General features: G+C 74.0%; 58 protein-coding genes and 1 riboswitch (1 of these 59 running past the window's edge). Of the genes, 39 read left to right on the top strand and 19 right to left on the bottom strand.

Annotated features, from left to right (window positions below; all coding sequences use genetic code 11):
- The 4 genes from AB0G08_RS22590 to AB0G08_RS22575 all read left to right on the top strand — a co-directional run.
- Positions 1-666 carry the 3' portion of a helix-hairpin-helix domain-containing protein gene (locus AB0G08_RS22590; RefSeq protein WP_358091169.1) on the top strand. It extends 309 nt beyond the left edge of the window, so only the last 666 of its 975 coding nucleotides appear in the window; its start codon lies beyond the left edge, outside the window; its stop codon occupies positions 664-666.
- Positions 663-3083, top strand: a complete 2421-nt coding sequence (locus AB0G08_RS22585; protein ID WP_358091167.1) for a ComEC/Rec2 family competence protein — start codon at positions 663-665, stop codon at positions 3081-3083. The genes AB0G08_RS22590 and AB0G08_RS22585 overlap by 4 nt, the downstream gene beginning before the upstream one ends.
- 123 nt (positions 3084-3206) lie before the next feature.
- The gene (gene holA / locus AB0G08_RS22580; RefSeq protein ID WP_358091191.1) at positions 3207-4187 is read left to right on the top strand and encodes a DNA polymerase III subunit delta; all 981 of its coding nucleotides are present in this window, start codon (positions 3207-3209) and stop codon (positions 4185-4187) included.
- A complete protein-coding gene (locus AB0G08_RS22575; protein ID WP_358091165.1) occupies positions 4184-4690 on the top strand; it encodes a hypothetical protein in 507 nt (168 codons plus the stop codon). Before holA ends, AB0G08_RS22575 begins: the two co-directional genes overlap by 4 nt.
- 199 nt (positions 4691-4889) lie before the next feature.
- Here AB0G08_RS22575 and rpsT read toward each other — a convergent pair whose 3' ends face one another.
- Both rpsT and AB0G08_RS22565 read right to left on the bottom strand, forming a co-directional pair.
- On the bottom strand, positions 4890-5156 hold the full coding sequence (gene rpsT / locus AB0G08_RS22570; RefSeq protein ID WP_088998874.1) for a 30S ribosomal protein S20: 267 nt from the start codon (positions 5154-5156) through the stop codon (positions 4890-4892).
- Positions 5157-5459: 303 nt separating this feature from the next.
- Entirely contained in the window at positions 5460-6446 is a 987-nt protein-coding gene (locus AB0G08_RS22565; RefSeq protein WP_358091163.1) for a phosphotransferase, read from the bottom strand.
- A 107-nt stretch (positions 6447-6553) separates the two neighbouring features.
- Here AB0G08_RS22565 and AB0G08_RS22560 point away from each other — a divergent pair, with 107 nt between their 5' ends.
- The 8 genes from AB0G08_RS22560 (at position 6554) to AB0G08_RS22525 (ending at position 14429) form a co-directional block, all read left to right on the top strand.
- A complete protein-coding gene (locus AB0G08_RS22560) occupies positions 6554-7090 on the top strand; it encodes a DUF4240 domain-containing protein (protein ID WP_358091161.1) in 537 nt (178 codons plus the stop codon).
- A gap of 171 nt (positions 7091-7261) precedes the next feature.
- Positions 7262-9139 (top strand): translation elongation factor 4, encoded by a 1878-nt coding sequence (gene lepA, locus AB0G08_RS22555; RefSeq protein ID WP_358091159.1) that lies wholly within the window; start codon positions 7262-7264, stop codon positions 9137-9139.
- A 334-nt stretch (positions 9140-9473) separates the two neighbouring features.
- Positions 9474-9761: a GlsB/YeaQ/YmgE family stress response membrane protein gene (locus AB0G08_RS22550; protein ID WP_358091157.1), complete on the top strand. Its 288-nt coding sequence runs from the start codon at positions 9474-9476 to the stop codon at positions 9759-9761.
- 279 nt (positions 9762-10040) lie between these two features.
- On the top strand, positions 10041-10328 hold the full coding sequence (locus AB0G08_RS22545; protein WP_357871969.1) for a GlsB/YeaQ/YmgE family stress response membrane protein: 288 nt from the start codon (positions 10041-10043) through the stop codon (positions 10326-10328).
- A 229-nt stretch (positions 10329-10557) separates the two neighbouring features.
- Positions 10558-11847, top strand: a complete 1290-nt coding sequence (locus tag AB0G08_RS22540) for a sugar ABC transporter substrate-binding protein (RefSeq protein WP_358091155.1) — start codon at positions 10558-10560, stop codon at positions 11845-11847.
- Positions 11844-12830 carry a sugar ABC transporter permease gene (locus tag AB0G08_RS22535; RefSeq protein ID WP_358091153.1) on the top strand — a complete coding sequence of 329 codons (987 nt, stop codon included), beginning with the start codon at positions 11844-11846 and terminating at the stop codon, positions 12828-12830. The genes AB0G08_RS22540 and AB0G08_RS22535 overlap by 4 nt, the downstream gene beginning before the upstream one ends.
- A gap of 23 nt (positions 12831-12853) precedes the next feature.
- The gene (locus AB0G08_RS22530; protein ID WP_358091189.1) at positions 12854-13684 is read left to right on the top strand and encodes a carbohydrate ABC transporter permease; all 831 of its coding nucleotides are present in this window, start codon (positions 12854-12856) and stop codon (positions 13682-13684) included.
- A 103-nt stretch (positions 13685-13787) separates the two neighbouring features.
- Entirely contained in the window at positions 13788-14429 is a 642-nt protein-coding gene (locus AB0G08_RS22525; RefSeq protein WP_358091151.1) for an MOSC domain-containing protein, read from the top strand.
- 84 nt (positions 14430-14513) lie between these two features.
- Here AB0G08_RS22525 and AB0G08_RS22520 read toward each other — a convergent pair whose 3' ends face one another.
- From AB0G08_RS22520 to AB0G08_RS22510, 3 genes are all read right to left on the bottom strand, one after another.
- The gene (locus AB0G08_RS22520) at positions 14514-15449 is read right to left on the bottom strand and encodes a phytanoyl-CoA dioxygenase family protein (protein ID WP_121400220.1); all 936 of its coding nucleotides are present in this window, start codon (positions 15447-15449) and stop codon (positions 14514-14516) included.
- 189 nt (positions 15450-15638) lie between these two features.
- Positions 15639-16499 (bottom strand): hypothetical protein, encoded by an 861-nt coding sequence (locus AB0G08_RS22515; protein ID WP_358091149.1) that lies wholly within the window; start codon positions 16497-16499, stop codon positions 15639-15641.
- Between the two features lie 99 nt (positions 16500-16598).
- Complete coding sequence (locus AB0G08_RS22510) at positions 16599-17411, bottom strand: enoyl-CoA hydratase-related protein (protein ID WP_358091147.1); 813 nt, start codon at positions 17409-17411, stop codon at positions 16599-16601.
- Between the two features lie 20 nt (positions 17412-17431).
- Between AB0G08_RS22510 and hemW the strand changes: the two genes are divergently transcribed.
- Positions 17432-18655, top strand: coding sequence for a radical SAM family heme chaperone HemW (hemW, locus tag AB0G08_RS22505; protein WP_358091145.1), 1224 nt, complete (start codon positions 17432-17434; stop codon positions 18653-18655).
- Positions 18656-18695: 40 nt separating this feature from the next.
- Here the strand turns inward: hemW and AB0G08_RS22500 are convergent, their stop codons facing one another.
- Positions 18696-19373 carry a DUF4870 domain-containing protein gene (locus AB0G08_RS22500; RefSeq protein ID WP_358091143.1) on the bottom strand — a complete coding sequence of 226 codons (678 nt, stop codon included), beginning with the start codon at positions 19371-19373 and terminating at the stop codon, positions 18696-18698.
- Positions 19374-19615: 242 nt separating this feature from the next.
- Between AB0G08_RS22500 and hrcA the strand changes: the two genes are divergently transcribed.
- The 3 genes from hrcA (at position 19616) to AB0G08_RS22485 (ending at position 22772) form a co-directional block, all read left to right on the top strand.
- Positions 19616-20638 (top strand): heat-inducible transcriptional repressor HrcA, encoded by a 1023-nt coding sequence (hrcA, locus tag AB0G08_RS22495; RefSeq protein ID WP_101412363.1) that lies wholly within the window; start codon positions 19616-19618, stop codon positions 20636-20638.
- A gap of 73 nt (positions 20639-20711) precedes the next feature.
- A complete protein-coding gene (gene dnaJ, locus AB0G08_RS22490; RefSeq protein WP_192581261.1) occupies positions 20712-21857 on the top strand; it encodes a molecular chaperone DnaJ in 1146 nt (381 codons plus the stop codon).
- Positions 21858-22037: 180 nt separating this feature from the next.
- The gene (locus tag AB0G08_RS22485; protein ID WP_358091141.1) at positions 22038-22772 is read left to right on the top strand and encodes a 16S rRNA (uracil(1498)-N(3))-methyltransferase; all 735 of its coding nucleotides are present in this window, start codon (positions 22038-22040) and stop codon (positions 22770-22772) included.
- 187 nt (positions 22773-22959) lie between these two features.
- Here the strand turns inward: AB0G08_RS22485 and AB0G08_RS22480 are convergent, their stop codons facing one another.
- Positions 22960-23721, bottom strand: coding sequence for an SDR family oxidoreductase (locus tag AB0G08_RS22480; protein ID WP_358091139.1), 762 nt, complete (start codon positions 23719-23721; stop codon positions 22960-22962).
- Between the two features lie 96 nt (positions 23722-23817).
- Between AB0G08_RS22480 and AB0G08_RS22475 the strand changes: the two genes are divergently transcribed.
- The 8 genes from AB0G08_RS22475 (at position 23818) to AB0G08_RS22440 (ending at position 31365) form a co-directional block, all read left to right on the top strand.
- A complete protein-coding gene (locus AB0G08_RS22475; RefSeq protein WP_357871942.1) occupies positions 23818-24177 on the top strand; it encodes a histidine triad nucleotide-binding protein in 360 nt (119 codons plus the stop codon).
- Positions 24174-25550: a serine hydrolase domain-containing protein gene (locus AB0G08_RS22470; protein WP_358091137.1), complete on the top strand. Its 1377-nt coding sequence runs from the start codon at positions 24174-24176 to the stop codon at positions 25548-25550. The genes AB0G08_RS22475 and AB0G08_RS22470 overlap by 4 nt, the downstream gene beginning before the upstream one ends.
- A 217-nt stretch (positions 25551-25767) precedes the next feature.
- Positions 25768-26823 (top strand): PhoH family protein, encoded by a 1056-nt coding sequence (locus AB0G08_RS22465; RefSeq protein WP_358091135.1) that lies wholly within the window; start codon positions 25768-25770, stop codon positions 26821-26823.
- A 15-nt stretch (positions 26824-26838) separates the two neighbouring features.
- Positions 26839-27312 (top strand): rRNA maturation RNase YbeY, encoded by a 474-nt coding sequence (ybeY, locus tag AB0G08_RS22460; RefSeq protein WP_132240405.1) that lies wholly within the window; start codon positions 26839-26841, stop codon positions 27310-27312.
- The gene (locus AB0G08_RS22455; RefSeq protein ID WP_358091187.1) at positions 27288-28700 is read left to right on the top strand and encodes a hemolysin family protein; all 1413 of its coding nucleotides are present in this window, start codon (positions 27288-27290) and stop codon (positions 28698-28700) included. Before ybeY ends, AB0G08_RS22455 begins: the two co-directional genes overlap by 25 nt.
- Positions 28693-29079 carry a cytidine deaminase gene (locus tag AB0G08_RS22450; RefSeq protein WP_357871933.1) on the top strand — a complete coding sequence of 129 codons (387 nt, stop codon included), beginning with the start codon at positions 28693-28695 and terminating at the stop codon, positions 29077-29079. The genes AB0G08_RS22455 and AB0G08_RS22450 overlap by 8 nt, the downstream gene beginning before the upstream one ends.
- Positions 29076-29972 carry a GTPase Era gene (era, locus tag AB0G08_RS22445; protein ID WP_358091133.1) on the top strand — a complete coding sequence of 299 codons (897 nt, stop codon included), beginning with the start codon at positions 29076-29078 and terminating at the stop codon, positions 29970-29972. The genes AB0G08_RS22450 and era overlap by 4 nt, the downstream gene beginning before the upstream one ends.
- Before the next feature lie 178 nt (positions 29973-30150).
- Positions 30151-31365 (top strand): acyltransferase family protein, encoded by a 1215-nt coding sequence (locus AB0G08_RS22440; RefSeq protein ID WP_358091131.1) that lies wholly within the window; start codon positions 30151-30153, stop codon positions 31363-31365.
- On the opposite strand, the gene AB0G08_RS22435 is transcribed toward AB0G08_RS22440, so the two are convergent.
- Positions 31352-32182 carry a DUF4097 family beta strand repeat-containing protein gene (locus tag AB0G08_RS22435; protein ID WP_358091129.1) on the bottom strand — a complete coding sequence of 277 codons (831 nt, stop codon included), beginning with the start codon at positions 32180-32182 and terminating at the stop codon, positions 31352-31354. The genes AB0G08_RS22440 and AB0G08_RS22435 overlap by 14 nt on opposite strands.
- A 100-nt stretch (positions 32183-32282) precedes the next feature.
- Here AB0G08_RS22435 and recO point away from each other — a divergent pair, with 100 nt between their 5' ends.
- The 4 genes from recO (at position 32283) to AB0G08_RS22415 (ending at position 34642) form a co-directional block, all read left to right on the top strand.
- Positions 32283-33125 carry a DNA repair protein RecO gene (gene recO / locus AB0G08_RS22430; protein ID WP_358091127.1) on the top strand — a complete coding sequence of 281 codons (843 nt, stop codon included), beginning with the start codon at positions 32283-32285 and terminating at the stop codon, positions 33123-33125.
- Between the two features lie 32 nt (positions 33126-33157).
- On the top strand, positions 33158-33937 hold the full coding sequence (locus tag AB0G08_RS22425; RefSeq protein ID WP_358091185.1) for an isoprenyl transferase: 780 nt from the start codon (positions 33158-33160) through the stop codon (positions 33935-33937).
- A 64-nt stretch (positions 33938-34001) separates the two neighbouring features.
- Positions 34002-34187 carry a hypothetical protein gene (locus tag AB0G08_RS22420; protein ID WP_311413809.1) on the top strand — a complete coding sequence of 62 codons (186 nt, stop codon included), beginning with the start codon at positions 34002-34004 and terminating at the stop codon, positions 34185-34187.
- Between the two features lie 206 nt (positions 34188-34393).
- Positions 34394-34642 (top strand): thioredoxin reductase, encoded by a 249-nt coding sequence (locus AB0G08_RS22415; protein WP_358091125.1) that lies wholly within the window; start codon positions 34394-34396, stop codon positions 34640-34642.
- 145 nt (positions 34643-34787) lie between these two features.
- Here AB0G08_RS22415 and gndA read toward each other — a convergent pair whose 3' ends face one another.
- Positions 34788-36230, bottom strand: a complete 1443-nt coding sequence (gndA, locus tag AB0G08_RS22410; RefSeq protein WP_358091123.1) for an NADP-dependent phosphogluconate dehydrogenase — start codon at positions 36228-36230, stop codon at positions 34788-34790.
- Between the two features lie 457 nt (positions 36231-36687).
- Here gndA and AB0G08_RS22405 point away from each other — a divergent pair, with 457 nt between their 5' ends.
- A complete protein-coding gene (locus tag AB0G08_RS22405) occupies positions 36688-36924 on the top strand; it encodes a hypothetical protein (RefSeq protein WP_357577595.1) in 237 nt (78 codons plus the stop codon).
- Between the two features lie 107 nt (positions 36925-37031).
- Here the strand turns inward: AB0G08_RS22405 and AB0G08_RS22400 are convergent, their stop codons facing one another.
- The 3 genes from AB0G08_RS22400 to AB0G08_RS22390 all read right to left on the bottom strand — a co-directional run bounded on the left by AB0G08_RS22400 (position 37032) and on the right by AB0G08_RS22390 (position 40083).
- Positions 37032-37832: an energy-coupling factor transporter transmembrane component T gene (locus AB0G08_RS22400; RefSeq protein ID WP_358091121.1), complete on the bottom strand. Its 801-nt coding sequence runs from the start codon at positions 37830-37832 to the stop codon at positions 37032-37034.
- A gap of 132 nt (positions 37833-37964) precedes the next feature.
- Complete coding sequence (locus AB0G08_RS22395) at positions 37965-39380, bottom strand: ABC transporter ATP-binding protein (protein ID WP_358091119.1); 1416 nt, start codon at positions 39378-39380, stop codon at positions 37965-37967.
- 109 nt (positions 39381-39489) lie between these two features.
- Positions 39490-40083, bottom strand: coding sequence for an ECF transporter S component (locus tag AB0G08_RS22390; protein ID WP_358091117.1), 594 nt, complete (start codon positions 40081-40083; stop codon positions 39490-39492).
- A 72-nt stretch (positions 40084-40155) separates the two neighbouring features.
- Positions 40156-40261: riboswitch (TPP riboswitch) on the bottom strand.
- Between the two features lie 201 nt (positions 40262-40462).
- Here AB0G08_RS22390 and AB0G08_RS22385 point away from each other — a divergent pair.
- The 6 genes from AB0G08_RS22385 (at position 40463) to AB0G08_RS22360 (ending at position 46650) form a co-directional block, all read left to right on the top strand.
- Entirely contained in the window at positions 40463-41464 is a 1002-nt protein-coding gene (locus AB0G08_RS22385; protein WP_358091183.1) for a permease, read from the top strand.
- Complete coding sequence (locus tag AB0G08_RS22380; protein ID WP_358091115.1) at positions 41461-42201, top strand: TIGR03943 family protein; 741 nt, start codon at positions 41461-41463, stop codon at positions 42199-42201. The genes AB0G08_RS22385 and AB0G08_RS22380 overlap by 4 nt, the downstream gene beginning before the upstream one ends.
- Before the next feature lie 30 nt (positions 42202-42231).
- Positions 42232-43062 carry an alpha/beta hydrolase gene (locus AB0G08_RS22375; protein WP_358091113.1) on the top strand — a complete coding sequence of 277 codons (831 nt, stop codon included), beginning with the start codon at positions 42232-42234 and terminating at the stop codon, positions 43060-43062.
- A 73-nt stretch (positions 43063-43135) separates the two neighbouring features.
- The gene (locus AB0G08_RS22370) at positions 43136-43885 is read left to right on the top strand and encodes an SIS domain-containing protein (RefSeq protein ID WP_358091181.1); all 750 of its coding nucleotides are present in this window, start codon (positions 43136-43138) and stop codon (positions 43883-43885) included.
- A gap of 121 nt (positions 43886-44006) precedes the next feature.
- The gene (locus AB0G08_RS22365; RefSeq protein ID WP_357871894.1) at positions 44007-44507 is read left to right on the top strand and encodes a DUF6328 family protein; all 501 of its coding nucleotides are present in this window, start codon (positions 44007-44009) and stop codon (positions 44505-44507) included.
- Positions 44508-44622: 115 nt separating this feature from the next.
- Positions 44623-46650, top strand: a complete 2028-nt coding sequence (locus AB0G08_RS22360; RefSeq protein ID WP_358091111.1) for an acyl-CoA dehydrogenase family protein — start codon at positions 44623-44625, stop codon at positions 46648-46650.
- A 125-nt stretch (positions 46651-46775) separates the two neighbouring features.
- On the opposite strand, the gene AB0G08_RS22355 is transcribed toward AB0G08_RS22360, so the two are convergent.
- The 7 genes from AB0G08_RS22355 to AB0G08_RS22325 form a co-directional block, all read right to left on the bottom strand.
- Positions 46776-47381, bottom strand: a complete 606-nt coding sequence (locus tag AB0G08_RS22355) for a hypothetical protein (protein WP_358091109.1) — start codon at positions 47379-47381, stop codon at positions 46776-46778.
- Positions 47382-47560: 179 nt separating this feature from the next.
- Positions 47561-47959, bottom strand: a complete 399-nt coding sequence (locus AB0G08_RS22350; protein WP_358091106.1) for a transcriptional repressor — start codon at positions 47957-47959, stop codon at positions 47561-47563.
- Positions 47956-48255 (bottom strand): metalloregulator ArsR/SmtB family transcription factor, encoded by a 300-nt coding sequence (locus AB0G08_RS22345; RefSeq protein WP_088998913.1) that lies wholly within the window; start codon positions 48253-48255, stop codon positions 47956-47958. Before AB0G08_RS22345 ends, AB0G08_RS22350 begins: the two co-directional genes overlap by 4 nt.
- A 63-nt stretch (positions 48256-48318) precedes the next feature.
- Positions 48319-49185 (bottom strand): metal ABC transporter permease, encoded by an 867-nt coding sequence (locus tag AB0G08_RS22340; RefSeq protein WP_121400249.1) that lies wholly within the window; start codon positions 49183-49185, stop codon positions 48319-48321.
- 1 nt (position 49186) lies between these two features.
- Positions 49187-49948, bottom strand: coding sequence for a metal ABC transporter ATP-binding protein (locus AB0G08_RS22335; protein ID WP_358091103.1), 762 nt, complete (start codon positions 49946-49948; stop codon positions 49187-49189).
- Positions 49945-50964 (bottom strand): metal ABC transporter substrate-binding protein, encoded by a 1020-nt coding sequence (locus tag AB0G08_RS22330; protein WP_358091100.1) that lies wholly within the window; start codon positions 50962-50964, stop codon positions 49945-49947. Before AB0G08_RS22330 ends, AB0G08_RS22335 begins: the two co-directional genes overlap by 4 nt.
- Positions 50965-51018: 54 nt before the next feature.
- Entirely contained in the window at positions 51019-51276 is a 258-nt protein-coding gene (locus AB0G08_RS22325; protein ID WP_357883060.1) for a hypothetical protein, read from the bottom strand.
- A 27-nt stretch (positions 51277-51303) separates the two neighbouring features.
- Between AB0G08_RS22325 and AB0G08_RS22320 the strand changes: the two genes are divergently transcribed.
- From AB0G08_RS22320 to dusB, 4 genes are all read left to right on the top strand, one after another.
- The gene (locus tag AB0G08_RS22320; RefSeq protein ID WP_358091098.1) at positions 51304-51645 is read left to right on the top strand and encodes an antibiotic biosynthesis monooxygenase; all 342 of its coding nucleotides are present in this window, start codon (positions 51304-51306) and stop codon (positions 51643-51645) included.
- A gap of 24 nt (positions 51646-51669) precedes the next feature.
- The gene (locus AB0G08_RS22315) at positions 51670-52245 is read left to right on the top strand and encodes a hypothetical protein (RefSeq protein WP_358091096.1); all 576 of its coding nucleotides are present in this window, start codon (positions 51670-51672) and stop codon (positions 52243-52245) included.
- 100 nt (positions 52246-52345) lie between these two features.
- Positions 52346-53725: a glycine--tRNA ligase gene (locus tag AB0G08_RS22310; RefSeq protein WP_358091094.1), complete on the top strand. Its 1380-nt coding sequence runs from the start codon at positions 52346-52348 to the stop codon at positions 53723-53725.
- 61 nt (positions 53726-53786) lie between these two features.
- Entirely contained in the window at positions 53787-54959 is a 1173-nt protein-coding gene (gene dusB / locus AB0G08_RS22305) for a tRNA dihydrouridine synthase DusB (RefSeq protein ID WP_358091092.1), read from the top strand.
- The last annotated feature ends 216 nt before the right edge of the window (positions 54960-55175 follow it).

Genomic DNA, 55175 nt, shown 5'->3' with positions numbered 1-55175 from the left:
CGCGCCCCCGGGGCGGCGTCCCGGTTGCCGGGGCCGGGGGCGTTCGACCCCGGGCGGCGGGGGGTGCGGGCGCTGGCCGCCGTCGCCGTCCTCGTGGTGCTCGGGGCCGGCTTCTGGGCCTGGCGGTCCCGGCCGCAGGCCGAGCCGGTCCGCCCGGTCGCCACCGCCGAGGCGTCCGGGGCGGCGGTGACCGGCCTCGCGGAACCGGCCGCCACGCCGGCGGGCGAGCTGGTGGTCGCGGTCGCCGGCAAGGTGCGCCGTCCCGGGCTGGTGCGGGTGCCGGCCGGCGCGCGGGTCGCCGACGCCGTGGAGGCGGCGGGCGGGGCGCTGCCGGGGGTGGACGTGGCCCTGCTCAACCCGGCCCGCAAGGTCACCGACGGGGAGCTGATCCTGGTCGGCGTCGCGGCGCCACCGGGCGCGGCGCCCCCGCCCGGGTCGGCTGCCGGCGGCGCGCCGGGGGCGCCCGGCGCGGGTGGCCGGCTCAACCTCAACACCGCGACGCTCGCGCAGCTCGACGCGCTGCCGGGCGTCGGCCCGGTGCTCGCCCAGCGCATCCTCACCCACCGCGACCAGCAGGGCGGCTTCCGCTCGGTCGGCGACCTGCGCCAGGTCGACGGCATCGGCGACGCCCGCTACGAGCAGCTCAAGGACCTGGTGACGGTGTGACGGCGGGCAGCGGGCTAAGCCCGTCCGGGCCCGGGGCGTCCGGCGTCGGCGAGCGGCCCGCGGCGGCGGTCGACCTGCGGCTGGCCGGCCTGGCGGTGGCCACCTGGCTCACCGCGCTGGCCGGGCTGCACCTGACCGCCGGCGCGACCCTGCTGGTGGCCGCGGTGGCCGCCGGGGCCGCAGGGGCGGGCGGGCTGCACCTGGCCGGCGTCCTCGGGCGCCCGTCCGCCCCGACCCGGCGGTACGGCTGGATCGCCGTCGCGGTGCTGCTCGGCGTGGTCTGCGGCGCGTCGGCGACCGCGGCGCGGCTGTCCGTCCGCGACGCCGGGCCGGTCCGGGCCCTGGTCGAGGAGCGGGCGGTCGTCACCGCCGAGCTGGTCGTCCGCGACGATCCCCGTCCCGTACGCGGCGTCGCCGGGCGCCCGGCCACCCTGCTCGTGCCGGCCGAGCTGACCCGGTTCACCGGCCCGGACGGGCGGCGGGTCGCGGCGCCGGCCCGCGTGCTGGTCCTCGCCACCGATCCCGGCTGGAGAGGGCTGCTGCCCGGGCAGCGGCTCACCGCCGAAGGGCGGCTGGCCGCACCGCGCGGCGGCGACCTGACCGCGGCGGTGCTGAGCGCGGCCGGGCCGCCGGTGCCGCACGGGGCCGCCCCGTCCCCGCAGCGGGCCGCCGGGTCGCTGCGTGCCGGTCTGCAACGCGCCTGCGCGCCGCTCCCCGACGAGCAGGGTGGGCTGCTGCCCGGCCTGGTGGTCGGCGACACGAGCCGGCTGCCGCCCACCGTGGAGGAGGACTTCCTCGCCACCGGCATGACGCACCTGAACGCGGTCTCCGGCTCCAACGTGGCCATCGTCGTCGGCGCGGTGCTGCTGCTGGCCCGCTGGGCGCGGGCCGGGCCCTGGCTGGCCGCCGGGCTCTGCGGGCTGGCCCTGGTGGGCTTCGTCGTCCTGGTCCGCCCCTCGCCGAGCGTGGTGCGGGCCGCCACCATGGGCGCCATCGGGCTGGCCGCGTTGGCGGCCGGGCGTCCCCGGGCGGCGCTGCCCGCCCTCTCCGCCGGGGTGGCCGCGCTGGTGCTGGTCGACCCGGAGCTGGCCGGCGATGCCGGCTTCGCGCTCTCCGTGCTGGCCACCGGTGGCCAGCTGCTGCTCGCGCCCAGGTGGCGCGACGGGCTGCGTCGCCGCGGGGTGCCGGCCGGGCTCGCCGAGGCGTTGGCCGTGCCGGCGGCCGCGCAGCTCGCCTGCGCCCCGGTGGTGGCCGGGATCTCGGGCACGGTGAGCCTGGTCGCCGTGCCGGCGAACCTGCTCGCGGTGCCGGCCATCGCGCCCGCCACGGTGCTCGGGGTGCTGGCGGCGGCGGTGTCGCCCGTCTGGCCGGCCGGGGCGGAGTTCGTCGCGTGGCTGGCGAGCTGGCCGGCCTGGTGGCTGGTCACGGTGGCGCGGCACGGCGCGCGCCTGCCGGCGGGCACGCTGCCGTGGCCGGGCGGGGTGACGGGGGCCCTGCTGCTGGCCGGGCTGACCGTCGCGCTGCTGGTCGCCACCCGGCACCCGGTGGTCCGCCGGCTGGTGGCGGTGGTCGTCGTCGCGGTGATGGCGGGCACGCTGCCGGTACGGCTGGCCGCCCCCGGCTGGCCCCCGGCGGGCTGGGTGGTCGCCGCCTGCGCGGTCGGCCAGGGCGACACGGTGGTGCTGCCGGTGGCGGCCGGCCGGGCGGTGGTGGTCGACGCCGGGCCGGACCCGGGGGCGGCGGACGGCTGCCTGCGCCGGCTGGGCGTACGGGAGGTGGCGCTGCTGGTGGTCAGCCACTTCCACGTCGACCACACCGGCGGCGTCGCGGGCGTGTTCCGGGGGCGACCGGTGGGCGCGGTGCTCACCCCGCAGTGGCCGGAGCCCGCCGCCGGGCGGGAGCTGGTCCGCGCCGAGGCCGCGGCGCACTCCGTCGACGTGGTGGCGGGCGGGGCCGGCTGGCGGTACCGGGAGGGCGGGGTCGAGTTCACCGTCATCGGCCCGCCCCGTCCGCTGCGCGGCACCCGGTCGGATCCCAACAACAACTCGTTGATGCTGCTCGCCACCGTCTCCGGCGTACGGATCCTGCTCGCCGGGGACGCCGAGACCGAGGAGCAGCGGGTGCTGCTGGACGACACGGCGCCCGGCGGGCTGCGGGCGGAGGTGCTGAAGGTCGCCCACCACGGGTCGGCCTACCAGGATCCGGCCTTCCTGGACGCGGTCCGTCCCCGGATCGCCCTGGTGCCGGTGGGGGCGGGCAACACCTACGGCCATCCCAATCCGGCGGTGCTCGGGCGGCTGGCCCGGGGCGGGGCGCGGGTGCTGCGTACCGACACGGAGGGGGACGTGGCGGCGGTGCTCGGCCGGGGAGGTCTCGGGGTGGTGACGCGGGGCACGCCGCCGGGCCGACAACCGTAGGAATCGACGCCGATTATCGGCTTTAGCGGTGGACTGAGGTAAATGTCTGGATTTGCACTGAGTGCGGGCTCCGCCGCCGGAGTGACGATGAGCAGACTGGATCCGGCCGTCGGCCGTGCGAATATGGGCGGCGTGACCGCCGCCAGCCTCGCTCCTATTCTGCTCGTCCTCGGCGACGAGGAGCTGCTCGCCACGCGCGCGGTCACCGAAGCCGTCGCGAAGGCCCGCAGCGTCGACCCCGACGTGGACGTCCGCGAATACCAGGCCGGCGCCCTCGTCGTCGGCGAGATCGCCGAGATGCTCAGCCCCTCCCTCTTCGGCGGGCGGCGGGTGCTGGTGCTCCGGGCCGGCCAGGACGCCCGCAAGGACCTGGTGGCGGCCCTGCTGGCGTACGCGAAGAATCCCGACCCGGACGTGCAGCTGATCGTGCTGCACCTCGGCGGGGCCAAGGGCAAGGCGTTCGCCGACGGGCTGAAGGCGGCCGGCGCGACGGTGGTGCCGGCGGCCAAGCTCAAGGGGCACCGCGACCGGGTGGCCTTCGTCCGGGACGAGATCCGCCGGGCCGGCGGGAAGTGCACCGACGATGCCGCCGAGGCGCTCATCGCGGCGGTCGGGAACGACCTGCGCGAGCTGGCCGCCGCCTGCTCGCAGCTGATGGCCGACACCGACGGCCGGATCGGCGCGGACACGGTCTCCCGCTACTACCGGGGGCGGGTCGAGGTGACCGGCTTCACCGTCGCCGACGCCGTCATGGTGGGCGACGTGCCGGGGGCGCTCGAGGCGCTGCGCTGGGCGCTGCACGTGGGGGTGGACCCGGTGCCGATCGCCGACGCGATCGCCGACGGCGTGCGCACCGTGGCCCGCGTCGCGTCCGCCGGGCGGGGCGACCCCTTCCAGTTGGCGGGCACCCTGGGCATGCCGGCGTGGAAGATCAGGTCCGCGCAGCAACGGGCCCGTGGCTGGACGCCCGAGGGGCTGGTCCAGGCGATGCGGGCCGCGGCGGAGTGCAACGCGGCCGTCAAGGGCGGCGCCGACGACCGCGCGTACGCGCTGGAGCGGGCCGTCTTCTCGGTCGCCGCCGCCCGACAGGGTGGCGCCCGGTGAGCGGAGCACCCCGCGGCTCGTGGGCCACGATCCCCGCCGACGAGGAGCGCTACCGTCCGCTCTACGCGCGCCTCCTCGGGCTGCGCTTCGTCAACCCGGGCGGGGTGCTCTGCTTCCTCTTCTTCGAGGGCGCCGTCGCGCTCGCCGCGCTGCTCGCCCTCGCCGAGCTGGTCACCTGGTGGGCGGTGGTCATCCTGCCCGCCACGGTGGCCGCGATGGTGAAGCTCAACGACATGGTGGCCGCGATGGTGGTCCGCTCCGCCGCCCTCGTGCCCGAGCAGGAACGGGACCGCTTCCGCCAGCAGATGGAGCCCGTGGTCGGGCGGGCCAGGGTCGACTGGGTCAGGCACAGCGTGCCGGGCGTCGTCGTCACGGCGTCGCCGGCGCCGCGCGCCGCCCGGGCCGGACGCGACCGGCCGTGGCACCAGGATCCGCGCTACGGCGCGGGGGAGCGGGACGCCGGGCTCGGGCCGCAGCCCACCCGCCCTGATCCGCTGGCCTGACGATCTCCCGACCGCCGACCGCCGACCGCCGACCTGCCGACAACCGGCCCGCCGATCGCTGACCTGGGCGGCGGCTGGGCAACGACGAAAGCCCGGCGGGGGAGACCCCGGCCGGGTGGTGGTGCGGAATGTCGAACGACAGACAGCCGGAAGCCCCGGGAAGTGCCCGGGGCTTCCGGTCAGGTCTGAGGTCGCCTCGTCAGGCGGAGAGCGACACCACGCGCTTGGCGATCGCGGACTTGCGGTTCGCGGCCTGGTTCGAGTGGATGACGCCCTTGCTGACCGCCTTGTCCAGCTTGCGCGAGGCGTCGCGCATGAGGATGGTGGCCTTCTCGACGTCACCGGCCTCAGCAGCCTCGTTGAACTTCCGGACGGCGGTCTTCAGCGACGACTTGACCGACTTGTTACGCAGCCGGCGCTTCTCGTTCTGCCGGTTGCGCTTGATCTGGGACTTGATGTTCGCCACGCGACAGCCTCGTCTTGATAGCTCGGGTTGGTCTGCTTCCGCGCGCGACGAGCATGCGTCATCGCTGCGCGAAGAGCCAGGTTACCAGGTCGCCCGGGACGAGCCAAAACGGCTCGGTCCCCGCCCTGGTGGGCGCCGCGTGCCACGGGTCCGGTGCGCCCCCGCGCGACCGCCCCTCACGGGAGCGACAACCGCTCCCCGACCACCCCGCGCGACCGCCCCACTCCGGCCGGGAGCAGGCCCGGCGGGTCCCGCCGGCGAACGGGCGTCCGGCCGGGCTCAGCCCCGCCACCGGGCACGCGGTCAGGTCCAGCCCTGTCGGCGGGCGAGCCAGCCGAGTGACTGCTCGCCGCTCCACCGCTGGTGCGCCGGGAGGTGCGGCGACGCGGTCCCGGGCGTCGAGGCGGCGGTGGTGAGGAAGTAGCCGGAGAGGGCGGCGAGGGTGGCGTCCAGCGCGTCGGGGGGCGCGCCGGCCGCCGCCGGGTGGCGGGCGAAGAGCGCGTCGGCGTCCAGGCCGTCGGCGTACGCGGTGAGCAGCAGGGTCGCCAGGTCGAACCAGGCCGGCCCCCGGCAGAGCCATGTCCAGTCGCAGAACCAGGCCCGCCCCGCCCCGTCGATCAGCACGTTGTCCAGCCGCAGGTCGCCGTGGATCAGGCCGGTCGCGCCGGCGGCGTACGCCGGGAGGCGGGACTCCAGCGCGACCAGATCGGGCAGGCGGTCCCGGACCGGCGCGGGCAGCGGCGGTGCCGGCTCCCGGCCGGCGGCCACCTCGCCCCACCAGAGGATGTCGTCCCGGGCCAGGTCGGCGAGGTGGGGCAGCCCGAGCCCGAGCAGTTCGGCCGGGGGGTCGGCCAGCGCGGCGGCCACGTCGGCGTACCCGGTCAGGGTCGCGGTCAGCTCGGCCGGGGCCCAGGGCAGCCGGGGCGTGTGCCCGTCGACGGCGTCCAGGCAGAGCGCGAACCAGCCGGCCTCGTGCAGCGTCCACCGGGGGCGGGGCACCCGCAGCCCGTCCGGGAGCCGGTCGAGGACCGCGGCCTCCCGGGCGTACCAGTCGACCAGTCGCGGTTGCTCGGCGGCGGCCGCGGCCTTGACGAAGGCCCGGTCCCCGGCGGCGGTCTGGAGCACGGCGGCGAAGCCGCGGGTGAAGCCAGCGCCGGCGACGCGGGCCGCGACCACGGGCGCGCCGAGCCGGTCGGCGATGGCGGCGCGCAGCGTCGCCGGCAGCGTCGACCACTCCGGCCGGCGGGCGGTCGCGTGGTAGGGCACGGGAGGCGGGGACGTCGGGGTCACGCCCACCATGCTGCCGGGCGGCCCGCCACGGCGCCCGGTGCCCGCGACCCGCCGGGGTGTCCCGGGGCGGGGCGGGGTGGCAGCCCGGTCTGCCAGACTGCCAGGCCATGAGGACCGACGACTTCTGGCAGTTGATCGACCGGGCCCGGGCCGGCGGCGGGGGAGAGCCGCACGCGGTCGCCGCGCGGGCCGTCGCCCTGCTCGCCGAGCGCGACCCGCAGGACATCGTCGGGTACGCCCGCCACCAGACACGGGTGCTCTCCGCCTCGCACAAGGTCGACCTCTGGGGCGCCGCCTACCTGATCAACGGCGGCGTGTCCGACGAGGGCTTCCACCACTTCCGGGGCTGGCTGATGACCCAGGGCCGTGAGGTCTTCGCACGCGCCGTCGCCGACCCGGACTCGCTGGCCGCGCTGCCGCAGGTCAGGGCGGCCTCGCTGAGCGGGGAGGAGTTCTCGGCCGCGGAGATGCTGGCGGTGCCGTGGGACGCGTACCGCCGGGCCACCGCCGCCGAGCTGCCGGCGGACCGGGGGCCGGCGCCGGTGCCCGACCTCAACGACTTCTGGGACTTCGACGACGAGGAGGAGGCGAAGCGGCGGCTGCCGAAGCTCGCCGCCCTCTTCGTCGAGCCCCCCGCCGAGTGAGCCCCGGCCGGGCCTTCGGAGGTCGGAGCGACGCGGGACCCGACGGCGCCCCCGGGGTGGTTCCGGCGGTGGGGATCGCCCGCGCAGCGGACGCGCGGCGGCGACGTGGGAGCATAGAGAGGGCCGGCGTCGTGCCGGCCCGCTCAGTTCAGCCGACCAGAACGGACCGCTGTGCCACCGACGCTCGATTCCGGCGCGAACGCTCCTGGTTCCACCGACCCGGCGCGCATCCGGAACTTCTGCATCATCGCCCACATCGACCACGGGAAGTCGACCCTGGCCGACCGGATGTTGCAGCTCACCGGCGTGGTCGACCCCCGGCAGATGCGTGCGCAGTACCTCGACCGGATGGACATCGAGCGCGAGCGCGGCATCACGATCAAGAGTCAGGCCGTCCGGATGCCCTGGACCATCCGGGAGGGCGACCGGGCCGGCGAGACCGCCGTGCTCAACATGATCGACACCCCGGGCCACGTCGACTTCACCTACGAGGTGTCCCGGTCGCTGGCCGCCTGCGAGGGCGCGATCCTGCTGGTCGACGCCGCGCAGGGCATCGAGGCGCAGACCCTGGCGAACCTCTACCTGGCGCTCGAGAACGACCTGCACGTCATCCCGGTGCTCAACAAGATCGACCTGCCGGCCGCCCAGCCGGAGAAGTACGCCGAGGAGCTGGCGCACCTCATCGGTGGCGACCCGGCGGACTGCATCAGGGTCTCCGGCAAGACCGGCGAGGGCGTGCCCTACCTGCTCGACGAGATCGTCCGGCAGTTCAAGCCGCCGGTCGGCAACGCGGAGGCGCCCGCCCGCGCCATGATCTTCGACTCGGTCTACGACGTCTACCGGGGCGTGGTCACCTACGTCCGGGTCATCGACGGGCGGATCAGCGCCCGCGACCGGATCAAGATGATGTCCACCGCCGCCGTGCACGAGCTGCTGGAGATCGGCGTCATCTCGCCGGAGATGGTGAAGGCCGACGCGCTCGGCGTCGGCGAGGTCGGTTACCTGATCACCGGCGTGAAGGACGTCCGCCAGTCCCGGGTCGGTGACACGATCACCATCAACTCCCGGCCGGCGACCGAGGCCCTGGGCGGCTACAAGGACCCGAAGCCGATGGTCTACTCGGGCCTCTACCCGATCGACGGCTCCGACTACCCCAACCTGCGCGAGGCGCTGGACAAGCTCAAGCTCAACGACGCCGCGCTCGACTACGAGCCGGAGACGTCGGGCGCGCTCGGCTTCGGCTTCCGCTGCGGCTTCCTCGGCCTGCTGCACCTGGAGATCATCCGGGAGCGGCTGGAGCGGGAGTACAACCTCGACCTCATCTCCACCGCGCCGAACGTGGTCTACCGGGCCATCACCGAGGACGGCCAGGAGATCGTCGTGACGAACCCGAGCGAGTACCCCACGGGCAAGATCGCCGAGGTGTACGAGCCGGTCGTGCGCGCCACGGTGCTCACCCCGAACGACTACGTCGGCGCGGTGATGGAGCTCTGCCAGGGTCGCCGGGGCAGCCTGCTCGGCATGGACTACCTCTCCGCCGACCGGGTGGAACTGCGCTACACGCTGCCCCTCGCGGAGATCATCTTCGACTTCTTCGACCAGTTGAAGAGCCGCACCAAGGGCTACGCCTCGCTGGACTACGAGCCCTCCGGTGAGCAGGCGTCCGACCTGGTGAAGGTCGACATCCTGCTGCACGGCGAGCCGGTGGACGCGTTCAGCGCCATCGTGCACAAGGACAAGGCGTACAACTACGGCGTCACGATCGCGGCGAAGCTGCGCAACCTGATCCCGCGCCAGCAGTTCGAGGTGCCGATCCAGGCGGCGATCGGCAGCCGGGTCATCGCCCGGGAGACCATCCGGGCGATCCGCAAGGACGTGCTCGCCAAGTGCTACGGCGGTGACATCAGCCGTAAGCGCAAGCTGCTGGAGAAGCAGAAGGAGGGCAAGAAGCGGATGAAGATGGTGGGCCGGGTGGAGGTCCCCCAGGAGGCCTTCATCGCCGCGCTCTCCTCCGACTCCGGCGACGCCAAGGCCCCCGGCAAGAAGTGACGCGCCGCCGGCCCGTCCGGCGGATGACGACGTACGACGGCCGGCGCCCCGGCCGGGCTGCGGACCCCTCGGTGGTCCCGCCCGGCCGGGGCGCCGGCCGTTCGCGTCGAAGGAATTTTTCGGCCCCGCAGCCCCCGCGCTCCGCCCGCCGGACGGAAGGGCGCGACCTGCGCGGATGACCGCGCGAGCGCAATCGCCGCGCGATGCGCCATTGACGTACGACGTCGCCCTCGTCGGTCGGAGCGGTTTGGGTTTTCGGCGGGTCGGGAACTTAGCGGTCACGACAGGAACACCACAGACCGTGGTACTGAATCTTTTAGAGAAGGAGGGCGACGTGGAGCTCACCGTTTGGGGCATCGTCACTGCGCTCATCGTTGGTCTTATCATCGGCGCTCTGGGTCGCCTGCTCGTGCCGGGGCGCCAGAACATGCCGATGTGGCTGCACATGCTGATCGGTGTCGGCGCCGCGCTGCTGGGCACCGTGCTGGCTCGGGCGATGGGTATCGCCACCGAGACCGCGGGCATCGACTGGGGCGAGCTGCTGGTCCAGATCGTGCTGGCGGCGATCGCCGTGGCGCTGGTCGCCGGTGTGGGTCGTCGTCGCAGCGTCACCCACCGGTAATCCCCGTACCGCTCGACGGGCGTCCGACCGCACAGGTCGGGCGCCCGTTTCGCGTCCGCCCCGGGGCTCTCGCGGACAGGGCCCGGGCGTCGCTCCGCCCGGCCCCGCCGGGCCGGGCGCCCGTGCGGGCGGCGTTCCGGGTGGGCCGGAAGTCCGGTCTGGGCGCGGGTCGGAACGGTGCCCCGGAAAGTCGGTTTGGATTTTTGACGGGTCGGGAACTTAGCGGTCACGACAGGAACACCACAGACCGTGGAACTGATTCTTCTTGAGGAGGGCGACATGGAGCTCACCGTTTGGGGCATCGTCACTGCGCTCATCGTTGGTCTCATTGTCGGCGCTCTGGGTCGCCTGCTCGTGCCGGGGCGCCAGAACATGCCGATGTGGCTGCACATGCTGATCGGTGTCGGCGCCGCGCTGCTGGGCACCGTGCTGGCTCGGGCGATGGGTATCGCCACCGAGACCGCGGGCATCGACTGGGGCGAGCTGCTGGTCCAGATCGTGCTGGCGGCGATCGCCGTGGCGCTGGTCGCCGGTGTGGGTCGTCGTCGCAGCGTCACCCACCGGTAATCCCCGTACCGCTCGACGGGCGTCCGACCGCACAGGTCGGGCGCCCGTTTCGCGTCCGCCCCGATCGTCTCGGTGCGCCCGGTTTCGTCCCGGCACCGGACCCGCGCACGGTCTCTTCGCTGCGGTACCGTCGCCTCTCTTCCGCCGACCGCCCACTGTCGTAAAGGAATTTTTCCTACTAAGGTGCGGCGGAGAAGGTTAGTGCCAAGCGGCGCGAGGGAGATGTGGCGTGAACAGGTGGAAGCGGCTGGCCCCGGTCACCGCCGTCGTGGCCTCGGCCGCGATGGTCCTGGCCGGTTGCGGTGGCTCCGATGACGACAAGGCCGCCGACAACAGCAAGCTCACGGTCTGGATGATGGGCGAGGGCAGCGAGGCGCAGACCAAGTTCCTCGACGGCGTCGAGACCGAGTTCCGGCAGAAGCACCCGGACACGGACGTGGTGGTCCAGTACATCCCCTGGCTCGAGGCGCCGAAGAAGTTCCAGGCCGCCCTCGCCGGCGGCGAGGGACCGGACGTCACCGAATTGGGCAACACCGAGACCCAGGGCTGGGCGGCGCAGGAGGCGCTGGCCGACGTGACCGACCGGATGAACGGCTGGTCCGAGGGCAAGGACATCCTCCCCGACCTGGTCAAGAACGCCCAGCTCGACGGCAAGCAGTACGGCGTGCCGTGGTACGCCGGCGTCCGGGGGATGTACTACCGCACCGACTGGTTCGCCGAGGCGGGCGTGAAGCCGCCGACGAACTGGGAGGAGCTGATCTCCGCCGCCAAGACCGTGCAGGCCAAGAAGCCGGGCACCTACGGCATCGCGCTGCCCGGCAACTCCGAGCTGCCCTTCTACTCGTTCCTCTGGGGCGCGGGCGCGGAGATCGCGACGAAGCAGGGCGACTCCTGGAAGTCCGGCTACAACACGCCCGAGGCGCAGAAGGCCGTCAAGTTCTGGACCGACCTCGTGACCGTGCACAAGGTGGCCCCGCCGGCCGCCGCGGGCTGGAACGAGATCGACGCCCGGACCCAGTTCGCCACCGGCAAGGCGGCGATGGCCTTCGGCGGCAGCTGGCAGCAGAACGCCATCAAGAAGGACAACCCGGAGATCGAGAAGGTCTGGGGCACGTTCCCGATCCCCGGCCCCGACGGCAAGGCGGCGCCCGGCTTCGCCGGCGGTTCCGACGTCGCGATCTGGAAGGACAGCGAGCGGCAGGACCTCGCCTGGGACTACCTGACCGTGCTGCTGAACAAGAAGAACGACCAGGCCTTCGCCGACAGCCTCGGCTTCTTCCCGGTCTACAAGGACCTGGTCGGTGGCGACAAGTACGCCAGCGACAAGATCATGGCGGCGTTCGCCACCACGATGCAGAACACCAAGCTCACGCCGCTCACCCCCAAGTGGGTGGAGGTCAGCCGCACCAAGACGGTGACCCAGGCGATGAACAGCTCGGTCATGAAGGGTCAGAAGACGGTCGAGAAGGCTACCGCCGACGCGGCCGCGGAGATGGAAAGCATCCTCAACGCCAAGTGACCACGCTGACCGAGGCGCCGGAGACGGCCGCCGCGCGGGAGACCCCCGTGCGGCGGCGTCGCCGGGTGGACCGCCTGCCCTACCTGCTGCTCCTGCCCTGCCTGGTGATCATCTGCGTCCTGCTGCTCTGGCCGCTCGGCCAGGTGGTGGTGATGTCCTTCCACCAGCTCAACAACGTCCGACAGTTGCGCGGCGACCGCGAGTGGCCGTGGGTGGGCCTCGGCAACTACGCCGAGATCCTCAGCGATCCGTTCTTCCTGACGGTGCTGCGCAACACCGTCCTCTTCGCCGTGGCGAACGTCGCGCTCACGATGGTCCTGGGCACCCTGGTCGGGCTGCTGCTCAACCGGCTCGGCAAGCGGATGGCCGCCTTCGTGGCCAGCTGCGTGATGCTCGCCTGGGCCACCCCGGCGCTGACCGGCACGATCGTCTGGAAGTGGATCTTCGACGACACCAGCGGCCTGGTCACCTGGCTGTTCAACGCGCTGCCCGACGGGCTGTCGCAGAGCCTCTTCGGGCGCAGCGACTGGACCGGCTACGGCTGGTTCAACTCGCCCCTGCTGTTCTTCTCGATCCTGACCCTGGTGGTGGTCTGGCACTCGTTCCCGTTCATCGCGGTCAGCGTGCTGGCCGGCCTGAAGAGCGTGCCGAGCGAGCTGCACGAGGCGGCCCGGGTCGACGGGGCCGGGCCGTGGAAGGTGTTCTGGAAGGTCACCTTCCCGCTGCTGCGGCCGGTCTTCGGGATCCTGATCGTGCTCTCCACCATCTGGGACTTCAAGGTCTTCACCCAGCAGTTCGTGCTGGCGGGCGGCACGCAGGACCGGCCGACCTTCATGCTCTCCATCTACTCGTACGCGGAGGCGTTCTCGCCCCCGCCCAAGTACGGTCTCGGCGCCGCGATCGCGGTGATCCTCACCCTGATCCTGCTGGTGGTGACCGGCCTCTACGTCCGCATGGTGCTCAAGCAGGAGGAGGACGCGTGACGCGACGTGGCGGCGGCGCGGGCGTGAAGCGCCTCGCCCTCAACGGCGCGGGGCTGCTGGTGGCGCTCTTCGCCGCGTTCCCGGTCTACTGGATGATCGCGACCTCGCTGAAGCCGAGCTCGGAGATCTTCTCGTCCACCCCCCGGCCGGTGCCCGCCGAGCCGACCCTGGAGCACTACCGGCAGATCCTCACCGGGAACCTGATCCCGGGAGTCACCTTCGCCGACTTCTTCCTCAACAGCGCGCTGGTCGCGGTCTCCACCGTGGTGCTCAGCGGGCTGGTCGCGCTGCTGGCCGCCACCGCGGTGGCCCGGTTCCGGTTCAAGCTGCGGACCACCTTCCTGATCATGCTGCTGGTGGTGCAGATGATCCCGCTGGAGGCGCTGGTCATCCCGCTGTTCCTGATGATCCAGCGGCTCGGGCTCTACAACACCCTGCCCAGCCTCATCCTCACCTACCTCGGCTTCTCGCTGCCGTTCGCGGTCTGGATGCTGCGCGGCTTCGTCGCCGCCGTGCCCAAGGAACTGGAGGAGGCCGCCGCCATCGACGGGGCCAGCCGGGCGCAGACCTTCCGGAAGGTCCTCTTCCCGCTGGTGGCGCCCGGGCTCGTGGCCACCAGCATCTTCTCGTTCATCACCGCCTGGAACGAGCTGATCTTCGCGCTGACCTTCATCAACGACCAGGACAGCTACACCCTCCCGGTCGCGATGACGTTCTTCTTCGGCCGCGACGACACGGCCTGGGGTCCGGTGATGGCCGCCTCCACGCTGTTCACCCTGCCGGTGATCGTCTTCTTCCTGCTGGTGCAGCGGCGGATGGTCTCCGGGCTGGTGGCCGGGGCCGTCAAGGGCTGACCCCCGCGCCAGGAACCTGCGGCCCCTCGTCGAGGCCCCGGCGTCGACGGGGGGCCGTTCCGCGGGCGCGTCGGGGGCGTCCGCGCGGGCTAGGCTGACCGCCATGACGGGCAGGCTGGCTTCGGTGAACATCGGCGTCGTGACCGAGGCGGAATGGGCGGGCGACGCGAGCGGCCGCAGCGGCATCGACAAGCGGCCGGTCGACGGCCCGGTGCTGCTGCGCGCGGACGGGGTGGCCGGCGACTTCATCGGCGAACGTGCCCACCACGGCGGTCCGGAGCAGGCGGTCTACGCGTACGCCGAGGAGGACGCGTCCTGGTGGGCGGGGGAGATCGGCCGGGGCATCCGCCCCGGCGGCTTCGGGGAGAACCTGACCACGTACGCGGTGGACGTGACGGGCGCCGTGATCGGCGAGCAGTGGGCGGTCGGGTCGGCCCTGCTCCAGGTGACCAAGCCGCGCACCCCGTGCACCACCTTCGCCGGCTTCTGGGGCGTGCCCGACCTGATCAGGCGGTTCACGGTGCGGGCGACGCCGGGGGCGTACCTGCGGGTGCTGCGCGAGGGCGAGGTCGGCGCGGGGGACCCGGTCGAGGTGGTGGACCGGCCCGCGCACGGGGTGACGATCGGCGAGGTGTTCCGGGCCCTGAGCCTGGAGCCGGAGCTGCTGCCCCGGCTGCTCGACGCGCCGGACCTGCCGGAGGGGGTCCGGGAGAAGGCGCGCCGCCGGCTCGCCGGCCCGAGCTGACCGACGCCCCCCACGGGAACGGGCCCCGTCCCGTGGGGGAGGGGGCCCGTCCGGCGTCGGCCCGGCGCGCGCCGGGTGACCGGCTCAGCGCAGCCAGGGCACGCTGCGGTCGAGCAGACCGCGCTGCTTGAGCTCCTTGCGCAGCGGGATCTCGTCGTCGATGTAGCCGTCCCAGTTGATGCCCCAGTAGTTGGCGGTGTGGGTGCCCTCACCGCAGAGCTGGCGCTGCACCGGCGTGCGGTTGGCCCACCACTCGCCGTCCTTGTCGATGTGCAGCTCGTCCAGCGGCCGGATCCACCGGTAGGTGTAGCCGACGAAGAGCATCTTGCGGGTGATGGTCGACAGGTTCGTCGACCGCGAGTGCCACTGGCGGCGGTCGAAGATGAAGGCGTCACCGGGGTTGGCGGTGATCTCCACCGTGCCCTCCGGGTCCGGGTTGTGCACGGAGGTGTCCTCCGGGCGGGGCAGCGAGTTCCACAGGTGGCTGCCCGGGATCACCTTGGTGGCGCCCCGGCCCTTCTCCGACAGGTCGGACAGGACGTAGGCCACCTTGAGCGAGAACATCGGCCGGGGCAGGTTCGGGTCCATCGTCTCCGGGTCGGAGTTCTGCCGGTACCCGTCCTGGTGCCACCCCCAGTAGGGCTTCTCCGGCTCCGCCGCCGGCGGGGTGACGTCCAGGTGGTTGTGGTGGGTGTAGATGTTCCAGCCGGCCAGGCCCCACATGTACGGGAAGGCGATCGGGTGGGTCAGCAGGTCGCCGAAGAGCTCGTCGCGCTCCAGGAAGCCCAGCAGGTGCAGGGTGCCGTCCTTGGTGGTGGTGCCCTTCGCCTTCTCCTCGGCGTAGACGCGGTCCACCGCCGCCTCCAGCGCCGCCCGGTGGTCCTCCGTCAGGACGTTGCGCAGCAGGAGGAAGCCCTGCTCGTGGAACTCCTTGCGGTCGGTGTCACTGATCGGTTCGTAACCGGTCCGGTCGCCGTAGTCGAACACTTCGACGTACCCCTCCCCATGAGGCGAAACCATTGCTGGCACAGGCCGCCGATCGTAACCCGCTGGTTTCGGGGCGGGGTACTGCCCAGCACGATATGCGACCGTTGTCCGGACCCTGGGGAGCGACATGGTGGCGATGCGTCATGGGTCTGCCGTGCGGCGTGGCTTATCTCCGGGAATGCCGGTTTGCGCGGTGACTGCCGGTAAGGAGATCGGGGGCCACTACGCCTCGGCGAAGACCTCCGCGACGACCCGCCCGGCGGCCGGGGCGTCGTCGGTCCGGTTCCAGGTGCCGTCGCGGGCCGTCCACTCCAGGTCGCCGAAGCGCACCCGCTTCACGCCGTGGTCCTGGGCGTGGGAGACCAGCCAGTGCGCGTACCGCCAGCCCCGGCGCTCGTCGGCGGCCGGGACCGTCAGGCCCGTCAGGTCCGCCGTGGTGCTCGCGCCGGCCAGGCCCCAGTCCAGCAGGAGGCCGCGGGTCAGCGCGCTCGCCGCGGCCTCGCCGCGCATCGCCGGGTCGCGGCCCACCGTGCAGGCGACCGCGCCGGTGGCGTGCCCGACCAGGGCCCGGGTCAGCACCTCGGACTCGTCCGCCCACTTCTGGTACGCCTCCGGGAAGGCCGAGCGCTGCACCTTCTGCGCCGCGTCGGTGACCCGCATCTGCTCCCAGCCGCGCACCTTCTTCAGCCCGGAGTAGAACTTCCCGGCCGCGTAGCGGGGGTCGCGGATCTGCTCCGGGGTGCCCCACCCCTGGCTCGGGCGCTGCTGGAACAGCCCGATCGAGTCGCGGTCGCCGCCGGCGAGGTTGCGCAGGCCGGATTCCTGGTAGGCGGTGGCCAGCGCGACGACGACGGCCCGCTCGGGCATCTTCCGCTGGATGCCGATGGCCGCGATCGTCGCTGCGTTGGCCATCTGGTCGGGGTCCAGGGCGACCCGACCGTCCGCCTGCACCGTGCACGTCCGGCTGGCCAGGGGCAGGCGCAACTCCCCACCCAGCTGCCGGATGACGATCCAGATCCCGACCGCGGCGAGGACGACGAGGACGACGCCGCCGGCCACGACTGCCCGAGTACGCACCCACACCCCCTGATCGACAGTCCGACAAGCGTACGTCCCCCGTGGTGCCTTCCGGGTCGTCCGACCGGTTCTCCACGACCGTCGGGCGTGGCACCGGTGCGGGCGCTACCGGCCGGCGCCCGCCGCGGCGTCGCCGTCGGCGGCGGGCACCCAGCGCGCCGGCCGCTTCTCCCGGAACGCCAGGACGCCCTCGCGCCCCTCCTCCGACAGGAAGTACCCGGTCGAGAGGGTGGACAGCCCGGCGATCTCCGTCCGCAGGTCCGCGGCGGGCGGCCGGCGCAGCAACTGCTTCGCCCCGGCCAGCGCGCCCGGTGCCCCCCGCACCAGAGAGTCGCAGTACCCCGCAACCGCCGCGTCCAGTCCGTCCGCCGGCACGGCGGCGGTGACGAGGCCGATCTCGGCCGCCCGCCGGCCGTCGAAGGTGTCGCCGGTCAGGTAGAGCTCGGCCGCCGCGCGGGGGTGCAGCCGGGGCAGCACGGTCGCGGATATCACCGCCGGCACCACGCCGATCCGCACCTCGGTGAAGGCGAACGTCGCCTCCCGCGCGCAGACCGCCAGGTCAGCCGCCGCGATGAGGCCGAGGCCGCCGGCCCGCGCCGGGCCGGCCACCCTCGCCACCACGGGCTTCGGGCACTCCCATACCGCCGCGAGCACGTCGCCGAGCATCCCGGCCGGCACGGTCCCGCTGGCGTACGCGGCGGCGGTCTCCTTGAGGTCCGCCCCGGAACAGAAGACGGGGCCCGTGTGGTCGAGCACGATCACGCGTACGGCATCGTCGGCGACCGCCTCGGCGAGGCCGGCCAGCAGCTGGGTCATCAGCGGCGTGGAGAGCGCGTTGCGGTTGTGCGGGCTGTCCAGGGTGAGGGTGGTCACCCCACGGGCCGTGGCGGCCCGCACGAACACGTCGGGAGAGGTCATGGAAGGGCACACTAGTGGCCATGCCCGGCGTCCTTCCAGAAGGCGAAACCGTCCCCGTCGACGGCTCGCTGCCCGCCACCGCCACCCGAGCCGTCGGCGCGCGCGGCTTCGGCGTGTACGTGCACGTGCCGTTCTGCGCCAGCCGCTGCGGCTACTGCGACTTCAACACGTACACCGCCGCCGAGTTGGGCGGCGGGGCGAGCCGGGAGGACTACGCCGACACCGTGCTGGCCGAGCTGGCGCTCGCCCGCCGGGTGCTGGGTGACGCCCCGCCGCCCCGCGTCGACACGGTCTTCGTCGGCGGCGGCACCCCGACCCTGCTCCCCGCCGACGACCTGGCCCGGATCCTCGACGGCATCGACCGCACCTGGGGGCTCGCGGCCGACGCCGAGGTGACCACCGAGGCCAACCCGGAGTCGGTCACGCCGGAGTCGCTGAAGGCGCTGCGGGCCGCCGGCTACACCCGGATCTCGCTGGGCATGCAGTCCGCCGCGCCGGGGGTGCTGGCGATCCTCGACCGCACGCACAGCGCCGGCCGGGCCGTCGCCGCCGCCCGCGAGGCGCGCGACGCCGGGTTCGACCACGTCAACCTGGACCTGATCTACGGCACGCCGGGGGAGACCGAGGCGGACTTCGCCGCCTCCCTCGACCAGGTCGTCGCCGCCGGGGTGGACCACGTCAGCGCGTACGCCCTGATCGTGGAGGACGGCACCCGGCTGGCCGCCCGGATGCGGCGCGGCGAGCTGCCGTACCCCTCCGACGACGTCGCCGCGGACCGTTACCTCGCCGCGGAGGCCGCCCTGGGCGCGGCCGGTCTGTCCTGGTACGAGGTGTCCAACTGGGCCCGCGACGAGGCGGCCCGGTGCCGGCACAACCTGCTCTACTGGACGGGCGCCGACTGGTGGGGGCTCGGCCCGGGGGCGCACAGCCACGTCGGCGGCGTGCGCTGGTGGAATGTCAAGCACCCCACGACGTACGCGAAGCGGCTGGCCGCGGGCGGCTCGCCCGGCCTGGCCCGCGAGGTGCTCACGGCCGACGAGGCGCACATGGAGGACGTCATGCTCCGGCTGCGCCTCGCCTCCGGGCTGCCCCTGGACGCCCTCGACGACGCCGGCCGGGCCGGCGCCGCGCGGGCCCTCGCCGACGGGCTGCTGGCCGCCGACGAGCACTCGGCCGGCCGGGCCGTGCTGACCCTGCGGGGCCGGCTGCTCGCCGACGCGGTCGTCCGTGACCTGCTGCCCTGAACCGCGTGCCGGGGCCGGCCGGGGGAGCGGCCGACCCGGGTCACCTGGTGAAGCCGTAGGTCATCGGGTAGCGGTAGAGCACGCCCTCGTTGGCCTTGACCCCGCCGACGATGCCGAAGATCAGCGGCACCAGCCAGACGAGCATCGGGACGAAGAACAGCACCCCGCAGGTGACCAGCGTGACCACCCAGCTCAGCACCCCGACGAGCGTCCAGGTGAGCTGGAAGTTCAGCGCCGCGACGGCGTGCGCCCGGGCGGTCGGCGACTGCTGCCCCCGCACCATCAGCGCGATGAGCGGCGCCAGCCAGCCGAGCAGGCCGCCGCCGACGATCACGCCGACCGCGCCGCCGAAGTGGGCGATCAGGGCCCAGTTCTTGTCGTCGTTGCTGGCGTAGCCGCCCGTCGGCGGTCCGTAGCCGCCACCGGCCGGGTAGCCGGCCCCCGGCGGGCCGTAGCCGCCGGGCGGAGGGAAGCCGCCGGGCGGGGGATAGTCACCGGGCGGGGCCTGGCCGCCGGGTGGAGGGTAGGCGCCGGGCGGGGGATAGCCGCCCGACGGCGGATAGCCACCAGGCGGAGGATGGCTGCCCGGGCCCGGCGCCCCGGACAGTGGTGCGGTGGGGTCGCCGGAGCCGGCGTGGCCGGGGAACCCCGACGGGGCGGTCGGGTCCGGCGGGAAGCCGGGGTCCCCCGCTCCGGGAGGGCGAGGTGGTTCAGTCATGGAGGTCACGGTAGGGGCAGCCGGCAAGGCCGCACCAGCGTGACACCGGCCGGGATGTCCGGATGGCCGGTTCCCGGCGGCGTCGGGTCGGCCCGTGCGGTCGCCGATCGGACTGATCGCCCCAGGTCGATCATCGCGTCGGCGGCCCCGCCGACGTAGACTGGCACTCGCTACAGTCGAGTGCCAGCAGCCCGCCCGGTCCCCCGCGTGCCGGGGCCGACGTGCGACAGGAGGTGGGGAGGATGGGTCTCGACGACCGCAAGCTCGCCGTGCTGCGCGCGATCGTCGAGGACTACGTCGCCACGCAGGAGCCCGTCGGCAGCAAGGCGCTGGTCGAGCGGCACCAGCTGGGGGTCTCACCGGCGACCGTCCGCAACGACATGGCCGTGCTGGAGGAGGAGGGCTACATCCGCCAGCCGCACACCAGTGCCGGCCGGGTGCCCACCGACCGGGGCTACCGGCTCTTCGTGGACCGGCTGTCCCGGGTGAAGCCGCTCAGCCCGGCCGAGCGCCGGGCGATCGAGCGTTTCCTGGTCGGCGCCGTCGACCTCGACGACGTGGTGCACCGCACCGTCCGCCTGCTGGCGCAACTCACCCGGCAGGTCGCCGTCGTGCAGTACCCGAGCCTGGCCCGCTCCTCGGTGCGTCACCTGGAGCTGGTGCCGATCTCCACCACCCGCCTGATGCTGGTCATGATCGCCGACACCGGCCGGGTCGAGCAGCGGCTCGTCGAGCTGCCCGCGCCGATCCCCGCCGACGACGTCACGGACCTGCGCCGGCTGGTCAACGAGAAGCTGGTCGGCACCCGGCTGTCGGAGACCCCGCCGCTGGTGCAGGCGCTGGTCGAGGAGTCGGTGCCGCACCTGCGGCCGGCCATGACCACCCTCTCCACCGTGCTGCTGGAGACGCTGATCGAGCGGCACGAGGAGCGGATCGCGCTGGCCGGCACGGCCAACCTCACCCGCGGCGGCCTGCTCGACTTCCAGGGCTCCCTGCGCCCCATCCTGGAGGCGCTGGAGGAGGAGGTCGTCATGCTCAAGCTCATCGGCGAGGCGGAGCCGAGCACGACCCGGGTCCTGATCGGCGACGAGAACGAGATCGACAACCTGCGCGCCGCCTCGGTGGTCAGCACCGGCTACGGGCCGGGCACGACCAGCGTCGGTGGCCTCGGTGTGCTCGGGCCGACCCGGATGGACTACCCCGGCACCATCGCCACGGTGCGGGCCGTGGCACGCTACGTGGGCGAGCTGCTGGCCCAGAACTGACCAGTCAGGGCCGACGGCCGGCTCCAGCCGCCGACCGGCGCAACGCGAGACGAACATGAGGACACGGAACGCAGTGGCCAGGGACTACTACGGCATTCTCGGGGTGAGCCGGGAAGCCTCCGACGACGAGATCAAGCGCGCCTACCGCAAGCTGGCGCGACAGTTCCACCCGGACGTGAATCCGGATCCGGAGGCACAGGAGAAGTTCAAGGACATCAACGCCGCGTACGAGGTCCTCTCGGACGACCGGAAACGGCAGATCGTCGACCTGGGCGGCGACCCGCTCGCCCCCGGCGGCGGGGGTGCGGGGGGTCCGGGCGGCCCCGGCGGCGCCGGCCCGTTCGTCGGCTTCCAGGACATCATGGACGCGTTCTTCGGTGGCGCGGCCGGCGGCTCGCGGGGCCCGCGACCGCGGACCCGGCCCGGCGCCGACGCGATCCTGCGGCTGGAGCTGGACCTGCACGAGACCGCGTTCGGCGTCGAGGCGCCGATCACCGTCGACACCGCCGTACTCTGCACCACCTGCTCCGGCGCCGGCACGGCGGCCGGCACCCACCTGGCCACCTGCGAGGCGTGCGCCGGTCGGGGCGAGGTGCAGTCCGTGCAGCGCACCTTCCTCGGTCAGGTGGTCTCCGCCCGGCCGTGCACGGTCTGCCAGGGCTACGGCACCACCATCCCGCACCCGTGCCCGACCTGCGCCGGCGACGGCCGCGTCCGCACCCGGCGTTCGCTGACCGTGAAGATCCCGGCCGGTGTCGAGGACGGCATGCGCATCCGGCTCGCCCAGCAGGGCGAGGTCGGCCCGGGCGGCGGCACGGCCGGCGACCTCTACGTGGAGATCCACGAGCGGCCGCACGACGTCTACTCCCGCAAGGGCGACGACCTGCACTGCCGGGTCACGGTGCCGATGACCGCGGCGGCCCTCGGCACCCGGCTGACGATCAAGACGCTGGACAGCGAGGAGACGGTCGACGTCAAGGCCGGCACCCAGCCGGGCAGCACGCTGCGGCTGCGCGCCCGGGGCGTGCCGCACCTGCGCGGCACCGGCCGGGGTGACCTCTACGTCCACCTCGACGTGCGGACGCCGACCAAGCTCGACGCCGACCAGGAGAAGATGCTGCGCGACTTCGCCAAGACCCGGGGCGAGGAGGTCGCCGAGCTCACCAAGCAGGGCGGCTTCTTCTCCCGGATGCGCGACGCCTTCAACGGCCACGCCTGACGGTCCCGGGTCGCCGCCCGCCGCGGCGACCCGCCCGCTGGCCCGGTCTGACCCGTCGGCCCGCCCCGACCCGTCGGCCCGGTCGGCCTGGCGGTCGGGTGCGCGTCGACCTACCCGGTGGGCGGCGGCTCCGCCGGCCTGACCGCCCCGGCGCCCGCCGGGGCGGCTAGCCTGATCGTCGTGTCCGCGCCGCTGTTCCTGGTCGACCCGCTGCCCACCGCCGACCGGCTGACCCTCGACGGTCCTGAGGGGCACCACGCCGCCACCGTGCAACGGCTGCGCGTCGGCGAGGAACTGCTGCTCGCCGACGGCCGGGGCGGCACCGCGTCCGCGGTGGTCACGGCCGTCGGCCGGGGCACCCTCGACCTGGAGGTCACCTCCCGGGGGTACGTCGACGCGTCCGTCCCGCGCCTCGTGGTGGTGCAGGGCATCGCCAAGGGCGACCGGGGCGAACTGGCCGTGCAGGCGATGACCGAGGTCGGGGTGGACGAGATCGTGCCCTGGGCGGCCGCCCGCTCGGTGACCCAGTGGCGCGGCGACCGGGGCGTACGGGCGCGGGAGAAGTGGGTCGCCACGGCCCGGGAGGCGGCGAAGCAGGCCCGCCGGTCGTGGCTGCCGGTGGTGGCCGGCGCCCCCGACGAGTCCACCGCGACGGTGGCCCGCCGGATCGCCGGTGCCGCCGCCGCGTTCGTCCTGCACGAGGAGGCGAGTGAGCGGCTGACCACCGTCGAGCTGCCCGCCGCCGGTGAGATCGTGCTGGTCGTCGGCCCGGAGGGCGGCATCGCCGACGCCGAGCTGGACGCGTTCCGGGCCGCCGGCGCCCGCCCGGTCCGCCTGGGCCCCTCGGTGCTGCGCACCTCCACCGCCGGCGTGGCCGCCCTCTCCGTCCTCGCCACCCGCCTGGCCCACTGGTGACCCGCCCACCCTGACACCCCCGCCCGCCCCGGCCCCGCCCCCGCCCCGCCCCCGCCCGTCCACCCACGGTCGATCATGCAGTTGTGGTGGGCGGAATGTGCGTTGTCGCGGTCTTTGTGGGGCACCACAACTGCATGATCGCCGAAACCGGCGTGGCGGGGGCGGGGCGGGGGAGTGAGGTGGGGGGTCAGCTGCGGAGGTAGGAGGCGCCGTTGAGGTCGACGATGGTGCCGGAGGCCCACTCCGCCTGTGGGGAGGCGAGCCAGTGCACGGCGGCGGCGATCTCCTCGGGGCGGGCCACCCGGTTGAACGGGCTCTGCGCCCGGATCGCGGCGCCCCGGTCCCCGCTCAGGTGCCCGGTGGTCATGTCCGTCTCCACGAAGCCCGGGGCGACCGTGGCGATCGCGATGCCGTACGGGGCGAGGGCCACCGCCAGCGACTGCCCCAACGCGTTCAGCCCCGCCTTGCTAACCCCGTACGCCGGCTGCTCCGGCTCGCCCCGGAAGGCGCCCCGGGAGGAGACGTTGACGATCCGGCCGCCCCGGTCGCGCATGTGCTGCGCGGCGCACCAGATGACGTTGCCCGCGCCGGTCAGGTTGGTCTCCAGCACCAGCCGCCACCGCGCGCGCCACTGCTCGTAGGAGGCGCCGAAGACCGGGTGCGGGGCGTCCCGCTCGCCGTACACCCCGGCGTTGTTGACCAGCACGTCCAGCCCGCCGAGCAGCCCGGCCGCCTCGTCGACCATCGCCCGTACGGCGTCCGGGTCGGTCAGGTCGGCGCGGACCACCACGTGCCCCTCGCCGGGCAGTTCGACGCGCAGCCGCTCCGCCAGCTCCGCCGAGTCCCGGTGGTGGATCGCCACCCGGTCGCCGCCGGCCGCGAACGCGGTCGCCACCGCCCGCCCGATGCCGCGCGAGGCCCCCGTCACCAGTACCGCCCGTGAAGTCACGCCGGCCATCATGCCCGGCCGTACCGCCCCTTCGCGGGGAAGGGTCCCCTCCCGCACGGCAGGCGTCGACGAGGTGCCCCTCCTTACACTGCCCCGATGGGAACCGACTGCCTGTTCTGCCGGATCGTCGCCGGGGAGATCCCGGCCACGATCGTCCGGGAAACCGCCACCACGCTCGCCTTCCGCGACATCGGCCCGAAGGCGCCGGTGCACGTGCTGGTCATCCCGAAGGAGCACTACGCCGACGTGGCGACGCTCGCCCAGGGCGACCCGGCGCTGGCCGGGGAGGTGCTCGCCACGGCCGCCGCGGTGGCCGAGGACGAGGGGCTGCTCGGCGACGGCTTCCGGCTGATGTTCAACACCGGCGCGTACGGCGGCCAGGAGGTCTTCCACGTGCACGCGCACGTGCTCGGCGGGGCGCCGCTCGGCCCGATGCTGGCCCGGAACCTCGCGTGACGGCGGTCGACGACCGCCTGTCCCGGCTGGTGCGCACGGTCCAGGCGCAGGCCCGGGTGCCGGCGGTGTCGGCGGCCCTGCACCGGGCGGACCGGCCGCTCTGGACGTGCGCCGTGGGTGGGACCGGCAACGACACCGAGCTGGGGCCGGGCACCCGGTTCCGGATCGGGTCGGTCACGAAGACGTTCACCGCCGTGCTGACGCTCCAGTGCCGCGACGACGGCCTGCTCGACCTCGACGACCCGCTGGGCCGGCACCTGGACCTGCCGGCCCACGGCGAGCTGACGGTGCGCCGGCTGCTGTCGCACACCGCCGGCCTGCAACGCGAGCCGTACGGCGACGTCTGGGACACCCTGCGCGCGCCGGACGTCGACGGGCTGGTGGCCGACCTGGCCCGGGCCGAGCGGGTGCTGCCCCCGGGCCGCCGCTACCACTACTCGAACCTCGGCATGGCGCTGCTCGGCCGGCTCGTCGGCCACCTGCGGGGCGGCACCTGGGCGGAGGCGCTCGCCGAGCGGGTGCTGACCCCGCTGGGGCTGGCCGAGACCTCGGTGACGCCCGGGCTGCACGCCGCGACCGGCTTCCTGGTCGACGCCTACTCCGACGAGGCGCACCCCGAGCCGCCGACCGACTTCGGGGCGGTCGGCCCGGCGGCGCAGCTCTGGAGCACCGCCTCCGACATGGCCCGCTGGGCGGCCTTCCTCGCCGATCCGGCGGCGCTGGACCCGGCCGGCACCGTGCTCGCCCCGGCCACGCTGGACGAGATGCGCTGGCCGGCGACGGTCACCGACGAGACGCTCTGGGCCGGCGGCTTCGGGCTGGGGCTGATCCTGGTGCCGCAGGGCAAGCGGATCATGCACGTCGGCCACGACGGCGCGATGCCCGGATTCCTGGCCGGCGTCTACGGCCGGCGGGGCGGGGAGGGCACTCCCGGCGCGATGGGGGTCGCGGTGCTGGGCTCCTCCGGCACCGCCGGCGATCTCCTCGACCTGCCGCACCGGCTGCTGGCCGCCGCGGTCGAGCACGACCCGGCCGACATCGCGCCGTGGCAGCCGGGCCCGCCCGCCCCCGAGGGCGTACGCGGACTGCTCGGCCGCTGGTGGGGAGAGGGTTTCGAGTACGTCTTCTCCTGGCACGACGGCGAGCTGCGGGCCCGGGGCGCCGACGATCCGGCGGGCAAGCCCCCCTCGGTCTTCGTCCCGCTGCCGGACCGGCCGGACGTGTTCCGCACGGTCTCCGGCCGGGAGGCGGGGGAGTTGCTCCGGCTGACCCGCGACGAGCACGGCACGGTGGTGCGGATGCACTGGGCGACCTACCGGTTCACCCGGCACCAGGAGACCTTCGAGCGGTACGACTTCCGAGCCGGCTCCTGACGGGCGCGCGACCGGACGGGCCGCGGCCGAGGCGCCGTCCCGTCCGGTCCGCTCCCGTCCGACCCGCCCCGTCCGGTCCGCTCGTGCCGCAGGCGCGGAAATGGGCAGGGTGTCACCGCTGTTGGAAAGATAAGATGGCAGGAACGTCAGCGCGCCGCGCCAGCAGGCCCGGCGCCGAGATCGAGAGCAGGTGGCGCAGGGCCCCTCGGCCCGACCTATGACCGGCACCCCACCTCCCGGCCCGCCCCGGGTGCAGACCAGGATCACCGTCCCGGACTCCAAGATCATGGTCAACCTGCTCGGCGCGGGTGACGAGATCCTGCGACTGGTCGAGCGCTCGGTCGACAGCGACGTGCACGTCCGGGGCAACGAGATCACCATCACCGGCGCCCCCGCCGACAACGCCCTCGCCGAGCGGATCTTCAGCGAGCTGCTCGAGCTCATCGAGAAAGGCGAGACCCTGACCACTGACGCCGTCCGGCGTACCGTCGGCATGCTCGAGCAGGGCGGCGCCGAGCGGCCCGCCGAGGTCCTGACGCTCAACATCCTCTCCCGGCGCGGCCGCACCATCCGTCCCAAGACGCTGGGGCAGAAGCGCTACGTCGACGCGATCGACGCGCACACCATCGTCTTCGGCATCGGCCCCGCCGGCACCGGCAAGACCTACCTGGCGATGGCGAAGGCCGTCCAGGCGTTGCAGGCCAAGCAGGTCAACCGGATCATCCTGACCCGGCCGGCGGTCGAGGCGGGGGAGCGGCTCGGCTTCCTGCCCGGCACGCTCAACGAGAAGATCGACCCCTACCTGCGCCCGCTCTACGACGCGCTGCACGACATGCTCGACCCGGACACCATCCCCAAGCTGATGGCGGCGGGCACGATCGAGGTCGCGCCGCTGGCGTACATGCGGGGGCGTACCCTCAACGACGCGTTCATCATCCTCGACGAGGCACAGAACACCACGCCCGAGCAGATGAAGATGTTCCTCACCCGGCTCGGCTTCAATTCCAAGATCGTCGTCACCGGTGACGTCACCCAGGTGGACCTCCCCGGCGGCACGACCAGCGGCCTGCGGGTGGTCCGGGAGATCCTGGAGAACGTCGAGGACGTGCACTTCGCCGAGCTCTCCAGCTCCGACGTGGTCCGCCACCGGCTGGTCGGGGAGATCGTCGACGCGTACGCCCGCTGGGACGAGCGGGAGAACCAGCAGGCGCAGAGCGTGCACGCCGTGCCGGGGCGGTCCGCCCAGGGCGGCCGGGCCGGCCGGCGCCGCTAGACCGAGGGAAGACTGTTGTCCATCGAGATCGCCAACGAGTCGGGTGTCGACGTCGACACCGACGCCGTGCTCGCCGTCGCCCGGCACGCCCTCGACGAGATGGGGGTCAACCCCCTCGCCGAGCTCTCCGTGCTGCTGGTCGACATCGACTACATGACCGAGCTCAACCACCGGTGGATGGGCGGCGACGGCCCGACCGACGTGCTGGCCTTCCCCATGGACGAGGGCAGCGTCGACCACGGGCCCGGCGAGACGTCCGCGGCCGGCGGCGAGCCCGCGCTGCTCGGCGACATCGTGCTCTGCCCGGAGGTGGCGGCCAAGCAGGCGGCCACCGCCGGCCACGCCGCCGCCGACGAGCTGCACCTGCTCACCGTGCACGGCGTGCTGCACCTGCTCGGCTACGACCACGCCGAGCCGGAGGAGGAGCGGGAGATGTTCGCCCTCCAGGCCCGGCTGCTGGCGAGCTGGCGGTCGACCCGGTCCCGGTGATGACCACCCCGACACTGGCGGCCGGCGCCACCGGCCTGCCCGACCTGCAACTGCTGGTCTCCGCGGCCGGCCTGGTGGTGCTGGCCGGCCTGATCGCCATGACCGAGGCGGCGCTCGCCGCGGTCTCGCCCGCCCGCGCCGCCGAGCTGGCCCGCGACGGCGTGCGGGGCGCCCGGACGCTCCAGGCCGTCGCCGGGGACGTGGTCCGCCACCTCAACCTGCTCCTGCTGTTGCGGCTGCTCGCCGAGCTGACCGCCACCACCCTGGTGGCGCTGGTCGCGGTGGACACCTTCGGCGCGGGCTGGCGCGCGGCGCTGGTCACCGCCGGGGCGATGACCGTGATCAGCTTCGTGGTGGTCGGGGTCGGTCCCCGCACCATCGGCCGGCAGCACGCGTACGTGGTCGGGCGGTCCGTCGCCCCGCTGGTCCGCTGGCTGGGCCGGGCGCTCAACCCGCTCGCCTCGCTGCTGATCCTGATCGGCAACGCGGTCACGCCGGGCCGGGGCTTCCGGGAGGGGCCGTTCGCCACCCAGGTGGAGCTGCGCGAGCTGGTCGACCTGGCCGAGCAGCGCGGTGTCGTGGAGCACGGCGAGCGGCAGATGATCCACTCGGTCTTCGCGCTCGGCGACACGATCGCCCGCGAGGTGATGGTGCCGCGTACCGAGATGGTGTGGATAGAGGAACGCAAGACGCTCTCCCAGGCGCTGGCGCTCTTCCTGCGCTCCGGCTTCTCCCGGATCCCGGTCATCGGCGAGAGCGTCGACGACGTGCTCGGCGTGCTCTACCTCAAGGACCTGATCCGGCGGACCCAGGGCGGCGCCCCGGAGGACCGGCAGCTCCCGGTCGCCGAGCTGATGCGCCCCGCCACCTTCGTGCCGGAGTCCAAGCCGGTCGACGACCTGCTCTCGGAGATGCAGGCCGCCCGCAACCACCTGGTCATCGTCGTCGACGAGTACGGCGGCACCGGCGGGCTGGTCACCATCGAGGACATCTTGGAGGAGATCGTCGGAGAGATCACCGACGAGTACGATGTCGAGCGCCCGCCGGTCGAGCACCTCGACGACGGGGCGGTGCGGGTGACCGCGCGGCTCCCGGTGGAGGACCTGGGCGAGCTGTTCGACACCGACCTTCCCACCGACGAGGTGGAGACCGTCGGCGGCCTGCTGGCCCAGTCCCTGGGCCGGGTCCCGATCCCCGGGGCACAGGTCGAGGTCGCCGGGCTCCAGTTGGTCGCCGAGGGCACCACCGGCCGACGCAACCGGATCGACACCGTGCTGGTGAACCGCGCGGAGTCGACCGACACACAGAACGGCCCGGGCCGCGGCGAGCACGCCGAGCCCCGGGACGACACGAACCGATCCGAGGAGAGGCAACCCGCCGATGCCTGAGTCACCCGCCGTACCGGCCGCCCGGCCCACCCCGTCCGACCCGGTCGAGCTGAGCGCCGAGGACGGCAAGCTGGTCGTCCTGGCGCGGGGCGCGCGTGGCCGGGTGGGCGCCGTGGAGGGCGCGGCGGTCCGCGACCAGGACGGCCGGACGTACGCCGCGGCGAGCGTCTCGTTGCCCTCGTTGACGATCACCGCGCTCCAGCTCGCGGTGGCCTCGGCGGTGGCGGCCGGCGCGACCCGGCTGGAGGCCGCCGTGGTGGTGACCGAGGCGTCGACGCTGGACGGCGCCGGGCACGCCGCGGTACGGGACCTCGCCGCGGACGCGCCGATCCACGTGGCCGCCCCGGACGGGGCCGTCCTGGGCACGGTGGTGGAGTGAGCGATCTCCAGCCGCGCCCCTACCGCGCCGGATTCGCCTGTTTCGTCGGCCGGCCGAACGCCGGCAAGTCGACGCTGACCAACGCGATCGTCGGGCAGAAGATCGCCATCACCTCGAACAAGCCCCAGACGACCAGGCACATCATCCGGGCCGTCCTGCACCGCCCGGAGTCCCAGCTGGTGCTGGTCGACACCCCGGGTCTGCACCGCCCCCGTACGCTGCTCGGCGAGCGCCTCAACGACCTGGTCCGGCAGACCTGGAGCGAGGTCGACGTGATCGGCCTCTGCATTCCGGCGGACGAGCCGATCGGGCGGGGCGACCGGTTCATCACCGGCGAGCTGGCCGAGCTGAAGGCCACCGTGCTGGCCGTGGTCACGAAGACCGACCTGGTGGACCGCAAGCGGCTGGCCGAGCAACTGCTCGCGGTCAGCGAGCTGGGCGAGTTCGCCGAGGTGGTGCCGGTCAGCGCGGTCTCCGGGCACCAGGTCGACGTCCTGGTCGACGTGATGACCGGCTACCTGCCCGAGTCGCCGCAGCTCTACCCGGACGACATGCTCACCGACGACCCGGAGCAGGTGCTGGTCGCCGAGCTGATCCGGGAGGCCGCCCTGGAGGGCGTCCGCGACGAGCTGCCGCACTCCATCGCGGTGGTCGTCGAGGAGATGGTGCCCGAGGGCCAGCTCATGAGGATCTACGCCGACGTCTACGTCGAGCGGCCAAGCCAGAAGGCGATCGTGATCGGCCACCGGGCCAGCCGCCTCAAGCACGTCGGCACCACCGCCCGCCGCCAGATCGAGGAGCTGCTCGGCACCCGGGTCTACCTCGACCTGCACGTCCGGGTGGCCAAGGACTGGCAGCGGGATCCGAAGCAGCTGCGCAAGCTGGGCTTCTGACGCCGGTGCCGGGGCGCAGGCGCGTCCCGGCACCGGCGTGGCCCCGGTTGGGGTGATCGTTCCCGGTCGGGCGTATGGAGGATGTCACGTTCCGGGTGGGGTGTTTGTCGTTTGCCGCGCACGCCCCGGAGGGTAGGGGTAGAACAGCCCCCGTATCCCCGGACATAGATGCAGGCTGATGCGAAACCGATACCTGGACCTGCTCCGCTTCCTGGCCATCGTTCGAGTCGTCGTCTACCACGTCACCGGTTGGGCCACGCTGACCCTCGTCTTCCCGGCGATGTCGGTGATGTTCGCGCTCGCCGGCTCGCTGATGGCGGCCTCACTGCACCGGTGGGGGCCCCAGGCGGTCGTCCGTCGGTTGCGGCGCCTGCTGCCGTCGCTCTGGGTGCTCGCCGCCGTCTTCGTGCCCGCCATGCTGCTCACCGGGCTGCCGCTGAGCCCGAAGGTGCTGCTCTGGCTCTTTCCGATCGCCGACCCGCCGGCCAACGGCTGGGGCGCGATCGCGCTCAGCGTGATCTGGTACCTGCGCGACTACCTCTGGTTCGTGCTCGCCTCGCCGGTGGCCCTCTGGCTGTTCCGGCGCGCCCCGGTGCCCACCCTGATCGCCCCGTACGCCCTGCTCGCGGCGGCCGAACTGGGCCTGCTCCCGGCGCTGCCGGTGGCGCTGCACCAGTTCGGGCTCTACTTCGGAGCGTGGCTGCTCGGCTTCGCCCACCAGGCCGGCATGCTGCGCCGCCTGGCCAACCGGGTGCTGGTGCCGCTCGCGCTGGCCCTCGCCGCCGCCGGCGCGGCCTGGATCGTCACCCACCCCGGGCCGCGCGGGTACGACCTGAATGACAACCCCCTGGGCAACGCCCTCTGGTCGGCGGCCTTCGTCCTCGTGCTGCTCGGCCGGGGGCCGGCGAGCGCGTCCTGGGTGGACCGCAGCGCCGCGTTCGGCCGGGTGGTGACCGTGTTCAACCGGCGGGCGCTCACCGTCTACCTGTGGCACATGCCGTTCGTGGTGGCGCTCACCCCGCTGGTCGACGTGGTGGGCTGGTCGCATCAGGACCCGCTCGGCCTGGCGATCCGGGTGGCGCTGGTCTTCGCGCTGGTCGCGGCGGTGACCGCCCTGGTCGGCTGGGTCGAGGACGTGGCGGCCCGCAGACCGCCGGAGCTGGTCCCCGGCCGCGCCCGCCCCCGCCCGGCCACCGCGCGCCCGGCCGCCGGCGGGAAGCTGGGCGGCCCGGCCACCGCCCGCGCGCCCGCCGCCGGCGGGACGGTCGACGGCCCGGCCACCGTCCGCGCGGCCGCCGGCCGGAGGGTCGGCGGCCCGGCCACGGGGCGGGCCGTGGTGCCGGCGCCCCGGGTCGCCCGGGAACCGGAGACCGTCGAGATCAGCGCTGGGTGACCGTCACGTTGCCGCTGCCGGTGGAGAGGTCCAGCACCAGCGTGGCGGACGGGTCGTCGGTGACGCCCAGCTCGGCGTCGCCGCTGTCGGTGCTGGAGCGGACCCGGTAGCGGCCCGGCGGTACGACCAGCTCGACGTTCCCGCTGGAGGCGTGCACCCGCGCCGAGGCGGGCGTCGTGAGGTCGACGGTGACGTCACCGGAGCCGGCCTCGGCGTCCACCCCGCCGTCGAGGCGGTGCGCGGTGATGTCGCCGGAGGAGGTGCGCAGCGTGACCGCCGCCGCGACCTCGGCGACCTCGACGTTGCCGGAGCCGGCCTCCGCGCGGACGGGGCCACCGGCGCCGGACACCTGGATGTTGCCCGAGCCGGTCTCGGCGCGGACGGGGCCGCTGGACGCGGTCACCCGGATGTTGCCGGAGCCGAGCCGCATCTCCACCGGGCCCACCCTGCTCAGGTCGACGTCACCGGAGCCGGTCTCGCCCTTCACGCTCACCCCGTCCGGGGCGGTGACCTCGTAGGAGACGGTGCACCGGGAGCCGCAGTCGGTGTCCAGCACCAGCTCGGCACCCTTGATCTCGTACGTCGTGTCGGGCTGGCCGCCCTGGTAGCGCACCACCCGCTTGATCCGCACCTCGTCCTGCGCGCCGATGGCGCGGACGGTCACGTCGCCGGCCCCCGGGAGCACCCGGATGCTGCTGATCCGGACCGCCTCGGTGTTGTCGTAGTCGAGCCGGCGGAACGACAGGTTGTCGCACCCGGCGGAGACGATCAGGGTGGTGGCCGCAGCGAGCGCGGCGGCGGTGCGGTGCAGAGCCATGCGAGCACGCTACGAGGCGCGGCCCGCCCCACGCATCGGGGTTCCGCGCGCGGACACCCCGAGCTGACCCTGATTCCGCACCCCGAGAGAGAATGGTCCGATGGCCGGGTACCGCCGACAGCTCTACCGCGACGACGCGGTGGTCCTGCGCGTGCAGAAGCTCGGCGAGTCCGACCGGATCATCACCCTGCTCACCCGCCGGCACGGCCGGCTGCGCGCGGTGGCCCGGGGAGTCCGCCGCACCACCAGCAAGTTCGGCGCCCGGCTGGAGCCGTTCGGTCACGTCGACCTCCAGCTCGCCGGCGACCCGAAGGGCAACCACGGCAGCTCGCTGCACACGGTCAGCCAGGTCGAGGGCATCGACCTCTACGGCAAGCGGTTCCTCGGCGACTATTCGCGCTACACGGCCGCCAGCGCGATCGCCGAGACCGCCGAGCGGCTCACCCCCGTCGAGCGGGAGCCGTCGCTGCGGCTGTTCCAGCTCACCCTGGGCGCGCTGCGGGCGCTCGCCGAGGGCAGCCACGCCACCACGCTGGTGCTCGACGCGTACCTGCTGCGCGGCATGACGCTGGCCGGCTGGGCGCCGGCGCTGATCGCCTGCGCCGTCTGCGGCACGCCGGGGCGGCACCGGGCGTTCTCCGTACCGGCCGGCGGCGCGGTCTGCCCGGACTGCCGGCCGCCCGGCGCGGCCCACCCCGCCCCGGCCACCATCGACCTGATGTCCGCGCTGACCAGCGGCGACTGGGGGATCGCCGACGCCACCGAGACCGGCGTACGCCGGGAGTGCAGCGGCCTGGTCGCGGCGCACCTGCAGTGGCACCTGGAGCGCGCGCTACGCTCGCTGCCGCTGGTCGACCGGGGCGCCCCGGCGACCGGCCCGGTCCCGCCGCCGGGTGGCGTCGGGACCGGTGCGGACGGCGCGAGCAGTGGGAGGACCGAGTGATCCGATCGTTCAGGGCCGGGCGTCGCGAGCCGGTGCCGCCGACACCGCACCCGTCGGGCGCCCGGCCGCCGGCGCTGCCCGCCGACGCGGTGCCGAAGCACGTCGCCGTGGTGATGGACGGCAACGGCCGGTGGGCCAAGGAGCGCGGGCTGCCCCGCACCAAGGGCCACGAGGCGGGGGAGTTCTCCCTCTTCGACACCGTCGAGGGCGCCATCGAGCTGGGCATCCCCTACCTGTCGGCGTACGCCTTCTCCACCGAGAACTGGCGGCGCTCGCCGGACGAGGTCCGGTTCCTGATGGGCTTCAACCGGGACGTCATCCGCCGCCGCCGCGACCAGCTGGTCGATCTCGGGGTGCGGGTGGTCTGGTCCGGCCGGGCCGGCCGGCTCTGGAAGAGCGTCATCTCCGAGTTGCAGACGGCGGAGGAGATGTCCCGGGGCAACTCGACGCTGACCCTCCAGTTCTGCGTCAACTACGGCGGTCAGGCCGAGATCGCCGACGCCGCCGCCGCCATCGCCCGCGACGTCGCGGCGGGCCGGCTGGACCCGGAGAAGGTCACCGAGAAGACCGTCGCGAAGTACCTCTACCACCCGGAGATCCCCGAGGTGGACCTGTTCCTGCGGCCCTCCGGCGAGGAGCGGATCTCGAACTTCCTGCTCTGGCAGACCGCGTACGCCGAGCTGATCTTCCTCGACACGCTCTGGCCCGACTTCGACCGCCGCCACCTCTGGTACGCCTGCGAGCTGTACGCCCAGCGGGACCGGCGCTTCGGCGGCGCGCTGCCCAACCCGGTCGCCCCGCCGCCCGCCTGAGGCTTACCGCCCGGTCGTACGGGGTACCACGGTGGTCAGCAGCCACCGACGGAGGTGAACCCACATGATCCAGAAGCGAATTGCCCAGTGGGCGATGATGGCCGTCGCCGTGCCGTTGGCGGCGGCGGGCGCGCGCCGGCTCAGCCACACCCTGGAGGCCCGCCGTGGCCCGACCGGGGTGAGCCGCCTGCTCACCAAGGGCGCCGACATGCTCCGCCCGCAGAAGGCCAAGCGTCGCCGCTTCTTCTGACCGACTCACCTGGCCGTGACCTGACCTGCCTTGCCCCGACCCCCGACCCGCTCGCCGATCATGCAGTCGTGGTGCCCCGCGAAAGCCCCGTACCGGGGCGTTCCGCCCACCGGAAGTGCATGATCGACTTGCGGGTCGGGGGTTCGGGGTTTCGGGGGGTGGGTCAGGGGTGGGGTGGTTAGGGTCGAGGGGGGCGGTGGTCCCGGGTGGCGCGGCGAGTCTCGGGGGTGGGGATGCGGGAACTGCGGGACAGGATGGTCGCGGCGTTGGACGCCGTCGACCTCGGTGACCCGGTCCGCGCGCAGGTGGCGGAGATCTGTGCCGGGATCGCCGAGCAGCACTGCCGGGAACTCGGCCACGCGACGCAGCCGCGCTCCGGGGAGATCGGCGAGCTGGCCAGCGGCGATCCCGCACTCACCTGGGCCCCCACGGAGACCGGGCAGCGTGCCTGGTGACGGCCCCCGCGCCGGTCGGACCCGAGAACGCGGCGGCCGGGTCCGAGCGACGACCGATGGTGTGGTGACCGCCCCCTCGCCGGTCGCGAGCCCTGCCCGGCAGGTGCCCCCCGCCGTCGCCTGACGCCCACGGGAGCGGGCGGGGTCAGGCCTCGATCTCGGCGCGGTCGGCGGACCAGCGGGTGTGGAAGGTGCCCTCGCGGTCCACGCGCTGGTAGGTGTGCGCCCCGAAGTTGTCCCGCAGCGCCTGGACCAGGGCGGCGGGCAGCCGCTGCGCGCGCAGCGCGTCGAAGTACGCCAGCGACGAGGCGAACGCGGGCGCGGGCACCCCGGCCCGGGCCGCCTCGGCCACCACCCGCCGCCAGCTCGGCACGCCGTCGTTCACGGTGTCCGCGAACCACGGCGCCACCAGCAGCGTCGGCAGGTCGGGCCGCTCGTCGTACGCCTGGCGGATCCGGTCGAGGAAGCGGGCCCTGATGATGCAGCCGCCCCGCCAGATCGTCGCGGTGCCGCCCAGGTCGATCCCCCAGTCGTACTCCCGGGAGCCGGCCCGGATGTGGTCGAAGCCCTGCGCGTACGCGACGATCTTCGAGGCGAGCAGGGCGCGGCGGACGTCCTCGACGAAGGCGTCGGAGTCCTCGACCCGCCAGGTCGCGCCCGCGTCCGGGAACGCCCGGCGGGCCGCCTCGCGCTGGTCGGCGTGCCCGGACAGCGACCGGGCGAAGGTCGCCTCGGCGATACCGGTGATGGGGATGCCCAGGTCGAGCGCGCTCTGCACCGTCCAGCGGCCGGTGCCCTTCTGCTCGGCGCGGTCCAGCACGACGTCCACGAACGCCCGCCCGGTGGCCGCGTCGGTGTGTGCCAGCACGTCCGCGGTGATCTCGATCAGGAAGGACTCCAGCTCGCCGGAGTTCCACCCGCGGAAGATCTCCGCGACCTCCGCCGGCTCCGCGCCCAGCCCGGCCCGCAGCAGGTCGTACGCCTCGGCGATGAGCTGCATGTCGGCGTACTCGATGCCGTTGTGCACCATCTTGACGAAGTGCCCGGCGCCGTCCGGCCCGATGTGCCGGCAGCACGGCACCCCGTCCACCTGGGCGGCGATCTGTTCGAAGATCGGCCCGAGCGTGCGGTACGACTCCGCGGACCCGCCCGGCATGATGCTCGGGCCGCGCAGGGCGCCCTCCTCGCCGCCGGAGACGCCGGTGCCGACGAAGTGCAGGCCGTGGGCGCGCAGCGCCTCCTCCCGCCGGCGGGTGTCGGCGAAGTGCGCGTTGCCGCAGTCCACGACGATGTCGCCGGCGTCGAGCAGCGGGACCAGCTCGTCGACCACGGCGTCGGTGGGCTTGCCCGCCTTGACCATCACGATGACCGCCCGGGGGCGCTCCAGCGACGCGACGAAGTCGGCCATCGACTCGGCGGGCAGGAAGGTCCCCTCGTCGCCGTGCTCCGCGAGGAGGCTGCGGGTGCGCTCCGCCGAGCGGTTGTGCACCGCCACGGCGAAGCCGTTGCGGGCCAGGTTCCGGGCCAGGTTCCGACCCATCACCGCCAGCCCGGTCACGCCGATCCGCGCCGTCGCCCGCCCGGCCATCCGCCCGCCCTCCGCCGTCGAGACCTGTCGCGGCGACCGTATCGCGGGCGGGGCGCCCCGGAGGCCGTGTCGGGCAGCCTGTCACCGGGTGGTGGCCCGAGGGGCGCGGGGCTGGCCGACGATCCGCCGCCGGGCGGCCTCCGCGCAGCGCGACCGGCCCGCCGCCGACCCCGCCGGTAATTCGGCTGCGCGCGACCGGTCGGGCGGCTACCGTGTGGGCATGCGCAACTGACGCCCCACCTCCGAGCCGACCCGCCGCCGCATCGCCGCGGGTCCGCGTGCTCCCGGGCGTCCGCATTCCGCACCTGCCGTCGAGGCGGCGGTGTTCCTCGTGGCCGATCCCGGGCAGCAGTCCCGATCCCGCCCGACCGTCGCGCGACGGTCGCCGAACGAGGCGGGCCAGCTCACCGGACGTCGCTCCGGTGCGGAAGGGCCCGCAGACCCGAGGAGGCACCGGATGCCCGCCAGGCGCAACCCGAAGAAGTCCCGTACCACCGTCCCCACGCCGTCCGTCGCGGACCTGACGCCGGTCAACCTCGACGAGGTGGCGGTCGCGCCGGTCGTGCCGGCGCTGCCGGTCGACCGGCCGGCGGCGCCGAAGGCCGGTCCGCCGGTCTCCGGCGCCGGGCGTTCCGGCGCGCTGCGCGGCCAGAAGGCCGGGCAGGCCCGCCGGTACGCCTTCCGGCGCAGCTGACGGCGCCGGCCGGGTGGAGCCGTCGTCACCGGCGACTCCACCCGGCCCGTCCGCTGCCCGGCCCGTCCGCCGCTCGACGGGCTACGTCAGCCCGTCGACGGGCGGCGTCAGCCGATCAACGGGCGGAAGGTGCCGAGCAGCACGCTCACGGTCAGCGCGGCCCCGGCGAGCACCGCCGCGCCGATGATCAGCAGGCCGTCGGCGACCACGAAGTGCTGTCGCCGGGCGACGGTGCGCGGGGTCCCGGCGTCGAAGCCCCGGGCGTCCATCGCCACGGCCAGCCGGGTGCCCCGGCGGATCGCCCCGACCAGCAGCGCGAAGGCCGTCGACACGAACAGCCGCAGCTGCGCCAGCGGGTTGCGGCCGGCCTCGACCCCCCGCGCGCGGCGGGCCATGGAGATCATCTGCCACTCCTGCCCCAGCAGCGGCACGAGCCGGAACGCGGCCAGCGCCCCGATGGCGAACCGGGCCGGCGCCTTCGCGTTCTGGATCAGCGCGTCCGCCAGGTCCGTCGGGTCCGTGGTGGCGAAGACGATCACGCCGGGCAGCGCGACCGCGAACATGCGCAGCACCAGGCCGAGCGCGGTGAGCAGCACCCCGGAGGTGACCACCGCCGGGCCGGCCTCGACCAGCACCCGGCCGGAGCGCTCGGCCGCGAAGAGCACCAGCGTCACCACCACGCCGACCGCGCCGACGAGCAGCGGCCAGGCCCGCCGCGCCAACACCCGGAGGCGGACCCCGAACAGCGGCAGCACGGCCAGTTCGACGGCGATCGCGATGGCCGGGGCCACCGGGTCCAGGGTGGCGATCAGGATGAACGAGAACACCAGCGCCGCGGCGAGCTTGGCCACCGGGTTGCGCCGGGCCAGCGGCGCCTCCGGCGCGGCGACGGGCTCGAAACTGATCACGCCCGCTCCCGGGTGAGGCGGCGGCCCGGCTGGGTGACCGGTGCGGCGGTCCGGTCGGGGCTGGTCACGGGCGCTCCAGGGTGAGGCGGCGATCCGGCTGGGTGACCGGTGCGGCGGTCCGGTCGGGGCTGGTCACGCCCGCTCCAGGGTGAGGCGGCGGTCTGCCAGGGCGGCGACGAACTCCGCATCGTGGGTCACGGCGACCAGGCCGTGCCCGGCGTCGCGCAGCTCGGCGAAGAGGTCCACCAGCTCCAGCCAGGTGCGCCGGTCCTGGCCGAAGGTCGGTTCGTCGCAGACGAGCAGGCGGGGCGCGGTGGCCAGGGCGGTCGCGACGCTCAGCCGCCGCGCCTCCCCGCCGGAGAGGGTGTACGGGTTGGCCGCCGCGAGCTTCGTCAGCCGCAGCCGGGACAACAGTCCGTCCACGATGGACCGGACCGCCGCCTCGGGCTGGCCGGTGCGGCGCGGGCCGAGCGCCAGCTCGTCGAAGACGGTGTTGGTGACGAACTGGTGCTCCGGGTCCTGGAAGACCGAGCCGACCCGGCGGGCCAGCGCCGGGGCGCGCCAGCGGTGCGGGGGAGTGCGGGCGTCGTCGCCGGCCAGTGCCGTCGTCGCCGCGACCCGGCCGGCTCCGGGCTTGAGCAGGCCACCGAGCAGCAGGGCGAGGGTCGACTTGCCGGCCCCGTTGGGCCCGAGGACGGCGAGCGCCTCGCCGGCGCGTACCGCCAGGTCGACGGCGGCCAGCCGGGGCGGCAGGGCGAGCCGGTCGGCGGTGAGCAGCACGTCGCCGGCCGGCGCGGTCGCGTGGCGGGGCGGTACCGGGCGGCCGGGCACCCAGACGCCCTCGTCGGCGAGCGCGTCGCCGTGCGTGCCGAAGACCGCCTCGGGCGTGCCGTCGGCGCGGACGCCGCCGCCGGGTTCGAGCACGACCACCCGGTCGACCAGGGGCAGCGCCTCGGCGACCCGGTGCTCGACCAGGATCAGCGTGGTGTCGGCGTCCAGCGCGCCGGCCACCGCCGCCCGGATCAGCGCCGCGCCGGTCGGGTCGAGGTTGGCGGTCGGCTCGTCGAGCAGCAGCAACCCGGGCCGCAGCGCCAGCACCCCGGCCAGGGCGAGCCGTTGCTGCTCGCCGCCGGAGAGCGCGGCGGTGGGGCGGTCCCGGGGGTACGGGAAGCCGACCCGGGTCAGCGCCTCGTCGACGCGGGGCCAGATCTCCCCGGCGGGGACCCCCCGGTTCTCCAGCCCGAACGCCACGTCGTCGCCGCTGCGGGCCATCACGAGCTGGGTCTGCGGGTCCTGGAAGACGATGCCCACCCGCTCCCGGCCCTTGCGGGGGTCGAGCCCGTCGATCTCGACGGTGCCCTCCTGCTCGCCCGAGTCCTCGGGCAGCAGCCCGGCCAGCGCGGCGAGCAGGGTGCTCTTGCCGGCCCCGGAGGGTCCCAGCAGCAGCACCCGCTCGCCGGCCTCGACGCGCAGGTCCACCCCGCGTACGGCCCACGCCCGCCGCCCGGCGTGCCGCCACCCGAACCCCCGCAGCGTCACCGCCCCCACCGCGCCCCCCTTCGGGCCCGCCCGCGGGCGCCGATCATGAGGTTGGCGGCGCCCACGGAGATCCACGTCGCCGTCAACCTCATGATCGGCCCCGATTCCGTGGTGCGGGTCAGATCGGGGCGCGGTCGCGGGCGGCGGGGAACCGGTCCAGGGCGCCCGTGGTGGCCAGGGCGCGGGTCAGGGCCCAGCCGCCGGCACCGGCGACGACGGTGGCGCTGACGATGGTGAGCAGGGCGTACGGGATCCGGTAGCTGCCCAGGGCGTACTCGCTGTTCCAGACGAAGAAGTCGAACAGCGCCGCGCCGAGGCCGGTCAGCGCGCCGGCGAGCAGCGCGGTGGGCAGCCGGAACGAGCGGTAGCGGAACGCGGCGAAGGCCAGCTCGGCGCCGAGCCCCTGGATCAGGCCCTGGACGATGGTGACGCCGCCCCACTCCGAGCCGAGCAGCGCGGAGACCGTCGCCGCCACCGCCTCGCAGAAGAGCGCCGCGCCGGGCTTGCGGATCACCAGGCCGCCGAGGACGGCCGGGACCAGCCACACGCCGTACATGATCGCCTGGCCGGCGGGGAAGAACGCGAACGCCGGGTCGACGGCCCGCCACAGCAGGCCCCAGGCCCAGAAGATGACGCCGAAGGCCACCGCGATCACCGCGGCGACGACGACGTCGACGGTGCGCCACCGGGTGGTGGTGTTGTTGTCTCGCATGATTGCTCCCAGTCCCGAACGAGAACCAGGAGAAGACGCACGCCGCGCCCGGATGTGCCGGACGTCGACGCGGCTGGAGGTCGACCGAACTCCCTGCGCTGGCATTACCCAGATCAGGTTCGAGGGTCTGCGGGCGGTGCCCGCACTCTCAGCGCTGTGCGCTCCCCTGTCGGATGTGAAGTTGTCGCGCCGACGCTAACACCTTTGAAGATCATCGGGCAAAGTGATCTTTCCGCAGCTCACCAGCGCGTTCGATCGACGCGGTCGATTTCGCCCCGGTACTCTCGGACGGCCACTGGAGAACCGGCAGAGGGACACGTACGTGACATCCGAGGCTGACCGCCGCGCGCCGGACGGGCCGCACCCGGGCGCGGTGGGCGTGGCCGCCCCGGGCGTACGCGAAAAGACGCCGGCGGCGCCCCGCCGCCCGGAGCGGCGGATCGGGTCGGTGGAGGTGCTCGCCGGCCTGCTGATCCTGCTGATCGTCTTCCGCGAGCCGCTCGCCCGCGCCCTCTCCGCGCCCCGGTTGCAGACCTGGACCACCGTCTTCGTCTCGGTCATGGTGCAGGCGGTGCCGTTCCTGGTCTTCGGGGTGCTGCTCTCCGCGGTGATCGCGGTCTTCGTGCCCCGGTCGTTCTGGGCCCGGGCGCTGCCGCGCCATCCCGCGCTCGCGGTGCCGGTGGCCAGCGCGGCCGGCGTGGTGCTGCCCGGCTGCGAGTGCGGGGCCGTGCCGATCGCCGGCTCGCTGATCCGGCGCGGGGTCACCCCCGCCGCCGCCCTGGCGTTCCTGCTCGCCGCCCCGGCGATCAACCCGATCGTGCTCACCGCCACCGCGGTGGCCTTCCCCGAAGACCCGGCGATGGTCCTCGGCCGGGCCGTCGCGAGCCTGGTCGTCGCGATGGTCATGGGCTGGCTGTGGCTGCGCCTCGGCCGGGCCGACTGGATCCGGCTGCCGCGCCGCCCGGAGCTGGACGACAGCTCGCGCGGGCGGGCGTTCTGGGGGGCGGTCCGGCACGACGTCACACACGCCGGCGGGTTCCTGGTGATCGGCGCCGCGGCGGCGGCCACGATCAACGTCGTCGTGCCGGAGCGCTGGTTGCAGACCCTCGCCGACGAACCCGTGCTCTCGGTGCTCGCGCTGGCGGGGCTCGCGGTGCTGCTCTCGCTCTGCTCCGAGGCGGACGCCTTCGTCGCCGCCTCGCTGTCGCAGTTCTCGCTGACCTCCCGACTGGTCTTCCTGGTGGTGGGGCCGATGGTCGACCTCAAGCTCATCTCGATGCAGGCCGGAGTCTTCGGCCGGCGGTTCGCGCTGCGGTTCGCCCCGACCACCTTCGCGGTGGCCGTCGCGGTGGCCGCCGCGACCGGGGCGGTGCTGCTGTGAACCGGCAGGCGCAGGCGGTCGTCCTGCTGCTGCTCGGGGGCGCGGTGGTCCGGGCCAGCCTCACCGACCTGCACCTGCGCTACGTCAAGGAAGGGCTGCGGCCCTTCCTGATCGCCGCCGGCCTGCTGCTGGTGGCCGCCGCGGTCATGACCCTCTTCTACGAGCTGCGCCCCATCCTGCGGCGCACGCCCGCCGACCAGCACGACGCACCAGACCACGACGACGCGCACGACCACCACGAGCCGCGGGTCGGCTGGTTGCTGATCCTGCCCGTGCTGGGCCTGCTGCTGGTCGCCCCGCCGGCCCTGGGCTCGTACGCGGCCGGCCAGGCCGGCACCGCCGTCTCCACCCGCCAGCAGCCGTCCGACTACCCGCCGCTGCCCGACGGCGACCCGGTGCGGGTGGCCGTGCTCGACTACGCCTCCCGGGCGCTGTTCGACCGGGGCGCCTCGATCGGCGACCGCCGGGTCCAACTGACCGGCTTCGTCACCACCGGCCCCGACGGCCGGCCGCTGCTGGCCCGGATGGTGCTCTCCTGCTGCGCCGCCGACGGGCGGCCGGTGAAGCTGGGCCTGACCGGCGCGGCCCCCGACCGGCTCGCCGACGACACCTGGATCGAGGTGACCGGCCGCTACAGCGACCGGATCGCCCGGGACCCGGTCAACGACGCCGAGATCCCCTACCTGGACGTGGAGTCCTGGCGGCAGGTGCCCCCACCCCGGCAACAGTACGAGTGACCCGCGCCCACCGTGGGTAGGCTCACGATCATGCGGATCGAGGCCCGGGGGTTCACGTTCGACGTCCGCGTCGGCGGACCGGAGGGCGGCGCGCCCGTCCTGCTGCTGCACGGCTTCCCCCAGCACGGCGGGGAGTTCGACGACGTGGTGCCGGCGCTGCATGCCGCCGGCCTGCGCACGTACGCGCCGGACCAGCGCGGCTACTCGCCGGGCGCGCGACCCGAGGCGGTCGAGGCGTACCGGCTGCCGGAGCTGGTCGCCGACGCGGTGGGCCTGCTCGACGGGCTGGGCGTCGACGCGGCGCACCTGGTGGGGCACGACTGGGGCGCGATCGTGGCCTGGGCCGTCGCGGCCCACCATCCCGAGCGGGTCCGCACGCTGACCGCGGTCTCGGTGCCGCACCCCGGCGCGATGGCCTGGGCGCTGGCCGAGGACGCGGGGCAGAAGGCGCGCTCGGCGTACATGACGCTGTTCCGCAAGCCGGGCAAGGCGGAGAAGGCGCTGCTCGTGCTGGGCGCGACCGGGCTGCGCCGGATGCTGCACGGGGTCGGCGACGACGCGCGGGTGGCCGCGTACGCGGACCCGATGCGCGAGCCGGGCGCGCTGACCGCCGCGCTGAACTGGTACCGCGCCATGTCCCGCCGGGACCTGGCGGCCACCGGGCCGGTGGCGGTGCCGACCACGTTCGTGTGGAGCGGCCGCGACATCGCGATCGGCCGGACCGCCGCCGAGGCGTGCGCCGAGCACGTGACCGGCGACTACCGCTTCGTCGAGCTGCCCCGGGTGAGCCACTGGATCCCCGACGAGGCGCCCGCCCCGCTGGCCGAGGCGATCCTGGCCCGCGTGCACGACCCGGTGTGACCCTCCCCGCGACACCGCCCGGCGGACGCCGGGCCCCCCACCCCGACGGAGGTACGACATGGACGGAGCAGACATGCCGGTGAGCGCCGAGGAGTTCCTGGCCGTGGTGACCGCCACGATGAACCGGGTGGCCGAGAGCCAACGCGAGGCGGTGGGGCGGGCCGCCGACCTGATCGCCGAGGCGGTACGCGCCGACGGCGTGGTCCAGGCGTTCGGCACCGGCCACTCCGAGGCGCTGGCCATGGAGATCGCCGGGCGGGCCGGCGGGCTGGTGCCGACGAACCGGATCGCCCTGCGGGACCTGGTGCTGCTCGGCGGCGCCCCGACGGACGTGCTCGGGCCGTTGCTGGAGCGCGACCCGTCGGTGGCGCACCGCCTCTACGAGCTGGCCCCGATCGGCCCCCGGGATGTCTTCGTGCTCGCCTCCAACTCCGGCGTGAACGGCGCGATGGTGGAGTTCGCGTCGCTGGTCAAGGAGAAGGGCCACGGGCTGGTCGCGATCACCTCGGCGCAGCACTCCGGGCAGATGACCTCGCGTCACCCGTCGGGGCGCAAGCTCGCCGACTTCGCCGACGTGGTGCTCGACAACGGCGCCCCGTACGGCGACGCGACGCTGCCGCTGCCCGGCGGCGGCGCGGTCGGCGCGGTCTCGTCGATCACGGCGGCGCTGCTGGCGCAGCAGATCACGGTCGAGGTGGTGGCCCGGCTGCTGGCGGCGGGGGAGCGTCCCCCGGTCTACCTGTCGGCCAACATCGCCGGGGGCGACGAGCACAACAGCGCCCTGGAGGCCCGCTACGCCGGCCGGATCCGGCGCGGCTCCTGATCGGGCGGACCGGCGCCTCCGGTGACGACGTGAGTCGGTTTCGCGCGTCGGCCGGTGGGGCATGAGCGATGCTGCCGCCGGCCGCCCCCCGCCGGCAGTACCGTCTGACCGGAGGTAGCGCGTGTCCAAGGAAACCGAGAAGCAGCGCTGGCAGCGCAACTTCGCCGACCTGCTCCAGGAACTGCGGGTCGCCCAGACCGGTGTGCAGATCCTCTTCGCCTTCCTCCTCACCCTGCCGTTCAGCAACGGCTTCACCCGCACCAGCGGCTTCCAGAAGGACGTCTACATCGTCGCGTTGCTGGCGGCGGCCGCCGCCACCGCGATGATCATTTCGCCGGTGGCGTTCCACCGCGCGCTGTTCCGGCAGGGCCGCAAGCCGGAGCTGGTCCGGTTCGCCCACCGGATGGCCAGCGGCGGCCTCGCCTTCATGCTGATCTCGATGGTCAGCGCGGTCCTGCTGATCACCGACTTCGTGCTGGACCGGAGCATCGCCCTGGTGCTCAGCGGCCTCACCGGGCTCTGGTTCCTCACCTTCTGGGTGTTCCTGCCGTTCTCCCGGCGCAACTGGGGCGACGACGACAGCGACGACGACGACAACGAGCCGCGGTCCCTCGGCGACTGACCGAAGTCGACACAACTCGATCTTTACCGACCGCTACCCCTGGGTAACAGCCGGGGGTAGCGTGCTGTTTGTCGAGCACGTTGACGCATCCGGACCGAGGTTCGAGGGGGCCGCCGTGACCACGACACAGAACAGCCGACCCGCGCCCGACGAATCAGGCGCCGACCAGCCGGCGTCGACCGCCGCCGACGGCCCGCCACCGGCCGGCGCGGCCGGACCCCTGCCGACGGAGGCTGGTCAGGTCTCCGAGAAGGAGGCCCGCCAGGTCGCCGAGGCGGCCCGGGAGTCCTCCTGGGACCGTCCCAGCTTCGGCAAGGAGCTCTTCCTCGGCCGGTTCCGGCTCGACCTGATCGACCCCTGGCCGCGCTCCGACCCGGCGGACGCCGCCCGCGCCGACGAGTTCCTCGGCCGGCTCCGCGAGTTCCTCGCCTCCGAGGTGGACGGTGCCGCGATCGAGCGGGACGCGTCCATTCCGGACGAGGTGTTCGAGGGACTGGCCCGGCTCGGCGCGTTCGGCATGAAGATCGACCGGTCGTACGGCGGGCTCGGGCTCAGCAACCTGCACTACTGCCGGGCGCTCATGCTGGCCGGCTCGGTCAGCCCGGCGATCGGCGCCCTGCTCTCGGCGCACCAGTCCATCGGGGTGCCCCAGCCGTTGAAGATGTTCGGCACCGCCGAGCAGAAGCAGCGCTTCCTGCCCCGGCTCGCCGCCGGTGAGGTCTCCGCGTTCCTGCTCACCGAACCGGACGTCGGCTCCGACCCGGCCCGGCTGGCCACCACCGCCGAGCCCACGCCCGACGGCACCGGCTACCGGCTCAACGGCGTGAAGCTGTGGGCCACCAACGGCACCGTCGCGACCCTGCTCGTGGTGATGGCCCGGGTGCCCGCCGCCGAGGGGCGGCGCGGCGGGATCACCGCCTTCGTCGTCGAGGGCGACACCGAGGGCATCACCGTCGAACGGCGCAACGCCTTCATCGGCCTGCGGGGCCTGGAGAACAGCCTGACCCGCTTCCACGACGTCTTCGTGCCGAAGGAGAACGTCATCGGCGGCGAGGGCAAGGGCCTCAAGATCGCGCTGACCACCCTGAACACCGGGCGGCTGTCGCTGCCGGCCATGTGCGTCGGCGCCGGCAAGTGGGCGTTGAACGTCGCCCGGGAGTGGGCCGCCGACCGGGTGCAGTGGGGGCGGCCCGTGGGCGAGCACGAGGCGGTGGCCCAGAAGCTCTCCTTCATCGCCGCGACGACGTACGGCATGGAGACCATGCTGGACCTCTGCTGCCTGCTCGCCGACGACGACCGCAACGACATCCGGATCGAGGCGGCGCTGGTCAAGCTCTACGCCAGCGAGATGGCCTGGAAGATCGCCGACGAGCTGGTGCAGATCCGGGGCGGCCGCGGCTACGAGACGGCCGACTCGCTCGCCGCCCGGGGCGAGCGGCCGGCCGCCGTCGAGCAGATGCTGCGCGACCTGCGGATCAACCGCATCTTCGAGGGCTCCACGGAGATCATGCACCTGCTCATCGCGCGGGAGGCGGTCGACGCGCACCTGTCGGTCGCCGGCGACATCATCGACCCGGACGCCGGGCTCGGCCGCAAGGCGAAGGCCGGGGCGCGGGCCGGCGCCTTCTACGCGAAGTGGCTGCCCACCCTCGCCGTCGGCAGGGGACAGCGCCCGTCGGCGTACGCCGAGTTCGGCCCGCTCGCCGGGCACCTGCGGCAGGTGGAGCGCGCCTCGCGCAAGCTGGCCCGCTCGACGTTCTACGCGATGTCCCGCTGGCAGGGGAAGATGGAGCGCAAGCAGGCGTTTCTCGGCCGGGTGGTGGACATCGGCGCGGAGCTGTTCGCGATGTCCGCGGTCTGCGTGCGCGCCCATGCCGAGCGGGAGGCCCGGCCCGAGAACGTGGAGCTGGCCGACCTGTTCTGCCGGCAGGCCCGGGTCCGCGTCGACGCGCTCTTCGCCGCCCTGTGGGACAACACCGACTCCGTCGACACGGTCGCCGCGAAGCGGATCCTGGCCGGGCGCTACGCCGCGCTGGAGGACGGTGTGATCACCCCCGCCGACGACCTGCCCTGGGTGGCCCGCTGGTCGCCCGGCCCGTCCACCGCCGACGACGTCCGCCGCCGCATCCCGCCCGCGCGGTGACGTCGACCGCCCCGCCCGCCGCACCCCTGACCCGGGTCGATCATGCAGTTCTGGTGCCCCGCAGAAGGGGCGGGTGCGGACGCTCCGGGCACCACAACTGCATGATCGCGGGGGTGAGGGCGGGGTCAGCGCGTGCTGCGGAGGCCGAGCTGGCGTAGCTCCAGCGCGGCGAGGGCGTCCACGGTGGCGTCGTCGCCGCGCCGCCACGCCTCGGCCACGTCGGGCGCGATCCGGGTCAGCCGCCCCAGCGGCTGGGTGGCCAGCGCGCGCAGCGCGAGCAGGTCCCGGCCGGCGGGGGCGGCGGCCAGCTTCGCGGCCGAGGCGGCCCGGCGCATCCAGCGCACCCGCAGCGGCAGCCACCCGAAGAGCACCAGGCCGAGCGGGAAGACCAGCACGGCGACGGCCAGCGCGAGCGCGAGCTGGTCGACCAGCTCCTGCTGGTCCCGGCCCGCCTCGGCCAGCGAGCGGGCGGCGGTGGCGGCGCGCTCGAACGGCGCGGTCAGCTCGTCGCCGACCAGCGGCACCCGGCCGACCTTGCCGCCCGCCTCGGCCAGGTTGTCGGCCAGGCCGCCGCCGGCGCCCTCCAGCTTCTGCCCGGGTACGGCGAGCTTCTGGACCAGGTCGTGCAGCCACAGCGCGCCACGGATCGCGCCGTACACCCAGGCGACGACGAGCAGGTCGGTGATCATCTGTCGGACGGCGGTCGGGAAACGATCGGCGTAGATCTTCACGCCGGACAGCGTGCCACGCGCGGCCGTCCCCGGCACGCGACGGACCGGCGGCACACCGCTCGGCGGCGGACGGTGCAGCGGCGGGGCACCGTCCGGCGGCGGGCGGTGCAGCGTGGCACACCGCTCGGCGGACGGTGTGCAGCGGCGGCGGGGGAGCAGCGGCGGCGTGCCGCCCTGTGTCAGCCCGTGCAGGCCGGGCAGGTGCCGAAGATCTCCAGGGTGTGGCTGACGTCGGCGTAGCCGTGCTTCGCCGCCACCCGCTCGGCCCAGTTCTCCACCGTCGGCCCCGCCACCTCCACGGTGCGCCCGCAGGCCCGGCAGACCAGGTGGTGGTGGTGGCCCTCGCTGCACCGGCGGTAGAGGTGTTCGCCGCCCGGCGGGCGCATCACGTCGATCTCGCCCGTGTCGGCGAGCCCCTGCAAGGTGCGGTAGACGGTGGTCAGCCCGACCCGCTCGCCGCGCTCGCGCAGCATCGCGTGCAGCTCCTGCGCGCTGTGGAAGCCCTCCAGCTCGCCGAGCAGCGCGCTCACCGCCGAGCGCTGCCGGGTGTTGCGGACCGTGGAACCGGTCATGCTCATGATCCCTCCCCGGCGTGGCTCACCGCGTCGGCCACGATGTGTGCGACGTGCTCGTCGACCAGCGCGTACGCGATCTCGCGACCCCGCCGGGAGCCGCGCACCACGCCGGCGCCCCGCAGCACCCGGAGGTGCTGGGAGACCAGCGGCTGCGCGGCGCCGAGCTTGTCGACCAGCTCGTGCACGCAGCGCTCGCCCTCGGCGAGCTCGCTGACGATGGCCAGCCGGATCGGCGCCGAGAGGGCACGCAGCAGCTCGCTCGCGCCCTCGAAGGCGTCGTAGCCTGATCCGTCGGTCACCCCGTAACGGTAACCAATCCCGCCGACACGCCGCTGACCAGGATCACACGCCGCCGGCCCGGATCAGTGCAGCACCACCTCGTGCGGCTCGGGCGCGGGCGCGGCGGCCGGGGTGCGCCGTCGGCGCAGCACCCGCCACACCGCGCCGAGGACCGCGACCACCCCGAACGAGGCGATCGCCATCAGCACCACCGAGGCGCCGGGGGCGGTGTCGGCGTTCGCCGCCACGTAGACCCCGGAGCCGGCCGCGAAGAGTCCGAGCGCCATCGCCGCCGTCATCGTGCTGCGGAACCCCCGGGTCACCTGCTGCGCGGTGGCCACCGGCACCACCATCAGGGCGCTGATCAGCAGCACCCCGACGGCCCGCATGGCGATCGTCACGGTGACCGCGGTGGCCACGGCGAGCAGCAGGTTGAGCGTGCGCACCGGCAGGCCGGAGACCCGGGCGTACTCCTCGTCGTGGCAGACCGCGAACAGGGCCGGGCGCAGCGCCAGCATGGTCACCCCGATCGCGACGCCGAGCACCGCGATCGTGGTCAGGTCCTGCGGGGAGATCGTGGTCAGCGATCCGAACAGGTAGGCGTTCAGGTTGGCGCTGGTGCTGTCGGAGAGCCCGACCAGCGTCACGCCGCCGGCGATGCCGCCGTAGAAGAGCAGGGCCAGGGCCAGGTCGCCGGAGGTGCGCCCGCGGGCGCGGACCAGCTCGATGGTGATCGCACCGGCGGTCGCCACGGCCACCGCGACGAGCACCGGGGACCGGTTGAGCAGCAGGCCCGCGCCGACGCCGGTGAGCGCCACGTGCCCCACCCCGTCGCCGATCAGGGCGAGCCGCCGCTGCACGAGGTAGATGCCGAGCGCCGGTGCGGCCAGGCCGATGATCAGCGCCCCGATCAGGGCCCGCTGCATGTAGGGGTACTGGAAGAGTTCCATCTCAGCTGCTCCACAGCCCGGCGGGCTCGTCGGGACCGTGCGGGTGCACGTGGTCGTGGTCGGGCTCCGCGTGGTGGCCGGCGGGCTCGGGCACCGCGCCGTCGTGGCAGATCCCACCCTGGTGTACGACGACCGCCCGGCTGATCAGCGGCCGCAGCGGCCCGAGCTCGTGGGCCACCAGCAGCACCGTGCCGCCGCCGGCGACGAAGTCGTGCAGCGCCCCGGCGAACGCCTCCTGGCTGGCCGCGTCGACCCCGGCGGTCGGCTCGTCGAGGACCAGCAGCTCCGGCCGGCCGGCCAGCGCCCGGGCGATCAGGGTGCGCTGCTGCTGCCCGCCGGAGAGGGTGCCGACGGGATCGTCGGCCCGGTCGGCGAGCCCGACCGCCTCCAGCGCGGCGGTCACCGCCGCCCGGTCCGCCGCGCCGGGCGGGCGCAGCACCCCGCGCCGGGCGAGCCGGCCGGAGGCCACCACCTCGCGGACGGTGGCCGGCACGCCGCTGCCGGCGCCGAGGCGCTGCGGTACGTACCCGATCCGGTGCCACTGCCGGAAGCGGCGCAACGGACGGTCGAAGAGGGTGACCGACCCGGAGCTGAGCGGCACCAGGCCGAGCGCGGCGCGGATCAGGGTGGACTTGCCGGAGCCGTTGGCGCCGAGCACCGCGACCACCTCGCCGGCGGTCACGGTCAGCGAGACGTCGCGCAGCACGGGGCGGCCGTCGTAGCCGACCACCCCGTGCGCGACGGTGATGACTGGGGATGTCACGAGCAGCTCAACGCCGTCCTCAGGGTCGCAAGGTTGGTACGCATCACCGAAAGGTAGTCGCCGCCGCCGGTCGACAGCCCCTCCAGGGGGTCCAGCACCGCGGTCTTCGCGCCGACCTCGGCGGCGATGGTCTGGGCCACCTTCGGGCTGACCAGCGTCTCGAAGAAGATCGTCGTGGCCTTGTGCTCCCGGGCCTCCTGGGCGACCTCGGCCAGGCGCTGCGGGGCGGGCTCGTTCTCCGGGCTGAGGCCGGTGATGCCGATCTGCTCCAGCTTGTAGCGCTCGGTCAGGTAGCCGAAGGCGGTGTGGCTGACGACGATCTCCCGCCGCTGGCAGGTCTTCAGCCCGGCCGTGAACTCGGCGTCCAGCTTCTCCAGTTCGGTGCGCAGCGCCCCGGCGCGGGCGGTGTAGTCGGCGGCGCGGTCCGGGTCGGCCTGGCCGAGCCGCTCGGCGAGCTTGTCGCCGACCGTGGCCAGGCGGGTCGGGTCCAGCCACAGGTGCGGGTCCTTGGTGCCGCCCTCCTCGTGGCCGGGCTCCTCGTGGCCGGGCTCCTCGGCCTTGCCCGACTCCTTAGGCTTGCCCGACTCCTCGGGGTGGGCGTGCTCCTCGCCCTCGTGGTCGTGGTCGTGGCCGCCCGCGGCGGCGTCCATCAGCGGCTGCACGGTCGACACGTCGAACGCGCGGTCCTTGGCGTTCTGCTCGACGGCCTCGTCCAGCGCCGGCTGGAAGCCCTTGAGGAGGACGACCAGCTCCGCCTCGGCGACCTGGCCGACCTGGCCCGGGTTCAGCTCCAGATCGTGCGGTTCCGCCCCGGGCTTCACCAGGTTGCTCACCTTCACCGCGTCGCCGCCGATGCGCTCGGCGAGGAACTGCAACGGGTAGAAGGCGGCCACCACGTCGACCCGCTGCGGGTCGGGGCCGGCCGTGTCGTCGTCGGAACAGGCCGCGACACCGCCCAGGGCGAGCAGGGCGGTGGTGGCGACGGCCAGGGTGCGTGGGGCGGAACGGAGGTTCATGTCTCGAACTGTCCGCGACAACGATAATGATTGTCAAAAACGCATGCTTGCATGTCAGAACAGCTTCACCAGGCCCGCGGTGACCAGCAGGGTGAGCGCCACCAGCCGGATCAGCCGGGTCTGCGCCGTCTGCACCGACCAGGTGGTGACCATCAGCGCGGCCACGGCCGCGGCGAGCAGCAGGGTGAGCAGCCCGCCGACCACGCCGGGGGTGAAGAACGCGACCAGCACCAGCACCAGGGTGACCAGGAACACCGTCGTCGGGTTCGCCCGGGCCAGCCGGGCCGGCAGGGGGCTCTGCGTACGCTGCATCCCACAGACTCTACGAGGAGGAACCCCGTGCTGGTGACGAACCGGTTCGTGGTCGACGTCGATGTCGCCGACGCGTTCACCGAACGGGCGCACGCCGCCCTCGCCGCGCTCGCGGCCCGCCCCGGTTACCTCCGCGGCCAACTGGTCCGGGCGCTGGACGACCCCCGGCACTGGTGCCTGGTCACCGAATGGGAGTCGGTCGGCACCTACCGGCGCGCCCTGGGCGGCTTCGACGTCAAGATCACCGCCGTGCCGCTGCTCGCCGAGTCGGTCGACGAGCCGTCGGCGTACGAGGCGCTCGCCAGCGCCGCCCCGGGCGGGGACGTCGTCCCGGCCGCCAGTGATCGGGCCGCTGGTCCTTACCGCTGAGCCCGTGGGCACTACATTGCTCTCATGACCGCTCCCGGACCGGCGATCCCGCCGCCGTACCCTCCGCCGCCCGGCCAGCAGGGGGCGCAGCCGCCCGCCGTGCCCGGTCCGCCGGCGGACCCGGGCGCGCCCGCCCCGCCGCCCGGACCGGGGGTCGCCCCGCCGTTCGCGGCACCGCCGACCGAGGGGCGCAACACCCGGCTCTGGCTGGGGCTGGGCGCCGGGGCACTCGCCGTGCTGCTCTGCTGCGGCGGTGGCGGCGCGGCCGTGGTCGGTCTGGCCGTGACCGGGGTGCAGGCTGTGCGCGAGCAGGGGCGCGCCGTCTCCACCGACTACTACCAGGCGCTCGTCGAGCGGAAGTACGGCGCGGCGTACGACCAGCTCTGCGACGACGCGCAGCGGCGCGAGTCGCGCCGGGAGTTCGAGCGCCGGGTGGCCGCCGAGCCGCGGATCGCGACGTTCCGGGTGGGCGACGTCGATGCCGTCTCCCTCACCGTGCCGGTCGACGTGACCTACACCGGCGGCCAGCAGGACCGGCAGGAGGTCACCCTCGGGCAGGACCAGCAGACAGGCGGCATGGAGGTGTGCGGGGTGAGCTGACCGCCCCGGTATTCTGCTGGGCCCGGGACGGCGCGGGTCCCGAGCTGTTCCTTCCGTCCTTCCGCGTCTCCGCCGGCCGCCAGTCGGTGTAGGAGGAAACATGTCAGCCGACCGTCTCGACGCCGTCGTCAGCCTCGCCAAGCGCCGAGGCTTCGTCTTCCCCTCCAGCGAGATCTACGGAGGCAGCCGGTCGGCGTGGGACTACGGTCCGCTCGGCGTGGAGCTGAAGGAGAACGTCCGCCGGCAGTGGTGGAAGACGATGGTCCAGCAGCGCGACGACGTGGTCGGCCTGGACTCCGCCGTGATCCTCGCCCGCGACGTCTGGGCTGCCTCCGGCCACCTGGACGCCTTCGTCGATCCGCTGACCGAGTGCCAGTCGTGCCGCCAGCGGTTCCGGGCCGACCGCTTGGAGGAGGCGTACGAGGCCAGGCAGGGCAGGCCGCCGGCCTCGCTGACCGAGCTGAACTGCCCGAACTGCGGCAACAGGGGCACCTTCACCGAGCCGAAGATGTTCAACGGCCTGATGAAGACCTTCCTCGGCCCGGTCGAGGGCGAGGAGGGCATGCACTACCTGCGGCCCGAGACCGCCCAGGGCATCTTCGTCAACTACCGGAACGTGGAGACGGTCGCCCGCAAGAAGCCGCCCTTCGGCATCGCCCAGACCGGCAAGTCGTTCCGCAACGAGATCACCCCGGGCGACTTCATCTTCCGCACCCGCGAGTTCGAGCAGATGGAGATGGAGTTCTTCGTCGAGCCGGGCTCGGACGAGCAGTGGCACGAGTACTGGCTCTCCGAGCGGTGGAACTGGTACCTCGACCTGGGCCTGTCGGAGGGGAACCTGCGCTTCCACGAGCGCCCGAAGGAGAAGCTCGGCCACCACTCGAAGCGCACGGTGGACATCGAGTACCGCTTCCAGTTCGGCGGCACCGAGTTCGCCGAGCTGGAGGGCATCGCCAACCGCGCCGACTTCGACCTCTCGACGCACAGCAGGCACTCCGGCGTCGACCTGTCCTACTTCGACCAGGCCAGGGGCGAGCGCTGGATACCGTACGTCATCGAGCCGTCCGCCGGCCTGACCCGCGCGGTGCTCGCGTTCCTGCTGCAGGCGTACGACGAGGACGAGGCGCCGAACACCAAGGGCGGCGTGGACAAGCGCACGGTGCTGCGCCTGGACCCGCGGCTGGCCCCGGTCAAGGTGGCGGTGCTGCCGCTGTCGCGCAACGACGCGCTCTCGCCGAAGGCGAAGGGCCTCGCCGCCGACCTGCGCAAGCGCTGGGTGGTGGAGTTCGACGACTCGCAGGCGATCGGCCGCCGCTACCGCCGCCAGGACGAGATCGGCACCCCGTTCTGCGTCACGGTCGACTTCGACACCCTCGACGACGACGCGGTGACCGTCCGGAACCGGGACACCATGGCCCAGGAACGCATCGCGCTGGACCAGGTCGAGCGCTACCTGATCGAGCGCCTCCCCGGCTGCTGAGCTGCGGCGGGGCCTCGGCCGGCGCGGGAAGGCGCGCCGGCCGGCCCCGTACACTTGTCCGGTGACCGCGCCGACCGTTCCCGCCCTGCGCCCGCTGACCCTCGGACGGCACGAGGTGTGGCCGCCGGTGGTGCTCGCGCCGATGGCCGGCATCACCAACATCGGCTTCCGGCAGCTCTGCCGGGAGCAGGGCGGCGGCATCTACGTCTGCGAGATGATCACCACCGTCGCGCTGGTCGAGCGGAACCCGAAGACGCTGCGCATGATCGCGTTCGGCGACGACGAGCGGCCCCGCAGCCTCCAGCTCTACGGCACCGACCCCGAGGTCACCGCCGCCGCCGTGCGGATCGTGGTGGAGAAGGATCTCGCCGACCACATCGACCTCAACTTCGGCTGCCCGGTGCCCAAGGTCACCCGCAAGGGCGGCGGCTCGGCGCTGCCGTGGCGGCGCCGGCTCTTCGCGCGGCTGGTCAGGGCCGCGGTGGACGCCGCGTCGCCCGCCGGGGTGCCGGTCACGGTCAAGATGCGCAAGGGCATCGACGACGACCACCTGACGTACGTCGAGGCGGGCCTCGCCGCCCAGGACGCCGGCGTGGTGGCGGTCGCCCTGCACGGGCGTACGGCGGCGCAGCGCTACTCCGGCACGGCGGACTGGGACGCCATCGCCACGCTCAAGCAGGCGCTGGACGTGCCGGTGCTCGGCAACGGCGACATCTGGGAGGCCGACGACGCGCTGCGGATGGTGGCGCACACGGGCGTCGACGGCGTGGTGATCGGCCGGGGCTGCCTGGGCCGCCCGTGGCTCTTCGCCGACCTGGAGGCCGCGTTCGACGGCCGCCCGGAGCGCCGGCTGCCCACCCTCGGCGAGGTGGCGCGGACCATGCGTCGCCACGCCGAACTGCTGGTCGACCAGTTCACCGCGGGCTCCCGCACCCCCGCCCGGGGCGAGCGGGACGGCTGCACCGACTTCCGCAAGCACGTCGCCTGGTACCTCAAGGGCTTCCCGGTCGGCAGCGAGCTGCGCCGCGAACTCGCCATGATCGAGAGCCTGGCCCAGCTCGACGACCTGCTCGGCAAGCTGGACCCGACAGTGCCCTTCCCGGTGGCCACGCTGGGCCAGCCGCGCGGCCGCACCAACTCGCCCGGCAAGGTCTTCCTGCCGGAAGGCTGGCTGGCCAGCCGCGACGACGACACCGTCCCGGAGGGCGCCGAGCTGGCCGACTCGGGCGGCTGAGCCTGGCTCCGGCGGGGCTGGGCCTGGCTCCGGCGCGGCTGAGCCCGGCTCCGGCGCGGCTGCGGACGCGGGGCGCGGACGGAGACGACGAAAGGGCCGGCCCCGTGGGGCCGGCCCCGTGGGGCCGGCCCTTGTCGTCGTTCGGTGGTGTGGGTCGGGTCAGGCGGTGTAGCCGCGGGTGGCGATCCAGTCGGCGAGGTTGTCGACGCTCATCCG

The organism is Micromonospora sp. NPDC023644 (assembly GCF_040640115.1).
In the GTDB taxonomy this organism is placed as follows: Bacteria; Actinomycetota; Actinomycetes; order Mycobacteriales; family Micromonosporaceae; genus Micromonospora.
This window is presented reverse-complemented; position numbering and strand designations above follow the sequence as displayed.

Bases quoted from the DNA above. Each gene is read 5' to 3' on its own strand.
- holA (WP_358091191.1), top strand. From the start codon at position 3,207: ATGGGCGGCGTGACCGCCGCCAGCCTCGCTCCTATTCTGCTCGTCCTC.
- AB0G08_RS22560 (WP_358091161.1), top strand. From the start codon at position 6,554: ATGAGGACCGACGACTTCTGGCAGTTGATCGACCGGGCCCGGGCCGGC.
- AB0G08_RS22545 (WP_357871969.1), top strand. From the start codon at position 10,041: ATGGAGCTCACCGTTTGGGGCATCGTCACTGCGCTCATCGTTGGTCTC.
- AB0G08_RS22525 (WP_358091151.1), top strand. From the start codon at position 13,788: ATGACGGGCAGGCTGGCTTCGGTGAACATCGGCGTCGTGACCGAGGCG.
- AB0G08_RS22520 (WP_121400220.1), bottom strand. From the start codon at position 15,449: ATGGTTTCGCCTCATGGGGAGGGGTACGTCGAAGTGTTCGACTACGGC.
- AB0G08_RS22510 (WP_358091147.1), bottom strand. From the start codon at position 17,411: ATGACCTCTCCCGACGTGTTCGTGCGGGCCGCCACGGCCCGTGGGGTG.
- hemW (WP_358091145.1), top strand. From the start codon at position 17,432: ATGCCCGGCGTCCTTCCAGAAGGCGAAACCGTCCCCGTCGACGGCTCG.
- AB0G08_RS22500 (WP_358091143.1), bottom strand. From the start codon at position 19,373: ATGACTGAACCACCTCGCCCTCCCGGAGCGGGGGACCCCGGCTTCCCG.
- hrcA (WP_101412363.1), top strand. From the start codon at position 19,616: ATGGGTCTCGACGACCGCAAGCTCGCCGTGCTGCGCGCGATCGTCGAG.
- AB0G08_RS22475 (WP_357871942.1), top strand. From the start codon at position 23,818: ATGGGAACCGACTGCCTGTTCTGCCGGATCGTCGCCGGGGAGATCCCG.
- AB0G08_RS22465 (WP_358091135.1), top strand. From the start codon at position 25,768: ATGACCGGCACCCCACCTCCCGGCCCGCCCCGGGTGCAGACCAGGATC.
- AB0G08_RS22450 (WP_357871933.1), top strand. From the start codon at position 28,693: ATGCCTGAGTCACCCGCCGTACCGGCCGCCCGGCCCACCCCGTCCGAC.
- AB0G08_RS22440 (WP_358091131.1), top strand. From the start codon at position 30,151: ATGCGAAACCGATACCTGGACCTGCTCCGCTTCCTGGCCATCGTTCGA.
- AB0G08_RS22435 (WP_358091129.1), bottom strand. From the start codon at position 32,182: ATGGCTCTGCACCGCACCGCCGCCGCGCTCGCTGCGGCCACCACCCTG.
- recO (WP_358091127.1), top strand. From the start codon at position 32,283: ATGGCCGGGTACCGCCGACAGCTCTACCGCGACGACGCGGTGGTCCTG.
- AB0G08_RS22420 (WP_311413809.1), top strand. From the start codon at position 34,002: ATGATCCAGAAGCGAATTGCCCAGTGGGCGATGATGGCCGTCGCCGTG.
- gndA (WP_358091123.1), bottom strand. From the start codon at position 36,230: ATGGCCGGGCGGGCGACGGCGCGGATCGGCGTGACCGGGCTGGCGGTG.
- AB0G08_RS22405 (WP_357577595.1), top strand. From the start codon at position 36,688: ATGCCCGCCAGGCGCAACCCGAAGAAGTCCCGTACCACCGTCCCCACG.
- AB0G08_RS22390 (WP_358091117.1), bottom strand. From the start codon at position 40,083: ATGCGAGACAACAACACCACCACCCGGTGGCGCACCGTCGACGTCGTC.
- AB0G08_RS22375 (WP_358091113.1), top strand. From the start codon at position 42,232: ATGCGGATCGAGGCCCGGGGGTTCACGTTCGACGTCCGCGTCGGCGGA.
- AB0G08_RS22370 (WP_358091181.1), top strand. From the start codon at position 43,136: ATGCCGGTGAGCGCCGAGGAGTTCCTGGCCGTGGTGACCGCCACGATG.
- AB0G08_RS22350 (WP_358091106.1), bottom strand. From the start codon at position 47,959: ATGAGCATGACCGGTTCCACGGTCCGCAACACCCGGCAGCGCTCGGCG.
- AB0G08_RS22340 (WP_121400249.1), bottom strand. From the start codon at position 49,185: ATGGAACTCTTCCAGTACCCCTACATGCAGCGGGCCCTGATCGGGGCG.
- AB0G08_RS22330 (WP_358091100.1), bottom strand. From the start codon at position 50,964: ATGAACCTCCGTTCCGCCCCACGCACCCTGGCCGTCGCCACCACCGCC.
- AB0G08_RS22325 (WP_357883060.1), bottom strand. From the start codon at position 51,276: ATGCAGCGTACGCAGAGCCCCCTGCCGGCCCGGCTGGCCCGGGCGAAC.
- AB0G08_RS22315 (WP_358091096.1), top strand. From the start codon at position 51,670: ATGACCGCTCCCGGACCGGCGATCCCGCCGCCGTACCCTCCGCCGCCC.
- AB0G08_RS22310 (WP_358091094.1), top strand. From the start codon at position 52,346: ATGTCAGCCGACCGTCTCGACGCCGTCGTCAGCCTCGCCAAGCGCCGA.